The sequence below is a fragment of the Vibrio sp. R-1 genome, assembly GCF_035615595.1.
In the GTDB taxonomy this organism is placed as follows: Bacteria; Pseudomonadota; Gammaproteobacteria; order Enterobacterales; family Vibrionaceae; genus Vibrio; species Vibrio cholerae.
Genome location: NZ_WPDC01000016.1, coordinates 1 through 57671, shown reverse-complemented (window position 1 = coordinate 57671; position 57671 = coordinate 1). Strand labels below are relative to the sequence as shown.

Genomic DNA, 57671 nt, shown 5'->3' with positions numbered 1-57671 from the left:
TTTGGGCAAAGTCTTCAAACTGGATCAATGCATCTGGCCAGCGACGTTGCACGGCTTGCATAAACTCTTCAACAAAGTTGTCGTAGTCAGGTCCAGTGATACGTGGGTGACGCCAGCCCATGTACATAGGGTCAGCAAGACGTTGCGGGTTATTCGTACCCACATCCAGAACCACAGGAAGCGTATACGCTGGGCTAATACCACCACAAGCGGTGTAAAGTGACAGTTTACCGATAGGAATCCCCATACCGCCGATACCTTGGTCGCCAAGGCCGAGAATACGCTCGCCATCGGTCACCACAATCACTTTGACGTTGTGGTTAGCGGCATTGTTCAGCAAGTCATCGATACGATCACGGTTAGCGTAAGAGATAAACAAGCCACGGCCACGGCGATAAATGTTGGAGAAGTTCTCACACGCCGCACCCACTGTCGGGGTATAGATGATTGGCATCATCTCGGAAATATGGTTCTGCACCAAGCGGTAGAATAGGGTCTCATTGGTGTCTTGAATGTTGCGCAGATAAATATGTTTATCCATGTCGCTTTCAAAACCACGGTACTGTTGGTATGCGCGTACCACTTGTTCTTGAATGGTTTCCGTCGCTTCGGGCAGTAAACCTTCTAGGTTAAAAGAAGCACGTTCTTCCGCACTAAAGGCACTACCTTTGTTGAGCAGAGGAGTACTGAGAAGAGCTGGGCCTGCGTAGGAAATATACAGCGGACGTTTATCGTTATTCATGTTCGGCCTATTGATTGGTAGGGTAGAAGTGAAACGCGAAAATGATACCGACTTGCTGGTTGGATTGTAAATAGACAAACGGCTTGCCTCTGTTGATTATCCTGCTTCTGTGCGCAAGCACAGTGTTTAAAACAAGTTTATCGGTTTAGGGTGGGGGATTTATGTGCAACGAGTTAAGCAAGGGAGGAACAGCGTCTAGCGCTTCATCGAATAAGAAGGAATCATTGTTCGGCAGCACGATTTTGTTTGAATAGGAAAATATTAATCAACAAAGCACATATCATTTTAAAAATGTAGGTACAGTGTTACTAAATTGGTTTTTATATAGCCTTTGAAACCGATTGCGCATCATAACAGACCGTTTTTTTATATCGTATTGCTATATAGCAAGGCTTGGTCAATAGTTGCAGCACGGTGTTGCCAATGGCGTCGGGGGACAAAATGGAAAAAGCAAGGATTAGCGCAGTGTTCGATTACACCACCTTTTTGGGGGCATCCTGTGCGAAAAAGTGGACTTTCTCGGAAGCCATCAGCTCTTTTGCTCCAGTGTTTGGAATTGTCTGGTTTGATGCGATCAAAACGGGACAGAGTCCACAAGAACGCCTGTGGGATGTCGCCCTCAAAGAGCTTTCCACCCGTTCGAGTGATGAATCGAATGTGATCACTTTAGTGAAATTAGCCAAACAAGAAGGCATTGATGAATTAACCTTAGTCATGCCTTACGCCTTGGATGAGCAGCAGTTAACTACGATTCAAAGCAAAAGTGCAGCGCATATTGAATCTACTAATCAAGAAGAGTTTTTGATCAAGCTTTAAAGAACTTCTCTGCTGCGTTGAGTAGAAGAACACTCAATAGAAGCGCAATTAAGGGGCTATACCCTTGCTACTTGCCGTGTACCTGCAACGCCAAGTGGTTCAAGCAAATAAGCCCCTTAGTTTTTCATCCGTTGCTGGCTCGTGCTTGCCGCTGGCTTATGATTCAAAACAGCGAGGCATAGCAAAAGCCGCAGATGGAGTTTATCTTTCAATCAGCCCATATTCTTTATCTAGGATTGCGATGATTTCCTGTTTTGGCTGATGACTCAGATGGATAGGTTGTCCCGTGATCTTTTCAGCAATACCCAAATAGGTCCGCGAGATATCCATTAACGCTTCCAGCGGTAAAGCATTGTCACGCGAGAGCGCTTCACGTTCAGGCATGCGATCTTTATTGAGTAAAATGTCTGGGTCTGGGAAGTAGTTCAGCAAAAATTGGCGGAATCCCTCTTTGGAATTTTCGACAATCTTGCCTTGCTGATATTGCTGCGCATCCCAAATGCGTGATGAGTCAGGGGTGCCTACTTCATCCATATAGATCAGTTTTTGCTGTCCTTGCTGATCTGCTACGTAGCCAAATTCAAATTTGGTATCGACAAAGAGTTGTCCCACGCTTTTTAACGCTTCGCTGATCACAGCAAAACCTTGCTTGAGCAGAGTTTCGTAATGGTTAATATCTTGTGGTTGATTGAAGTTGAATGCTGCGTAATTGGCTTCAATATCTTGGCGCGAGATATTCACGTCATCGGCTTCTGGCACGCCGGGGATGCCGCGCAGAATACCTTTGGTCGACGGAGTCATCAGTAGCTCTGGCAGTTGGCTGTCCTTCTCTAAACCTTCTGGTAGGGTAATACCACAAAACTCGCGCTCACCTTTGGCGTAAGCACGCCACATTGAGCCAGTAATGTATTGACGGCAGATGGCTTCAATTTTGATAGGACGGGCTTTTTGTACAATCCACACAAAAGGGTGAGGAATGTCGAGAATATGACTTTCCGCCAAACCATGTTGCTTGAACAGTTTGAACCAATGATTCGAGATAGCATTGAGCGCCGCACCTTTACCCGGTACACCATGGACACCGCCTTCCGCGTGCCAAATGCAATCGAAGGCCGAAATACGATCACTGATGACCATAATGGCCAGCGGGGCATCTTCTGCAACCGGGTAACCTTTTTCTTTAATTAGGCGGCGGCTGTCTTGCTCGGTTAGCCAGTAAACCGAGCGAACTTTACCGCTATGTACTGGCTGATGGGTACGAATGGGGAGGTCGTCATTGACGGCAAGGACTTGATCTGCAAGGCTCATTGAGACATTCCTATCTGAATTCAAACATCGTTTTAGCGATTTCGCTGAGTGAAAAACCGCGGGCTGAGCGCATGATACCAGAACTAATTTATGCTGCCAGACAAAAAGCAAACGTTTGCTTAAATTTATCCCTGCCAGATTGTTTAAGTAAAGGTTGTTTATGGATCAGTGCAGTGAATGCGTGGTTTGCTTAATAAAAAACAGCTCACAGCCATGCTGCTTGGCAAAGTGCATCAACTGCTTTTGAGTCACGCTATCTATCGCATTGGATGCCACAATCGCACTGGCGGTTCGGCAGGCAATCGCCTTTGCGACAATCTCTGCTTCAGAGTGGCATGTTGATGCTTTGAGATGGATAACCTTGCCACAATCGATCTGATGCTCATGGAGTGATTGACGGTTTGGACGTTGACATTGAGCGGTATAGAGAATCCATTGTGAGCGCTCTGACAAACTGGCCAGTCGCAGCATCAGGTTTGCCTCGCCCAGATCATTCTTTGCACGTAATGCGCTGAGTGTGGGCGAGTTATGTAAGCCAAAATGTTTGAATTCAGTGTGTAGCATAATACTGTCTCTCCATACATGCTGTATGTAAATACAGTATTATTGGTTGGTTGTTTTTGCAACTGGCTTTTGGATAAAAAAAGCACAGAAATTCACGTTGCTACACGATGCCTTTTGTTATCTATTTGATTTATATTGGTTTTATTTCTTTTTGATAAAGGTGGAAAAAAGTAGGGACATGCGGTTTTTGTGAGCAATGCCACGGAAGCCGTGCGGCGGTTTATACAGGTATGTGCGGAGAAAACAGAAAAAGCGCCAGAAGGCGCTTTTTCAAGTTGAAGGGGATGCAGTTTATCGAGCTGCTTGTTGTTTTTCTCGGAATGCCATCTCGGCTAAATTAAATTGCCTTACATCCATTCGGGCAAACTCATTGCAGTTTTCACAAGAATGATGTGCTTTACCATCCACATATTCATGTCTTGTCAGTAGTTTTGGCTGTTTACACCAATCACAGATGCCTTCTACGCTAAACATTGTCTTCTCTCCCACCTAAATCAGGCGTAAATTTCGCGCGGATTATGGCACGTCTAAATAAAAAAAGTTAACTATTTGTAATTATGGATGAGAAGGAGATCGATTGCGCATAGGCTGATTTTTCAAGCCTTGAGTCGGAATTTTCAGATGTTATGCTTGTTTCTGTAACGATTTATTAACTGAATCGATCACGATTTTTACCGCGCTATTTAAGCGCTTCATCTCTTCTTCGCTGCCATGCAGGTCAGGGTGATAAATTTTCGATAACTGTTTGTAGCGCAGCTTGATCATTTTGACGTCAGGCCGTTGGTTTTGGTGAAAACCCATTAAGGCGTAGGCCATCGCAACTTTTTGGCCGTTAAGGTCGCTGGTTTGGTTCTGTTGTAGCCGTTTACACTCTTGATAGAGATGGTCTAACTGCTGTTTTTGCCTTTTGATAATGAACTGTTGCTCTTTCCATTTCCCTTCGTAGTCAACGTGTTTTACCGCGACGATATGGTTGCGTTGTCTGCGCCATATCATTCGGATCGTGATGATGGTGAGTAATAAGATGAGCGCCACCAAAGTCGGCAATAGCCAATCACTGGTGATGGTTTGCGCTTCTTTATTAACGGGTAGTGCGCTGGCGGGTCGGGCAAGATCCCGATCAATCAGGTTATCCAATTGACCTATGCTGTTGAGCTGCCTTTCGCGTTGCTGATTGAATTTTTTTTCCAGTAGACGCGCGTATCCTTGCTCAGATTCTGGGTCCTGATTGGCGTTGACTCGATACCAAATCTCAGCCAGATCGAGCGCCGCAATCGCGATGGGATGTTGTTCATACCACTTGGCTAAGGTCGTAACCGCTTGAGGATTTCCAGCCAGAGCTAGTTTGATAAGCCAATATTGGGCTTGCAGTGGATCTTTTTCCACTCCTTGGCCTGTCAGATATGCGTTGGCGACTTGGGCCATGGCGAGTGGATGGTTCAATTCAGCGGATTGTAAAAACCAGTAAAACGCTTCATTCAGGTTTTGTGGGGTGCTACTTCCGGTTTGATAAGCCAAAGCGAGTTGATATTGAGCTTGCGGATTTTGCTCTTGGGCAAGTTGGGTGAGTCTTGTGACATCATCAGCGGCCGCCAGTGGCAATGAAAATAGCAAAAACAGCCATAAACTCCGCAAACGCATGATCTTTCTTTCCCTGAAAATGAAACGTTCGGTCAATTCGCTGTTTAGTTGAAGTTGCAGCCGTTATGGCTGCAACTTCAAGCTAATGAGCGTTTAAACACTATTTGAGTGGCAGAATTTGAATCTCGACGCGGCGGTTACAAGCGCGTCCTTCTGCGGTGTTATTTGAGCATAGAGGGAAACGCTCACCATTACCACGAGCAATTGCACGCCCCGCTGCAACCCCTTGAGATAACAGGAATGAGCGCACTGACTCGGCACGCTTCTCAGAAAGCACTTGGTTGGTGGTATCACTGCCTGTGCTATCGGTATGGCCTTCAATCACTAAGCTGGTATCTGGGTATTCGACCAGAATACGCGCGACACCGCGTAAAGTTTTATGGATATAGCTATCGAGTTGGTAAGAGTTGCTGGTAAAGCCAATACCGTTTTCCATGCGTAGCATCAGTTGATTTTCACCTACGCGTACCACTTGAACACCAGAATCCAGTAATGCTTTGCGTAACTCTGCTTCTTGCTGATCAAAGTAGTATCCGATACCGCCGCCGACTGCAGCGCCCCCAGCTGCACCAATTAAGGCATGCTTACGGCGCTCTTTGGCATCGTCACCTGTCGCTAAACCAACGGCTGCACCGGCTAGGGCGCCTAATAATGCACCTTTAGTGGTGGCGTTGGTTTCTGTTTCTCCGGTTGTCGCATTTTGGCGTTGGGTAGCCTGACAGCCAGACAAAGCGACGACTGCGGCTAACAGCAAAGTGGTTTTGTTCAACACATTCTCTCCGTTTATTGAATGATATTTCGCGCAATAGACGAGAATTCTCGTTCCCCGTCAATCAGTGGGGTGCGCATTTTACCAATCTCTTACAAATGCTTATTTGAGTAATTTTGGGGCTTGCGCGCCGTGAATCGGGCGATTGACTGAGACGCGGCGACCTTTTTTGAGTCCCGTCTCATAATCTTCCGTCAGATTTTTCATCGCTTCACGCAATTGCTGTTTGAAGGTTTCACGGTCGATATTCTCAAATTCCTTATCAATATAGCTATTGATTTTGTTCATGGAGTCTTCGTCCGGAGTGATGATGGGTAATTTTTCTAAAGCGCCTTCAATCCAGCCAGAAACAAACGAGTTAACTCGGCGTGTCACCTCCAGTGAAGAGGTTCCGGTCCCAGCAAAACTGTTACGGAATTGGCCTGTTTGCTCGTTCATTTCGCGATAGATAATGTCAAAAGCAAAAGCCGCGAAGATGGCACGATCTGCTTCTCCAATGAATTCAACGCGTTTTAAGCCTTTATGGTTGAGCAATACGGCTTCCACACCGAATCGGGTATTGATGCCTCGGATCACTCGCAAAATCCCAGAAGAAATGGCAGCCGGAAGCAAATGGGTCGACTGTGTCTTGCCCATTTTGATGAACTCGATATCGTCTTTGTCGAGACCATACTTGAGCATGAGGTTATGCGCCATTTTGATCGCGTTTGCGGCTTCATTAATATTGGCGGAATTACCTAGCTCAAGGCATTTGGCGATTTTTTTAAGGGCTTTTTGTTTATCCATTAGCAAGCAAAATAGATTCGGTACGGCTTAAGAAAAGTCCGACATTCTAGCGTTTTTGGCGGCTAAGGAAAAGGGAAGAGGCCATCTCTTACAAGATAGCCTGATACGCTAAACGATTTTTGAGAAGGGGTTAGATGCCGAGCTGATCCAACAAATCGGCAGACGCACTGTCTTCTTCGGAGTGGTTAGCAACTGAATGTGATTTTTGCTGTTTCTGTGTTGCGGCCAGAATATCGTCAGGGCTTTCATCTTCCTGAACGTCGAACTCTTCGAGTTGGATAAACTCGGTTTTGTCCATCGCCAGTTCAAGGTAAAAGATGTTGTTATTGGCTGTTGAAAATGTCACACGTCGCGCCTGTGGACGATCAAGGTTGGTATCTACAGATAAAAGCACCTGTTTGTTCAACGAAAGCATCTTAGGCTGGTTCTGGGTAATGTTGGTTTGCAGCTCTTTACGCACTTTGTTGGTGAAGTCACCGACAAGCTGGTTCATCAGCTCACCCAGTACGTCGCCAACTTCATCGGAGGTGTGTAATACCGCGAGTTCTTCTTCTGGCATGCCCATGTTACGCATGTAATTGGTGTAAACCTCAAGCGCCGCTTTGGCAGTAAAGTTGATCACAACAAGGCCAGTAAAACCGCCATCAAACAACACAAAACAGCCGAAATCTGGTTTCAGCGAGGTTTTATTAATTTTTTGTACCATTGCGGAATAGTGAATCGGTGAATTCGTTGCGGACGTGAGAACCGTAGAAACCGATTGGCACAGCATGAGTAGGATATCTTCCGTTGTTACTATTTGATTTTTTTTCATCGTTTTTTCCATACAGTTCTAAATAAGCGAAATAACAGAATGGCTCGGTGATAACAAAGTTGAAAAAATTCTGTTTCACCGCATTCTGGCACTCAGATTCTGATTTGATCACCATTTTAAATGTTGTAAAGTGACCGAATTCAAAGATTACTCTTTAAAATCTAACAATAACCCAAAGCTGATTGGATCAGCGTAGTAGGGGCAGGAAGCAAATGTTACCAAGACTCCATCACCAATCCGACGTTGATCCGGTGGTTTTAACTTTTTTACACGAGTTAAAAACCGCAGGATTTACCGGCGATATTGAAACCCAATACTCCAGCCGTCTTGCGGTAGCGACGGATAACAGCGTCTACCAACAATTGCCTCAAGCGGTCGTACATCCTAAATCCACCGCTGATGTTGTTCTTATAGGAAAGATTAGTTCAAAACCAGAATTTGAGAGAGTGACTTTTTCACCTCGTGGTGGCGGTACGGGCACGAATGGTCAATCGCTGACCAAAGGGGTGGTCGTTGATTTGTCGCGGCATATGAATCGTATCCTAGAAATTAACCCGCAAGAGGGATGGGTACGAGTGCAGGCGGGGGTCATTAAAGATCAACTCAATGATGCGGTACGCCCACACGGTTTTTTCTTCTCTCCCGATCTTTCGACCAGTAATCGCGCGACGCTTGGCGGCATGGTTAACACCGATGCTTCAGGGCAAGGGTCGCTACAATATGGCAAAACGTCGGATCACGTACTCTCGCTGCAAGCGGTATTTGCCGATGGTTCTTTGCTGGAAACCGATCTCTCGCAAGGTTTGCCTGCTCCCAATACGTTTGCTGCGCAAGCGATGCAAGTCACGGAGCAGGTTTGCCGTACCAAACGTGAGCAAATTGTCGCGAAATTTCCGCCGCTCAACCGTTTTTTGACCGGATACGATTTAAAAAATGCCCTGAATGAAGCCGAAGATCGCTTTGATATCACGCGTGTATTGTGTGGCGCGGAAGGCTCACTGGCGTTTATTACCGAAGCTAAACTCAATTTAACGCCAATCCCCAAAGCACGCACGTTAGTGAATGTGAAATACGACAGCTTTGATTCCGCACTGCGTAATGCGCCTTTGATGGTTGAAGCCAAAGCTTTGTCGGTAGAAACCGTTGACTCGAAAGTGCTCAATCTTGCCAAAGAAGACATTATTTGGCACAGCGTAAAAGACTTGCTGACCGATGTGCCGGGCAAAGAGATGCAAGGCATCAATATGGTCGAATACGCTGGCCAAGACAGCACGCAGATTAATCAGCAAGTTGCACAATTAACCGCGCGCCTTGATGAGATGATGGCCAACCAACAAGCGGGAATTATTGGCTATCAAGTCTGTAGTGATTTAGCGAGCATCAACCGCATTTACAATATGCGTAAAAAAGCGGTGGGTTTGCTCGGCGCAGCCAAAGGCCGCGCTAAACCGGTAGCCTTTACCGAAGATACCTGTGTGCCGCCAGAGAACTTAGCCGATTTTATCGTTGAATTTCGCGCGCTGCTCGATTCCAAAAATCTGGCTTATGGCATGTTCGGGCATGTGGATGCGGGCGTATTGCATGTGCGTCCTGCGCTTGATTTGTGCGATCCCAAGCAAGAATTGTTGATGCGTGAAATCTCCGATCAAGTGGTTAAGCTCGTCGCTAAATATGGCGGCTTGATGTGGGGAGAACACGGTAAAGGTTACCGCTCGGAATACGGTCCAGAATTTTTTGGTGAGGAGCTGTTCACTGAACTGCGTCGTGTGAAAGCGGCGTTTGACCCGCACAATAAGATGAATCCGGGCAAGATTTGTACCCCACTCGATACACCGTTTGAGCTGGTGAAAGTCTCCGACACTAAACGCGGTTTTTACGATCGCCAAATCGACGTCAAAGTGCGCGACAGCTTTAAGCAAGCGATGGAGTGTAACGGTAACGGTTTGTGCTTTAACTACGAAACTAGCTCCCCGATGTGTCCTTCAATGAAGGTGACGGCGGATCGTCGTCACTCGCCGAAAGGGCGCGCAGGATTAGTGCGGGAATGGTTACGCCAACTGACAGAGCAAGGCATTGATATTCTCGATCTTGAAAAAGCCACGCTCGAATCCTCGCCAACAATTAAATCTATGCTGGATCGGGTTCGTCATGCTTTTAGCAAAGATAAAGAGTACGACTTTTCGCATGAAGTGTACGAAGCGATGAATGGTTGCTTGGCCTGTAAGGCCTGTGCAAGCCAGTGTCCGATTAAGGTGGATGTGCCCAGTTTCCGCTCGCGTTTTCTGAATATCTATCACAGCCGCTATCCGCGCCCAGTCAAAGATTATTTAGTCGCGAATATCGAAACCTTATTACCTGTGATGGCGAAGGCTCCGCAACTGGTAAATAGCGTGTTAGCACAATCTTCGGTGCAAAAATTAACCGCTAAAACGGTGGGTTATGTCGATGCTCCACTCTTGTCGGTACCGACACTCGCACAGCGTCTGCACCGTCATCCCGTTGTCCTGTTTGATATGCAGCGTTTGGCGGGGTTATCGCAAGAAGAGCGCGAGCAACATGTGTTGATCGTGCAAGATCCGTTTACCAGTTATTACGATGCGGATGTGGTCGAAGATTTTGTCGCCCTACTGCTTAAATTAGGCAAAAAACCAGTATTGCTGCCGTTTAAACCGAATGGCAAAGCGCAACATATTAAGGGCTTTCTACGCCAATTTCGTTCGACGGCAGCGAATACCGCGGCATTTCTGACTCAAGTGGCGGATCTCAATATTCCGCTCGTGGGTGTGGATCCTGCTTTGGTGCTTTGCTATCGCGATGAGTATGTTGAAATATTAGGCAAAGAGCGCGGCGAGTTTTCGGTTCTGACGGTTCATGAATGGCTCAAACCACGCCTGTCGCAGTTTACGCCTCAAGCAACCGATGCACAGCCTTGGTACTTATTGGCGCACTGTACGGAAAAAACTAAGCTGCCGAATGCAGAAAAAGAGTGGGTGGAAATCTTCCGCCACTTTGGTACGCAGCTCAATGCGGTGGCGGTAGGGTGCTGTGGTATGGCGGGTACCTTTGGGCATGAGGTGGATAAATTAACCATGTCTCGCGATATTTACGATTTGAGTTGGCAACCCGCATTAGCGTCGCTACCGAAAGAGCGCTGTTTGGTCACCGGTTACTCGTGTCGTAGCCAAGTGAAACGGTTTGAGCAAATCAAACCTAAGCATCCATTGCAGGCTCTGTTACATTTGCTATAAACAGAATGCCCAGTGACTCCACTGGGCTTTTTCATTCAGTTGAATTGAGGTGATTATGAAAAATTTAGAATTAAAGGTTCCTCCAGTCGCGGTTTTTCTGGTGGCCTTGGCGCTCATCCATCTCTCTTCCATTCTCTTTCCAACGTTAACCATTACACTACCGTGGCCAAGCCTAGTCATGGCGCTCTGTTTTTGCAGCTCAGGTTTCTGGGGGATTGCTGGTTTGTTGGAGTTTCGTCGTTTTAAAACGACGGTGAACCCCATGGCTCCGGATCTCGCGGCCACTGTGGTAGACAGCGGCGTTTTTGCACTCAGCCGCAATCCTATGTATCTCGGCTTACTGCTCCTGTTGTTTGGGCTTGCTTACTGGCAAGAAAACGCTCTTAGCTTGGTGATAGTTGGCGGTTTTTTGCTGTACATGAATCAATACCAAATCGAGCCTGAAGAGCGGATTCTAGAAACCAAGTTTGGCGAAGCCTATCTAGATTACAAAAAGCGAGTAAGACGCTGGTTGTAGTAGATGAACACTTTGTTCTGAATATGCTGATTCATTTCACAAACTAATAAAAATAGTACCAATAGCGCATGATTTTTTTATTGATTCTAGTAATATCACGCGCCTCAAATGATACTTATTACTAATGAAAAGGCTAGTTGTGAAAAAGGTTTCTTCGTTGTTAGCGTGTTCTATCGCGTCACTGTTTTTTCCGGCAACGGTTTATCCAGTGTCAATTGAAAATGTATCACCTTATATTATTAATGGTTCGGATGCTCTTCTTGGTGAATGGCCCTCTATTGTGGCTTTGGTCGAACGCGGTCAAACTGCATCTGTCGGTCAGTTTTGTGGTGGCAGTTTCTTGGGCAAACGTTATGTATTGACTGCTGCTCATTGTGTTGCCTCAAAAGAAGCGAAGGATTTAGATGCGATTATAGGTATAAATAACTTAATTAATGAAAATGATGAAGGTGTAAGAGTTGCTGTTCGTCGTATTTATCTTCACGAAGATTATGTGCATGAGAATTTGCTCAATGACATCGCAGTTCTAGAATTAGAGAATGAGGTTCAAGCACCGCCTATTGTTATTGCTGATAGTTCGACACGAGTTTCAGATCATATTGGCGAGCCATTGAAAGTCGCAGGTTGGGGAAGTACTAGCCCTATTAGTTGGCCTTGGAATACCAGTGAGTCGATTTTGCAATACGCAGATGTGGATCTGATAGAACAATCAGAGTGTTATCAAACCATGTCTGGTTACAACCCATATGGAATAACAGATCAGCCAGATTCTGAGAACTTTTGTGCGGGGTCAATAGATAAGAAATCCGCGTGCCGAGGGGATTCTGGAGGCCCAATAGTTTTGGCTGGTAGTGGTGTACAACTAGGTATTGTAAGTTGGGGGCCTCAAGTCTGTGCTGCTGATAATACTTATAGTGTATATACAAATATAAATTATTTTACTGATTGGATAAGCGACCATATTCGTGGTTTTAGCTATGAAAGCAATGTTTATTTAGAGCCTGTACCATTAGCCCCTTTTACACATAGCTTGGTTTATAACAATTTCAGTGATATTCCTATTAATTTCATAGATATAGAAATATCTAACAGCTCGACTAATCCTCGATCTTTGGTTTCTATTATCAACGACGATTGTTCTGGCCGTACGCTTCGTCCCGATGAAAGCTGTAATATCGACGTTAGATTTTCTCCTAACTTTTATCAAATATATCAGTATACTATTAATGCAAATATTCTAGATAATGGTTTACCTGTAGCTAAACAGTCTAATATTCAGTTTCAAACATTGAGAAGTGCAAACCAAGAAATAATTGAGGCACTTTCTGAATTACCTAAAACATCTGTTCTAACTACTAAAAATGGCTGGGAGCGATTACCGAACAATGCTCTTCGCTCAGGAGTTACTGGTGATGGTGATAGCTCGTCATTAATTGTTAAAGGAATACCTAAGGGTAGTTTGTTCATTCAAATGAACGTGTCTGCTGAATATTCGGATAAATTGCAAATTTATATTAATCGTAAGTTGGAAAAAGAATTAGAAGGTTTCAGTAATGCGATTTATAGTGTTGCATTACTTGAGGATCTTAATACATTAGAGTTTCGATATGTGAAAGATCAAAGCGTAGCTTCGGGAAAAGATGCAGCTTTTATTGAAAAACTTTATTACAATGAAATACCGATTATTATCGCTCAGCCGAGTTCTTCAGAAGTTGGAGAAATAACAACGGTAACAAGTACGGTTAACACGGATTCAGCGGGAAGTCTTAATTTTTTAACGCTATTTTTGTCTCTATTATGTTTATTTAGAAGACGTATTTCTGCCTAGATGTATATAAATAACCCGCTATCCGCGGGTTATTTTTTTACGTTAGACTTAGATGCTCTGCGAATTATGCCGCTTGCTCAATCTGGCTAAGGAAGGCTTCTTTGCGCTCATTGAAACGGTTGACGAGATCATCAATTTCCGCTTGGTCGTAAGGTTTTAAACCGCTGGCAACCATACGTTTTAGGCCTTTACCGACCACTTGTCCTTCATCTTTAAACACGAAGTTGAGTGTCACTAAGCCGCGTTTGCCATCCACATCAAAGGTCGCGCCAGCAAATTCTACTTCTGGATGGGTGAGATCAAGACGGGTAAATTCTACTTCCATCGATTCATAAATCACCAGTGGACGCTGGCAGTTGATCATCATCTGCTGCTCTTCCATCAAAGGCACCATGATGTGCGGGAAGTTCATGCCAGAAAACTGCACATAGCTGGTCACCACATGCTCAATAAAGGCTGGGTTGTGGTTCACTTCACCTTCACGTGACATGTGCAGGTACTCTTTGCCGCTGGCATCCACGACTGCGCTTTCACGCTGACACTTATTTTCAATGTGCAGAGCAACGCCATCACTCACCATGCCAGAGAAATCAAAACGCATCTTTTGGCTAATGCCTTCTTTTTGCAGCAATACAGCAAACAGCAGATCGCCCGGTACGCAGAAGCGCTTGCTGTCTTCGTCATGGATGGGGTTGAAATCACCTGCCACCAGTTTGGCAAAGTGGCTAGCCTGTTGGCGAGTAAATTGAAATTGATGCTGTTGATTTGAATGGTATGCAGTCAGGAACATGGTTATCGCTATCTCAACTAAACTGCGCGCATTATAGGACAGAATCTTGCGATGATTGGTCTATCCAGTGGAGATGTTCTTTTGCCATTTCAAGTGATTTAAGTATAAGAGCCCCGTAGGGCTCTTGAAATGTTGATTTGTCAGTCACTTAGTGCTGGCTTGGTAGCAGCTGATCGGGCATTAAACGGTTGTGTACGGCAAGTTGCAGCAGAGCATTGGCTTTTTCGATATCCGGCGCAAAATAGCGGTCTTTATCGTAAAACGGTACTTTTTCACGCAGTATCTGCCTTGCTTCCTCAATGCGTGGTGAGGACTTCAATGGCGCACGAAAATCCAATCCTTGCGCGGCTGCAAGGTATTCCACTGCCAAAATACCACGAGTATTTTCGCCCATATCACGCAGTCTGCGTGCGGCAAACGTCGCCATGGAAACGTGGTCTTCTTGGTTGGCTGAAGTGGGTAAACTGTCGACTGACGCAGGATGCGCGAGGGTTTTGTTCTCACTGGCTAAGGCGGCTGCCGTGACTTGCGCAATCATAAAGCCGGAGTTCACCCCACCATTGTCGACCAAAAAGGGCGGTAGTTTGCTCAGCGCACTGTCAATCAGCAGTGCCATACGCCGCTCGGAGAGACTGCCAATTTCAGCAATCGCCAGCGCCAAGTTATCCGCTGCCATGGCGACAGGTTCAGCATGGAAGTTGCCGCCAGAGATGATGTCGCCATCCTCGGCAAACACGAGTGGGTTATCAGACACCGAGTTGGCTTCGACTTCCAACACCTCAGATGCACTTCGAATTTGCTGCAAGCAAGCGCCCATCACTTGGGGTTGGCAGCGCAAAGAGTAAGGGTCTTGCACTTTTTCACAGTTGCTGTGGGATTGGCCAATTTCACTGCTGACATCGAGCAAGTGACGATACGCCGTTGCAGCATCCATTTGGGTTCGGTGCCCACGCACGCGGTGGATACGCGGATCGAAGGGGCGACGGCTTCCCAGAGCGGCTTCAACCGACATCGCACCGCACACGGTGGCTGAGGCAAACAGATCTTCAGCCACAAACAGTCCTTCGAGCGCAAACGCGGTCGAGGCTTGAGTACCGTTCAGAAGCGCGAGCCCTTCTTTAGGGGCGAGGGTAATTGGCTCTAGCCCCGCAATTTTCATCGCTTCCAGACCGGAAATGATTTTGCCGTTGTAACGGGCTTGGCCTTCGCCGAGCAACACTGTGCTCATGTGAGCCAGCGGCGCAAGATCGCCCGATGCGCCAACCGAGCCTTTTTTCGGTACGCAAGGATAAATCTGGTTATTGACGAGCTCGATCAAAGCTTGGATGACTTCAAGACGGATACCAGAATAGCCACGCGCCAAGCTGTTGATTTTAAGTAACATCATCAAACGAACGGTTTCATCCGACATCAGCTCGCCGATGCCCGCAGCATGAGAAAGCACGATGCTCTTTTGCAGCGTTTCCAAATCTTGCGGGGCAATTTTGGTGTTGGCGAGCAAGCCAAATCCGGTATTGATGCCGTAAACGGTACGTCCTTCGCTGATCACTTGTTCGACGACTTGGGCGCTTTCGGCAATCGCCGGAATCGCTTCTGGATCGAGGGATAACACCACGGGTGAGCGGCTCACTTGACGCAACTGTTTTAAGCTGAGTTGGCCGGGTTTGATCATCAGGTGCAACATGGTTTCTTTCCTCACTTGAGTTTGGCCAGCTCAGCGTTGAGCATTGGTAAATCGAGTTTTTGCTGCTGCGCGCAGCGTTTGGCAATCTCATAGCCCGCATCGGCATGGCGCATCACGCCGGTCGCTGGGTCATTGTGCAGTACGCGTGCAATACGTTCGGCGGCATCATCACTGCCATCGCAGCAAATCACCATGCCGGAATGTTGTGAGAAGCCCATACCTACGCCACCACCGTGGTGCAGCGAAACCCAAGTAGCACCACCTGCGGTGTTGAGTAGCGCATTGAGTAGGGGCCAATCAGAGACCGCATCTGAACCATCGAGCATGCCTTCCGTTTCGCGGTTCGGGCTAGCGACTGAGCCTGAATCGAGGTGATCACGGCCAATCACGATCGGTGCTTTAAGTTCGCCATTTTTCACCATTTCGTTAAAGGCTAAGCCTAAGCGAGCGCGATCTTTTAAACCAACCCAGCAAATACGAGCCGGTAAACCTTGGAAGTGGATTCGCTCACGCGCCATATCCAGCCAGTTGTGCAGATGTGGGTTGTCAGGGATCAGCTCTTTGACTTTTTGATCGGTTTTGTAAATGTCTTCCGGATCGCCAGAGAGTGCCGCCCAGCGGAAGGGACCTATCCCTTCACAGAATAATGGGCGAATATAGGCCGGCACAAAACCGGGGAAATCGAACGCATTGGCAACACCTTCTTCCAGCGCCATTTGGCGAATGTTATTGCCATAGTCCAGCGTTGCAGCGCCGCGAGCTTGCAAATCAAGCATAGCGCGCACTTGGATCGCCATCGAAGCTTTGGCAGCTTTGACGACGTCGGCTTCATTTTGCTGACGCATCTGCGCGGCTTTTTCCATGCTCCAGCCGAGTGGCAAATAGCCGTTGAGAGGATCGTGTGCCGACGTTTGATCCGTCACCACATCAGGTGTGATATTGCGTTTGACTAATTCGGGGAAGATGTCGGCAGCATTACCCAGTAAGCCAACAGAAATGGGGCGATCGGTATCGGCGATCATCGCCAGCGCTTCATCAAGCGTGTTGGCTTTTTTGTCGACATAACCGGTGCGCAGACGATAGTCGATGCGCGATTCATCACATTCCACCGCAATCATCGAGAATCCTGCCATCGTCGCCGCTAAAGGTTGCGCGCCGCCCATGCCGCCCAATCCGCCAGTCAAAACCCAACGGCCTTTGGCATCGCCATTGAAATGCTTTTTCGCAACCGCGACAAAGGTTTCATAAGTGCCTTGCACTATGCCTTGCGAGCCAATGTAAATCCAAGATCCCGCCGTCATCTGGCCGTACATCATCAAGCCTTGTTTATCGAGCTCGTTGAAATGTTCCCAGTTTGCCCAGTGTGGTACTAAGTTGGAGTTGGCAATCAACACGCGTGGCGCATTTTTGTGGGTGGGGAAAACCCCCACCGGTTTACCCGATTGCACCAGTAAAGTCTGGTCATCTTCGAGGCGCTCCAACACTTCGACGATCTTGTCAAAGCACTCCCAGTTACGCGCCGCGCGGCCAATGCCACCATACACCACCAGTGCATGAGGATGTTCAGCCACATCGGGGTCGAGGTTATTCATCAGCATGCGAAGTGGGGCTTCAGTGAGCCAAGATTTGGCGCGCAGCTGTGTGCCACGAGGGGCGCGAATGGTGCGCTGAGTGTCCAGTCTTGTTCCTTGTGCAGATGACTGTGTCATGTTGAGACTCCTTTTGATTCACGGGTGACGGATGGATTGCACTTGTTCGGCCATAGCGTTAGCAATGTCCCAACACAAACGAGCGGCTAAGCGCGCGGTGTGTTGATCGATATCGAAACTCGGGTTGTACTCGGCGATATCGGCAATCATCAGTTTGTTTTTGTAATGAAGAATTTGGTCGAAATAGGGGGCAAGCGCTTCTATGCTCACACCGCGCGCGGCAGGCGCACTGACGCCGGGCGCACTGGCCGCCGGAAACACGTCCAGATCAATGGTGAGATAGAGGTAATCACAATCATCAATAAAGTGTTGTAATCGAGTCAGGTGATCCTTGAGTGACAAAGGCGAAAACGCTTTATCTTCAACATACCAAACCCCTAGCTTATCTGCGCGTTCAAACAGTGCGGGCGTGTTGCTGGCGCGGCTCACTCCCAAGCAGGCGTAATGAAAATCCCAACCTTGCTGCTGGCAAAAATGGTGAATTTGATTAAACGGCGTGCCTGAGCTTGGGCGTACTGGAACGAACGCTGTTTCAACCCCAGATTCAAACGCGCGTAAGTCAAAATGCGCATCAAAATTGATGATGCCGATCCGTGGTTGCTTTACGCCTGTTGCTAGAAAATGTTGTGCTAAACCCTGAAAGGTTGCCCAAGCAATCTCGTGTCCGCCGCCGAGCACGATGGCCAGCGCGTGAGGCAAAGCCTGTTGAATCACTTGCGCGCATTCTTGCTGAGCTTGCTCTAATGCATCACCCTCACAACGAATGTTGCCCAAATCGTAAATGGGGGTGGGATGGTGCCACGCGAGATTGGCCAGTGCTTGCTTAATAAGGTTGGGCGCGTGTTTGGCTCCGATGCGACCTTTGTTGCGTGCAACGCCCGCATCACACTCAAAACCGATCAGCGCCACACCCGGCTCTTGGTTCGCTAGCTCGCCCACTTCAATGGGACAAGCGATATGGTGCACACGACGCCCGGCTTGACCATCTTCGGCATCATGGCGGCCTTGCCAAGTGTGCTCTGTGGTGAAATTAGGATTCATAGCTTAGCTCTCCATTCACCATGCGAGCATACAGGCGAGAAACGCCGACTTGATAGCTCAGCTCGGCAGGGTGTTCGATATTCCAAATCGCCAAATCAGCATCGTAGCCTTCTGCGATTTGTCCACGGTTTGCGGGGTAACCCAAGGCTTGCGCTGCATGGCAAGTGACACCGCGTAGCGTCTCTTCTGGCGTTAGGCCAAACAAGGTACAGCCCATATTCATCATCAGGGACAAATCGGCAAATGGTGAGGTGCCGGGGTTTAAATCGGTAGAGATGGCCATGGGTACGCGATATTGGCGCAGCCATTCAATCGGCGGCTTTTGGGTTTCGCGCAAAAAGTAGAATGCGCCGGGAAGTAAGGTGGCAACCGTGCTCGATTGCGCCAATGCTTTCACGCCCGCTTCATCAAGATATTCGATATGGTCAACGGAGAGCCCACCCATGCGAGCGGTGAGTGCGCTGCCGCCTAAGTTGGAAAGCTGCTCGGTATGACCTTTGATTTGCAAGCCATGCGCTTGCGCAGCATGAAACACGCGTTCAGTTTGCGCCACGCTAAAGCCAATCGACTCACAAAACACATCCACGCTGGTGGCCAGTTGCTCTTCGGCAACCCGAGGAATGATCTCTTGGCAAATATGCGCGATATAGTCATCACTACGGCCTTGAAATTCAGGAGGCAGTGCGTGCGCGGCAAGTAATGTGGTGGTGATTTTGACGCGGCGATGCTGCTCAAGCGCTTTGGCGGCGCGCAGCATTTTCAGCTCATCCTTGAGCGTTAAACCGTAGCCAGATTTCACTTCAACGGAAGTGACACCGCTACGCAGTAGACCATCCAAACGCGGTAGCGCGAGTTCGATCAATTCTTCTTCACTGGCCTTACGAGTGGCATTCACGGTAGAAAGAATGCCGCCACCTTGGGCGGCGATGGTTTGGTAGGGCACACCTTGTAAACGCAGCTCGAATTCGTTGGCGCGGCTGCCGGCATAAACCAAATGGGTGTGGCAATCAATCAATCCCGGTGTGACTAATTTGCTGGCACACGAGATAGGATGCGCATCGCTGGGAAGGTCAATATGTTGGCCTATGTGCTGAATGCGCCCCTGCTCAATGATGAGGGTTTGCGGCTCGGTTACCTGATAGCCTTGCACGCCCGGTTGCATGGTTACTAAACGTGCTTCGGTCAACACACAATTCATCGCTTTCCATCCAGATATCGACATTTCAAATGTATATACAAATAAATAGTGGAAAGCGTGAAAGTTCGCAACTTGAATGTTGCGAAAATGTGATCATGTGGGGCTATTGGTTGAACAGAATTTTCGAGCTGAGTTTATAGCGCGAACCCGGATGATAGAGCAGGGCTGAGCTCACCAGCTTGTCACCACTCCAAGTACGGCGATTGAGTAGCAAGCAAGGTTCATTGGCCGTCAGCGCAAGCGCTTGTTTGACATGGGCATCTGCGATAATGGCTTCTACAGTATGCTCAATCGCGCTCAGTGGACAGTTTTGCGACAAATATTGGTTGGGCGTAATTTGGGTAAAATCTTGATCCAAATAGTGCGGTACCGAACGACTATTCACCCAACGCACTTCCAGTTGCATCGGGATATCGTTAGCGTAGTGAATGATTTCACTGTAAAACACTGGGCTACCCACCATCACACCGAGCTTGATGGCGACAGCTTCATCGGCGCTTAGCGCACGCTGTTCAACCACTTTATTGTGATACTGCTTACCGCGACTGAGGATTTCATCGGCGATGTTGCGAATATCCAGCAAAGGCGATTCGGCTTTCTCTTCTGTCGCACAAACAAAGGTGCCTAAACGTGGGCGGCGCTGTAATTTCCCTTCACTGACCAGATCGCGCAGCGCTTTGTTGACCGTCATGCGGCTGACACCAAATTGCTCGGTTAACTCCAATTCAGTGGGGGTACGATAACCGACTGGCCAACGACCCGACTCGATGTTATCGAGCATAAATTGTTTGATTTGCAGATAGCGTGGAGACAAGTTTCAACTCTTTCAAAAAATCATTTGCATAGACAAATCATTTCTTTGAAATCGAAGTTTTGCAACTTTTTGTGTGTAAGTTGCCACATTGCGCAGATTTTACTGAGTGATAACGCCTACAAGCGATAGCGATAACTGATGTGCAGCGCAATATCGGTGCTGTTATCGGTGCTGAAGACGTTTTCAGTTAACGCAAGCTCCAAGGCGCTGGATGGCATTACGTAGCGATAACCCAGCACATATTCTGTTGCGGGTTTCTCAAGCTCCTTGGGGCTTTCCACTGTTCCTTGATAAAAATGAAAAGAGCTAAACAAGTGGTGCTTGGTATTGAGTTGGTACTCATAACCCACTGCCACAGTGAGGGTCGATTTTTTCGTTGGTAGCGTGCCTGTCGCACTATTGTGATGAACTACGCCAAGCAGGCCATAAATTCGATGCGCGTCCTGCTGATAGGTGTAGTTCAGTTGCAGTGCTTGCTCAAAACGGTTTAAGCGTAATAAGCCAGTTTGGTTGTAATAGAGCGTAGCACCGAGTGAAAGACCATACTGCTCGGAAGTGTGGATTTGGTACTGCGTGTAAACAGAAAAGGCACTGCTGAGAGTGGAGCCAGAAAAGTCATCCCATGCAATCTTGTGCTCTGGAACGGCAATATGAAAACGGTGCTTATCAACACTATCACGCCCATTTTGATCCAGACCAAACAGGTCATGAAAGCCCATGGTCAGCGAATCCAACTGGTTATCCCACGCCTGACTAAACCGATAGCTCAACTCCGCCTGCCAACGGGGTGCAAACTGCCATTTAAGACCTAAGGTGAACTGGTTTTGGTAAAAATCTCCCTCATAACCCGGACTATCACTCCAGATACTGGCAGCAGAAAATCCACCAAACAGCTCTTGGCTATCCAGCGGGAGTGAAAATCCGTCGCGTAGCTGTGGAGTAAGGGAATGGCTGGCGAGAGGCGCTTGGGCGTAATTGATGAATGGCCCGTAACGGTATTCGTTAGCCAGACTAGGAAAAGCCACCAGAGTACAAATAAGGCTAAGCAATGGGATGAATCGCATCGTCTAACTCACAGTTTGATTGCACTTGAGTTAAGTTTAGCGGAATTTTTTGTGATAAGGCTTGGGTTTATGTCTCAATCTAACATCTTGGAATGTCAATAAAGAGCAACGCCAGCTCGAAAGCTGGCGTTGAGAAGTTTAGTCACGCTTCCACAGCATATGGCAAAACTTCTGATCTGGGTCACGACTGATCAACATACGGGCGAACACATCGTCCAGCACATCATTTTCTTCGTTCACCAGACCAATGCGTACTTCGGCATAGATTTCTTTATCGACGTCGAAACCCACTTGGTCATCCCAGTCATCACCCACATCGACCAGCTCAGCCGCGCCGCGATCATCAAACTGCGCCGTGAACAGAATCACGTCAGCAGGTTCGAGGTTATCTGGCGCCATTTCCAAGAAAATGTCGTATGCGGTATCAATGGTGTCGTCGATAGAAATAAGCTCAGCCATAAGATTACGCTCGGTTCATGAATTTGCGTTCAGCAGTATTGATAACGATACGATCGCCCGTTGCAATGTACTCTGGAACTTGAACCACTAATCCAGTTGGCATACGCGCTGGTTTAGTACGAGAAGAGGCCGAAGCACCTTTGATTGATGGATCCGTCTCTTCAATCACCATTTCAACAGAAGATGGCAGTTCAATCGCAACCGCTTCACCGTCAACCAATACTACGCTCATGCCTTGAATTTCTTCAGTGATGAACAGCAGTTCGTCTTCGATTTCATCTTTCTTGAAGTTGTATGGGGTGTAGTCGTCATTGTTCATGAAGACATACTCATCGCCATCAATGTAAGAGAAAGAGATCGGACGTTTGTTCATTTCTACGGTATCCAGAACGTCATCAGATTTGTAACGCTCATCTACGCGTGCGCCTGTGTTTAGGTCAGTACAACGTAGTTTGTAGATTTTTGAACCGCCGCGGCCACCAGGAGTGGTCACTTCGATATCTTTGATCAGCAGAGTCTTACCGTTAGAAATGATGGCAAAACCTTTTTTGAGTTCACTTGCCTTTGGCATGAAATATATCCTTCGTGTAAAAAGTGGCAGCATTATAACTAAAGGAAGGGGAGAAAAGGAATATCTCTCCCCCTGCTACGTGACGTGGTGCGTGCACCGTGGCTAAGAATTAAGGTTTGACTGGTTGATTGCTCGCCAGTGGGGTAAGTCTGCTATTGATTGATGGTCACGCATCATAGAACATAAGGCCTGTACAAATTAAGCGAGTATGGAGCGGTATGACTCTGCCGGTGATTGACCCCAAGCAACCTTTTCAACCTGAATATCAAAACGCGATTGCCGATTTGGTGCGCTTTTGGCGCGCAGGGGCAGGGCAGGCATTACACAGTATTTATCTCTACGGCAGCGTGGCACGAAAAACGGCCAAGCCGAATCGCTCCAACCTCGATGTCGTGGTAGTGACCTATGGCTCTTTTGAAGAAAACCGCGCGACGTTAATTAACACCATCCGTTGGCGTTTTCAAAAAAGCTACCCGTGGATCACCGATGTCTCCTTTAAGCTCGCAGCCGTTGAGGAAGTTGCGACCTTAGAGGCGATTTTTTCTTGGGGTTTCATGCTGCGCCACTGCTGTGTTTGTGTGTATGGCGATAATCTGGCCGAATGTTTTGGCCATTACGAGCCAAGCTGGGAAATTGCTAAGCATTGGAATATGGATGTGGGGGATTGGATTGCCTATTACCGAGATAAAATTGCCAAAGCCGCAACCGAGCAAGAACAGATCATGGCTCAGCAGATGGTGGCCAAAAAGCTACTGCGTGCCAGCTATTCGCTGATTATGTACCGCGACAAGCAGTGGTTTGATGACCCGATCGAATGCGGTACTCATTTCCTACGCTATCACCCAGAGAAGCAGCTTGAGATTGACCGCCTTGGCTTGCTACTAAAACCCCGTGCAATTCCCAAACGCTCGGTGGTTGGTTTACTCGATAGTTTTGGCCCTTGGCTGGTGTCTCAATATCAAAAAACCGAGTTTCGAATTGGTTAGTCTTTTTTGAGAATAAGCAGTAAGTATAAGTTTTAACCGCTGAATCATTTATTGATAAAGAAATTAGTGTGCTAAGTTTTTAATACGCGTCACTTGAGCCTCTTTAGCATGCTGAGTTTTAATAAGTACTTACCTATGGTGAGAAAAAATGAGTTAACCAAGGTTTCTCAATACCTTGTTTCAGCGATGCATTCGATTCGTGAAGGGATGGTGTGGCTGATCCCGTGCTTAATGATCTCTTCCTTTGTCCTGTTTATTGCCAGCATGGGCGAGCTGTTTAGCGGTGGCCGTCCTGAATGGGTTTTGATTTTGTATCGTGCGAACCAAGTGATCGCCGAAACCTTTCCTTATTTGATGACGGCCACCATCTCATATCTGCTGGCCATGCATTGGCATTTGCCACGTCCTCCGATTGCGCTGCTGAGTATGATTTATTTGGCGATCTCGTCAGCTTCGGTGAGTGCCGAGAATAATTTGCCAACGTTTCAAATCATTACAGCACTGATCACACCGATTTATGCTATTCCACTAATAGCTTGGTTGATGCGTTATCCGATTTTGCACTTAACCCGCTCAAAAAGTGCAGGTACCAGAGTACATGAGTCATTCAATCTGGTGTTGCCCGCAGCACTGACGGCCGTGGTTGTAGTGGGCATAAATTTAATTTTATTTGGCCCGATCACTCGTCAGGTCTTTGCAAGCTTGATGCATTTTGATTATGCCAATGATCCTTATGTGTTTGGTTTAACGTTCGCTAGCTTAAATTCACTACTTTGGTTCTTTGGTATTCAAGGTTATTACGCCTTATTACCTTTAGTGGAATTATTGCAAGAGGCGAGTCGGCTCTCGGAACCCTATTTCCTGCTTATAGGTGAAAGCGCCCCCTATCCAATGAATTTATCCTTTATGGGCTCTTTTGTGTTTATTGGAGGCAGTGGTGCAACCTTTTCTTTAGCTTTGGCTATCCTATTGTTTGGAAAACAGAAAAATATTCGTTTGCTCGCGGTTGCCAGTATCCCACTTGGGCTAATTAATATGAATGAGATATTACTTTTTGGTCTGCCTCTGATCCTGAACCCGCGTTTATTCTTTCCTTTTCTCCTTGCGCCTATGGTGAATGTGGTGGTATCACTCTGGGTGGTCGAATCGGGTTGGGTCGCGTACCCGAGTGTTGAGTTACCTTTTGTTAGCCCGATTTTTCTCAATGCTTGGATTGCGACTAGCGGTGATTGGAATGGATTACTCCTGCAATTGGTCAATATTGTTCTCGGTTGCCTCTTATATTTGCCCTCGGTGCTGCGTCTTAATGAACAATATGGTCAGCAAACGATTCGAATTCCTTCGTTGGATACTATGTATACTCGCCGTCAAGAAGAGGCGGCTCATCTGCAAGATGATCCCATTGCGTTGGCGCAGAAACGGGAGCGTGAGCAGCTTAACGTTGAACAGCAACTACAGATGATGAGCAGCAAAGAGTTCTGTTTGGAGTATCAACCACAAGTTTGCCACCGAACAGGGCAAGTGATTGGCTGTGAGGCGTTAATTCGAGTAAAAGATCAACAAGGTAACATTTTATCACCTGCAACCTTTTTGCCCTTTCTTGCCAAAGCAGGGTTGATGAAAGAGTTGGATTTATGGGTGGTGAAACAGGCTACGCGTGATGTTAGTAAGCTAACGAATGTCGGAGTTTATGTGCCTGTCAGTATTAATCTGATGGCAGAAACCTTGATGGATTTGACCGTAATGGCTCAGATTGAAGAGATCATTCGCCCAGTGGCAGGATTAATTCATATTGAGCTGACGGAAGAGAGTTTACTGGCGGATGAACAGCGTTTGACTTGGGTGTTTAACCAACTTCATCAATTAGGCGTCAAAATTTACATTGATGATTTTGGTACCGGTTACTCTTCTCTCAGCTATCTGCACCGTTTTGATGTCGATGGCATCAAGATTGATCGCTCCTTTGTGCTGGCTTTGGTCTCTGAAAAAGGGCGCAAAGTCTTTGCCAATTTACAGCTCGTGGCTCATTCCCTTGATCTGGAAACGATCATCGAAGGAGTAGAAACCCAAGAGCAATTAGACGCGATGGGAGATGAATACCCATTCTCTGTACAAGGTTGGTTTTACAGTAAATCTCTGAATCGTGGTGATTTCGTCGAGTTTGTACAGAGTCGAAACGCTTCTAAAACAGTCCCAGTTGAGGCGCAATAAGCTCATCAAATTGTTTGCCAATAAAAGGCAAAATCGCATCTGCGACTGGTTTAAGCTGTTTATCGATGTAGTGCTGATAATCGATAGGGCTTTTGGAATATTCTTTCGGCTCAGGACCATTGATTGTAATCACATATTCAATCGTTCCGCGGTATTGGTATTGTAACGGTCGCCCAAGTTTGGCGTTAATGTCATCCGCCATTCTGGCCGCGCGTACTTGCGGCGGCACATTCTTTTGGTACTCATGTAACCGTCGGCGCAAACGCTTTTGATACACCAACTGCTCATCCAATTGGCCTGCCAATGTCTGTTCTACGATAGTGCGAATATAGGACTCCGGATCCTGTCTGTGGAATATCAATTGATACAACTGATGTTGAAAACGTTGCGCGAGCGGTGTCCAGTCGGTGCGTGCGCTTTCCAAACCTTTAAAAATCAGTTGCTCATTGTCACCATCCCCTTTTAAACCCGCATAGCGTTTTTTGGAGCCCGTTTCCGAACCGCGAATGGTCGGCATTAAAAAACGGCGATAGTGGGTTTCGTACTCGAGTTCAAGAATCGAAGTAAGGGCATATTCTTGCTTTAAATGCTCTGTCCACCATTGGTTGATTTCTCGGACCAAAGCGTGACCAATGTTATCCGCTTCTTGCTGAGAGTATTGCCCACCGAGTGCGACAAACGTTGAATCCGTATCGCCATAGATCACTTGATAACCGCGCGCTTCAATCAACCGTTTTGTTTGGATCATGATTTCATGGCCGCGCATGGTAATGCTCGATGCCAATCGTGCATCGAAAAAGCGGCAGCCTGATGAGCCGAGCACACCATAAAACGAGTTCATGATGATTTTGATTGCTTGTGAAAACGCCTTTTCTTGGTTGCGTTTGGCTTCATCGCGCGCTGCCCATAGCTTTTCGATCATCTCAGGTAAAAAGTGTTTGGTGCGATGAAATTGACCACCGCGAAAACCCGGAACCGCGTGATCAGCTTGTTTGCCTATTGGCAGTTTTAATCCTTCAATCAGCCCAAGTGGATCAATCAAAAACGAGCGAATAATCGAAGGGTAGAGGCTTTTAAAGTCGAGCACGAGTACCGAGTCATACAGCCCCGGAATCGAGTCCATCACATAACCGCCAGGGCTGGCAACCCAGTTTTCTGGCTGCAAATTGGGAGCAACATACCCTGCGCGGTGCAGTTGTGGTAGATAGAGATTGGTGAATGCGGCTACGGAGCCACCAATGCGATCTAACTCGACACCCGTTAAACGTGAACGCTGAATGGCGAAATCGAGCAGATGAGTGGCCGCAAAAATCTTATTCACTAATACGCAGTCTTGCAGGTTGTAGCGAGCGAGTGAGGGCTTATCGTGGCGAAACATCTGGTTAATTTCATCCATCCGATCATGCACGTTATGGATCGCTTTCCCTTCGCCAAGCAGCTCTTGCGAGACCGACTCCAAAGACCATGAACGAAAATGGTAAGTCGCGGTTTTTAACGTATCGATACCATCGAGCACCACACGCCCGGGAATACTGATAAAGCCTTGCTGAGTTTGGCTCGCCGTGCGGAAGAAGCTCGGTTGCTGAGCTCGTCCAATAGTGAGTTTCAGTTTGTGGAATTCCGCGCGTTTGTGCAGCAGCCGGAAATCGAAATCCACCACGCTCCAACCAATAATCACATCAGGATCAAACTGCTCAAACCATGCAATGAGCGCTTTGAGTAACTGGTATTCATCCTCGACCCATTGAATCGGCGTTTCTGCAGGCTCCGGCTGACCAACCATAATCACTCGGCTGTCCATCGGGCTATCCAAACCAATCGAGTAGAGCAGCCCTTTTTCGGAGCATTCGATGTCTAGCGACACCATATTCAGCGTCGGTAGGTAATCACCTTGGCGACATTTGGCTTGCTGAACTTGGCGATAATGGCCGAAATCGGTGATCTGACCAGTAAATTCGATGCTGCCTTGGATAAAGCGTTCCATCAGAAAACGGTCAGCCAAACGAATATCCGCCTCTAAGATCAACATGTCCGCTTGAGCGAGTTTCTCGGCTAAGATTTGGCTATCGCGAATCGTATTGCAGTAGCAAGCGGTGAGGGGGTGGCCTGCAAAGCTACGTAATGAGAGGGGCGATAATGAGGGCGTTATTGATAATTCTGCGGCAATTCGCATCACTTCTTGGCTAGCCGATTGTTCAATAAAAAAAGCAGGACGCTCACCGCGTATGATAAGTTGTGTTGGGCCTGAAGGTGTCGCGAGCCAAAGTTCAATTTGGGTTTGTCCAGCCACATCACGAGCGTGACGCGTTAATACAAACCCTTGTTCAATCTTCAATCTGGCCCACCTTTTTCAACACTCATACATTTTTGCGTTGGCACATTATACTGATAGTGAAGCTGATTACATCGCATTGTGGCGTCACAAGCAGGAGTAGGCGAGCACCTAGGTGATTGCGACGCAAAAGTAGGCCAAAAATCACGGTTTATATTCACCAAACCTTTCAATTAGGCGAATATGATTTTTATTAACTTATTGATTTTTATGTGCCACATGTGCGATTCGACACTTTGAAAAATAAGTGCTTGCTAAAGTGTAGGTTTCAGATCATATTCACGGGAGAAAAGTTGCCCGCGTTGGTTTGGGGTAGCTTCGCTGTAATCCACTGTCTCGGTGGGTGCAGAGCCAATAGATAAGTGTGGAGATACAAGTTTGATTAGTGTTTTCCTTGTAGATGATCACGAGCTGGTTCGCACAGGGATACGACGTATTATTGAAGACGTCCGTGGAATGAAAGTAGCAGGGGAAGCTGACAGCGGTGAAGAAGCAGTAAAATGGTGCCGTACTAACCATGCGGATGTCATTTTAATGGATATGAACATGCCGGGTATTGGTGGCTTGGAAGCAACCAAGAAGTTGTTGCGTGTTAATCCGGACATTAAAATTATCGTATTGACGGTACATACCGAAAATCCGTTCCCAACCAAAGTGATGCAAGCGGGTGCCGCAGGTTATCTCACGAAGGGCGCGGCACCGGATGAAATGGTCAATGCGATCCGTATCGTTCACAGCGGTCAGCGTTACATTTCTCCAGAAATTGCGCAGCAAATGGCGTTGAGTCAGTTTTCGCCCGCCTCTGAAAATCCTTTTGCTGATCTCTCCGAACGTGAATTGCAGATCATGTTAATGATCACCAAAGGCCAGAAGGTGACGGACATTTCCGAACAGCTCAGTTTGAGCCCGAAAACCGTCAACAGCTACCGCTACCGTTTGTTCGCCAAGCTGAATATCAACGGTGATGTGGAATTAACCCACTTAGCTATCCGACACGGGATCTTAGATACTGAGAAGTTATAGTGTCGACACCGTTTGATTCTGCCCCTTTTCTTAAGACAGTCACCAACCAGCCCGGCGTATACCGAATGTATAACGCTGAGGCTGAAGTGATCTATGTCGGCAAAGCCAAGGACCTCAAAAAGCGTCTAACCAGCTATTTTCGCAAGAATCTCGACAGCGAAAAAACCAAAGCTCTCGTCAGCAACATCGCCAAGATTGACGTGACGGTCACCCACACCGAAACGGAAGCATTGATCCTTGAGCACAATTACATCAAGCAGTATCTGCCTAAGTACAACGTGCTGCTGCGTGATGATAAGTCTTATCCCTATATTTTCTTAAGCGCGCACAAACACCCGCGACTGTCCTCACATCGTGGTGCCAAAAAACGCCGTGGTGAATATTTCGGGCCTTATCCGGATTCGGGGGCAGTGCGTGAAACTCTGCATTTGATCCAGAAAATCTTTCCCGTCCGTCAGTGTGAAGATACGGTGTACAGCAACCGTACTCGACCTTGCTTGATGTATCAGATTGGGCGCTGTGCCGGACCTTGTGTGAAAGGGCTGATTTCTGACCAAGGCTATCAAGAGATCGTCCATTACCTGCGTCTTTTCCTGCAAGGCAAAGACAACCAAGTATTGTCGATTCTGGTTGAGAAAATGGAGCAAGCGAGCCGTGAGCTGCGTTTTGAAGATGCCGCCAAAGCGCGTGACCAAATTCAAGCCATTCGCCGAGTACAAGAGCAGCAGTTTGTGTCGGATGACAGTTTGGAAGACCTGGATGTGCTCGGTTTTGCACAAGAAAATGGCATTGCTTGCATCCATATTTTGATGATCCGACAAGGCAAAGTGCTCGGCAGTCGTAGCCATTTCCCGAAAATACCAAGTGACACCTCGCAGGTCGAAGTGTTTGAGAGCTTTTTAAGCCAATATTATTTAAGTCACAGTGAAGCTCGCAGTATTCCGGCACGGATCATTTTAAATCGAGGATTGACCGAAGAAACCGAGGCGCTACAAACCGCGATCAGTGAACTTGCAGGGCGCAAAGTCACTTTCCATGTCAATCCCACCGGCACGCGAGGTCGTTATCTGAAACTCGCCAATACCAACGCGCTGACGGCGATCACGACTAAGATTAATCACAAGATGACCATCAGTCAGCGCTTCAAAGCCCTGCAAGAAGAGCTCGGCATGGATGCGATTACTCGCATGGAGTGCTTTGATATCTCACATACTATGGGCGAAAGCACGATGGCTTCTTGTGTGGTGTTTAACCAAGAGGGACCGCTAAAGCAAGAGTATCGGCGTTACAACATCACTGGCATCACCGGCGGAGATGATTACGCGGCGATGGCGCAAGTGTTGGAACGTCGCTACAGCAAGCAGCTCGATAGCAGCAAGATCCCCGACATTATTTTTATTGATGGTGGCAAAGGGCAGCTCAATCGTGCCTATGAGATCATTTCGTCCTGCTGGCAAGATTGGCCTAAGTACCCAAAAATCATAGGTATAGCCAAAGGTGTGACGCGTAAACCTGGTTTGGAAACGCTGATCACCATTGATGGTGACGAGTTCCATCTGCCGAGTGATGCCCCTGCGTTGCACTTAATTCAACACATTCGGGATGAAAGCCATAACCACGCGATTGCAGGACACCGAGCGCAGCGCGGAAAAACTCGCCGTACCAGTACGCTTGAGGGTATTGAAGGGGTGGGGCCGAAACGGCGTCAAGCCTTGCTGAAATATCTGGGTGGTATGCAGGAGTTAAAACGCGCTTCTGTTGAAGAAATCGCCAAAGTGCCGGGCATCAGCCACGCATTGGCAGAAAACATTTATCAAGCATTGAAACAATAAGAAAAATACAGCAACATTAACGCGCCATCGAAAAGAGCCTATACATTATGCGTTTCAACATTCCTAACCTTCTCTCCTTGCTCAGATTATTTCTGATCCCCGTGTTTGTGGTGACCTTTTATCTCCCTTTTGAATGGGCTCCCTTTGTCGCCGCTATGGTGTTTTGGGTGGCCGGATTCACTGATTGGTTAGATGGAATGTTGGCGCGAAAATTAGGCCAAACCTCGCGTTTTGGTGCATTTATTGACCCAGTAGCGGATAAAGTACTGGTTGCTACGGCGCTGATTTTGATCACCGAACATTATCATAGTATCTGGATCACCATTCCTGCGGTGACCATGATCGCTCGCGAAATCATCATTTCTGCACTGCGTGAGTGGATGGCAGAAATTGGCAAACGAGCCAGTGTCGCGGTTTCATGGGTTGGCAAAGTAAAAACTCTGACTCAAATGTTTGCGCTGTGGGTACTGATCTGGCGTTATGACGACTGGATGATTTGGCTTGGCTACATTTCTATCTATGTGGCGACTGTGCTGACCTATTGGTCAATGGTGCAATATTTAGCGGCGGCCAAAGACGACTTACTGAATGAAGAACATTACTAGAAAGCGGGCGAAAGCCCGTTTTTTTATCGTTGCGCGATAGGCGAGTAAAACAAAAAAGTGAAGCTTGGGATCCAGTTATCTCTATAAAAATCCGGTGTTTTTTGCTAACAAAGTGAGCAAATATCGCGTTTTTGCACGTTAAATAGTCAAACGATTAGAAAGGCAAAAAAATTGTGTTGACTCAATAACTCGAATGCGTAGAATGCATTCCCGTAGTCAGGCAGCCACCGAAACAAGTGAAAGTCTGAAATTACAGAGGCGCGTTGGCAGAGTGGCCATGCAGCGGATTGCAAATCCGTGAACCTCGGTTCGACTCCGGGACGCGCCTCCATTATTTTCTCTCTTGTTGATACAAAACTCTTTCTAGCGTTCATCAAAAAAATCTTTATTGCGGATGTATTTACTCATCAAGTGATAAGAAAACGGTCGAATTAACCAACTGATGATCGAACGTCCTAAACGCTCCCATGTCGGTGTGTTTTCGTAAATTCTGCCGTTATACAGCCAGAGTAATTTTCCGGCATGCCAGTACAGAAATGGCACGGGCGGCATGAAGGTTACGATGTCCAGATCGCAGCAGATGCGATAGGTTTTATGAGCCAGCCCATAGTATTTCGGAAAGCGCCAATCCCCGATCGCAGGTTGACCAAAAGTGACGACTCGCTTGATCGTGCGTGGATATTTTCGCTCAAAATAGTCCGCAAACACGCAGCCAATCGCGCCGCCGGAAGAATGCCCAGTGATTGCAATGCGTTTGCCTTGTTCAATCAGCGGCAGTAGGGTCTGTTCCAGTTTCTCAATTACTGTCATGCCAAGCGTATCTTGGTTGCGGCTCGGTTGGCTCTCTTGATGCAGTAAGTGATAAAAACCAGCATGAATGCGGTATTGCAGTCCTAAATGGCGGCAACTGCGTGTCCAAACCGCGAAGTTGAGTAGCCAGTCGGTGAGGCTGTGTGAGCCTTTAATCACAACGACTACCTCATCGCTCGCTCGGCTCCACAATACTCGGATCATGATTTTGCCAAACTGATTGGTGATCACACGCTGTCCGTTAGGATCAAATCCGTAACGAGTCTGCTTAAAAATGCGCGGATAAGCGAGGTTGCACAAAACGGCGTAGCGTTCGTATTGGTAGCGTTTGAGTGGTTTCACAGTGACATCAATGATTCGGTTTATGATGACTGTATGGGGCAAATATGAAGCTTAGATTAAGCTTGGGTCGGAAAAGCAAGTTTCTCTCCCTCACGCTGAGTGATAGAAACTTGCCCTAAAAGAAGGTTACTCGCCCGCCACCCATTGGCGTTTGGTTTTGACGCTTTTGATCAGCATATACAAACAAGTCGCGAGTAGGATGGCAAACAAGTAAGCCATCAAGCCGTGTCGATCTTGCATAAACCAATCGGCCAATACCGGACCAACCACCGAGCCTACGCTGTAGCTGAGTAACATCACTTGGGTTGCGGAAACAATGTAGCTCGCATCCAATTTGTCGCAGCCTAAATTAATCGCGATTGGGTAGAGGGCGAAGGTCGCCATGCCTAAAATAAACAGGCTAACGCCCAGTACGAGCAGCGAATCATCGAACACGGTCAGCGCGATGGCTGCTGTGCCAAGTAAGCAGAACAGCCCCATCTGCAGAGTGCGACCTAAAAATTTAGACAGCCAAGGCACCAGAGGTTGCACCGCCATTCCGCCTAAAATCACCAGCGCCATTAAGTTACCCAGATCAGTATGGCTAATGCCACGGTTGGCAAGTTCCACCGGCATCAAACCGTAAATTGCTCCTAATGTCAGGCCCGAAACGAGGCAGCCGATCATCGCCGCTTTACTGAGCTTGAAAATCTGACGCAACGAAAGTGAGCTGGCTTGCTGCGTGGAAGGCTGATCCGAATCTACGTACATCAGCACCATGGAAGCAATCAAAAGTAGTGTGGTGATCGCAATAAAAGGCACGGCACCTGCCACCCCCAGTTGGCCAATTGCCATTTGTCCGAGTGCAGTACCGCCATAGAGTGACACCATGTAAATGCCAAGACGCTTAGCGCGACCTTGTTCATCGCCATGCAGTAACCAAGATTCCACCACCACAAAAATACCGGCCACGGCGATACCTGCGACCAAACGTGCCAAAAGCCAAACACTGGCGTAGGGCAATAGCGGCATAACCACAATCGACAGTTGCAGTAAGCTCAAGCACCATACAAAGGCTTTACGGTGGCCTAAACGATTAACGAAAGGCTCTGCAACCAGCGCGCCCGCTAATAATCCGGCATAAAAAACGCTCGCCAGCCAACTGGCCAAATCAGATTCGAGTTGGTAATGCGGCAGCATTAAAGGCACTAGGCTCATTAAGTAGCCTGCGGCAATCGCATACAGAGTTAACGCAATAACAGGCACCGCAATGCGGTTTGGTGCAGAAGAATGGATTTCCACAGCAGGCCTCGGGAACAGCAGAAGGAACAGTTGGCGCGAATATGGGACGAATAGTGCGCAGAGTAAAACGAAAAAAAACGTTCTTGACGATAAACTTTGCTTGTTGAGGAAAAGGGCGGGGAAAGTGCCAGTTAAGTTGGCATAATTTTATCGAAAATGCCAACTTAATTGTGGATTACAAGATGTGATTATTTAGTCAGCGCTTGGTTTAACCATTGGTCAAATTGAGATTTTGGTAGCGCACCATTGATCATGTCGATGCGTTGGCCATTTTTGAACACCATAATGGTGGGAATACTGCGAATTTGAAAATGTGCAGCAAGGTTTTGCTGCGCTTCGGTATCAATTTTCACGCAGCGGATCTGGCCTTTTCGCTCGGCGGCAACATCACTAAAAATCGGTGCGAAGCCGACACAAGGGTTACACCATGGTGCCCAAAAATCGACGACGACAGGTTTGTCGCTTTGCAGCAGCGCGGAAAAATTGGCTTCGGTACCTTCAATTGGTGCGCCATCGAGTAGTGCACTTTGGCATTTGCCACAATTTGGGCTTTCGGTAATCCGCTCTTCTGGCACACGGTTAAGGCTGTGGCAAGATGGGCAGCGGGTATTGAATGTTGACATGACTTCCTCTCTTTATTTTGCGCTTTCGTCACCAGTTTAAGCTCAATGGTTAACCATGGTTCGAAAATCGGCGTATACTTCTGCCCATTGCCGACAATGGCGACGGGCGTTGCTCAATATCTTGGGGCGCTCCGCCAAATTACAATAAGCAGCATAGACGGAATTTTTATGACTCAATGTTATGCCGAAATCACCGGGTGGGGTAAATGTCTGCCACCTGCGACGCTCTCCAATCACGATTTGAGCACCTTTCTTGATACTTCCGATGAGTGGATTCAATCACGTACTGGGATTGAACAGCGTCGGATCAGCCACGTGAATACTTCCGATCTCGCCACCGTTGCCGCTCAGCATGCCATTGCCTGTGCGGGCGTAAGCGTTGAAGAGATAGACCTGATTATTGTGGCAACCTGTTCACCGGATTCGTTAATTCCCAATATTGCTTCAAAAGTGCAGCAAAATTTAGGCATTCCTTCTGCTGCCGCCTTTGATCTCAACGCCGCCTGTACTGGTTTCCTCTATGGTTTAGAAACCGCGACACGCTTGATGCAAGCGAGCCATTATCGTCATGCTTTGGTGATTGGTGCTGAGCGCCTCTCTTTCTATCTGGACTGGACGAAGCGTGACACTGCTGTGCTGTTTGGAGATGGCGCAGGTGCTGTGGTATTGAGCAAGACCGAACAGAAAGTGGGCTTGCAAGATGCGCAAATTGGTTGTGATGCCCAAGGGCGAGATATTTTAGCGGTACCTAAGTTTGGAACCGCGATGGATCGTTTTGATGCAGACAATGGTTACTGGGCATTTGATTTCGTGGGTAAAGAGATCTTTAAACGTGCGGTGCGTGGCATGGGGGCTGCGGCGCAGCAAGTGCTGGCACGTAGCGGTTTATCGACCGAAGAAATTGATGTGGTGATCCCGCATCAAGCCAATATCCGCATTATTCAAACCCTGTGTGATTTGGCGGGCATCGCGCAAGACAAAGCCTTTGTCAATATTCATCGCTACGGTAATACCTCCGCGGCTACGGTGCCGATTGCCCTGTGCGAAGCGTTAGAGCAAGGCAAAATCAAACCTCATGATGATCTGTTGGTCGCCGCTTTTGGCGCAGGGCTAACGTGGGGAGCGGGTCATATTCGCTGGGGTGAGCGGGTAACGCCTCTGGGTAAAAGCGATGCGCAATTGCCTGCTTGTGATCACACCGCGTTAGATCTGTTGAGCAAGGCTATTGAGCACTGCAAGCGTCATCAATCAGAATGATTTTCTGAATGTTGGAATAAGAATAGGGCAAGTTTTACTTGCCCTATTTACTGTCATCCCTAAACCACGGCTTTCAGCAGTGGTGATTGTTTAATATTTCCGTCCAGCTTTTGGCTTCAAGTAGGAAGTGGCTATTCACGCTCAAGCACGAGGCTCATCGATTAGCGCCATCGCCAGTAAACTCACCGGATGAATGGTTTCCAAATGCGCGTTTTCTTCGATTTGCCACTTACAGGTTTCACAATCGGTCACCGCATAATCGGCATCAGAGGTTTGAATCGCATCAAACAGATGCGAACCAATTTTCTTCGATACCTCGTAGTTCTCTTCTTTAAAACCATAGGTTCCGGCTAGGCCACAACACTCACTGTCGAGCACCACCAGCTCCAAGCCGGGGATCATTTTTAGCAGCTCAATCGTAAACATCACATTACCACTGCGCTCTAAATGGCAAGGCGTGTGGTAAACCACTTTTTTGTGGACGGGTTTCATCTTCGGCGCGTTACCGCTCATAAACTCTTTGAGCAGAAAACGCGTCACATAATGAATTTGATCCACCACTTGGCTGTTATCTACGCCTAGCACATGCGGGTATTCTTGCTGCAAGGTAAACGAGCAGGTGGAAGAGGTGGAAAGCACCGGCGCATGGTAATCATTGACCATAGCCGTAAGGTGTTTGACGTTGTGCAGCGCGTTTTTACGCGCTTTGTTGTGAAAACCATTGGCGATCAAAGGTACTCCGCAACACTTTTCGCTATCGAGCAAACGCACACCAATGTTCATCGCGTTCATCACTCGCACAAAGTCTTTGCCCAGTGGCGGATGGTTATAGTTAACGTAGCAACCATGGAAATAAGCTACTTGTCTTTGGTAGAGCGGCTGGCTGGTACAGTTCTGTTTAAACCAGCGGCGGAAGGTGCCGTGCGAATATTTGGGCAAGGTTTTATGGTCATGCACGCCAATGGTTTTGTGCATCAGCTTTTTCACCAATGGCAACGAGGTTGCGGCGTTGACGAGTGGCGCAAACGGCGTGGCGATCGAGCCAAATAAGTCGGTGTGGCTGAGCACAAAGTCGCGCACCAATTTAGGGTTAAGCGGTTTTTTGCCGTATTTGCCACGCGCCACGGCGATCATATCGCCAATTTTGACGCCTGAAGGGCAGGCGGTTTCACAGCGTTTACAGTTGGTACACAGCTTGAGCGCGTCATCATAGTATTCGGCACTTTTAATCCGTAAACGCTCACCATCTGGGCCACACTGTTTGGGGCCGGGATAGTTTGGGTTGGCTTTGGCAACGGGGCAATACACGGTACACACCGTGCATTTGATGCATTGATCAAAGGTGGTATTTTGCGGTGCAGAATGAATAAAGGCATGGTTCATAGCAGCACCTCCGGTTGTTTGGTTTGCGCATAAGTCGCAAGGATCTGTTCCACGGCATGATAAGCGGTTGCAATCGCTACGCCTCCACCGCAGCCTTCAAACACGGGGTCGTACCCACTGAGCATTGCGCCGCAACACCAAAGATTGTCAATGGTTTTGCCTTGGCGTGACGGATGGAGATTGGCATCGGTAGTGACACCGAAAGTCATAAACGGGTGTGATTGTGCGGCGATAAATTGGGCATGTCGCCACTGAGCGCGGTCAGGGTTTTGCTGGACGTCCAGCGCAAAGATCGGCTCTTGAATCGCATGTTGTGAGGCTTGTAATCCTTGGCTGAAGTAACTGCCAGTCGCCATCACATAGTGCTCAGCACCGATCGGGAAATCGCGCAGATTTTGAGTATGAATAGCGGTGAGGCGAGAGCCTGCAAAATCGCCACCAATCACTTTGTCTCCCTTGAGTTGCACGCCGCCACCTTGGATGAAACTACGATGCAGCGCTTCTTCAATGCGGATCCCGAGCAGTGATGGGGGCATGGTTGGCACTTCATGAAAGCGCAGTTGGGTTACCTGTTGGAGTTTGGTCATCAAATGCAAACCATCACCGTTGCCCATGATGGCAGGCATGATCACCAGATCATCTGGACGCGCAACGCGCATCAGTTGGTCGCACAATGCATTCCACGCCGATTCTTGGCGCAGCAAACGGGCAATATCAATCGAGCGCAGCTCGTTAGGATTACGTCTGAACCCTTCAAAGCCGGGGATAGAAACATTCACCGTGAGCATCGGCGTGTTAGCAAACTCAGGGCGCTGAGCGAGGTTATCGCGCAGCATCGCAGGTTGAAAATCGCGATAGCCGTCAATCGCAACAATCATAATGCGTGAAAAATCGGCATTACCACGATAAGGGTAAACAAAAGGCTGTGACAGCCAAGTATTTTTTAGGGTACCAAGTGGGGTAATGCGCCAGTGGTTGGCCCCATCGGGTTCGTGATGCAAAGGGACGTGTGCACTGTCTAAAGTACGTTTGAACCACATCAAACCTTTTTCGCTGTTTTTGCGTCCGACTTTGCTGTAAGGGTGCTCTGGTGCTTGCTGTTGTAAAGCTGAAAGTGCGTCAAACGGCTGATTCACTACGCTGCCATCCGGCAAACGGCCAAGCACATCAATCGAGCCGGAAGAAAAATGCAGCGCACTTTGCCCTTGGTTGATTAACACCACTTTTTTTCCGGCTTGCAGGGCGCGCAGGGCGGCGCTGTATCCGGCAATTCCGCCACCGATGACGGCCACATCATAATGCATCATTGTTGTTTCTCCGTGGCTGAGTCGAAGGAAGGTAAATCGCTTGCACCGAGCAAGCCTTCGTAAATCCAGTAGCTAAATTCTGCTTCGCGTAGCGCATCGCCCCAGAAAATCGGTTTGATGCCTTTCCAGCGCTCTTCCAGAAAATCGACCAATAAGTGGCTCGATTGGCAACCCGAAACTTGTCCGTATTCACTAAACAGACTGGCTGCGCGATAGCTGCATAGCTCGCCCTGACAAGGCCCCATACCCAAACGAGTACGGCGTCGTAGGTCGACCAAATTATTCACATCCAACTGCTTGATCGCGTACTCAATTTCACCGGCGGTGACCATTTCGCACTCGCAGATCACCGCTTGGCTTTTCGCATCATCGGCTAAAAAGCTCGCGGCACGTTCACCGTGGCGATAAATGGCGGATTCATAAACCGGTTTGGCGATACTGGCGGTCTTTTTGAGCGTTTTTGGTGCTTGCTGAGAGCCTGGTAAAGGGCGCAGATGCGTTTGGCAGCTTTGAGTATTGCCAAGTTTCTTGGCGACCAGATCGGTGGCCCACTCGGCCATCAAACGGTAAGTCATGAGTTTGCCACCGGTAATGGTGGTGAAGCCTTTCAAGCCGTCACGCTGCTCGTGATCCAGCAAAACAATGCCACGACTGATATTGCGGCCACTGCCATCGTCATCCACTGCAACCAGTGGGCGAACGCCCGCATAAGCGCGCAATACGCGAGTGTTGGCCATAATGGGGGCAAGTTTGGCGCCCTCGGCGAGCAAAATATCCACTTCTCGTTCAGTGACATGCAGATTATCGATCTGGTCATAATCAATGTGCTCGGAAGTGGTACCAATCAGCGAAATGGTATCGCCGGGAACCAAAATGTCCGCATCGGATGGCTTGCGGCAGCGGTTGATCACCAGATTATTAATGCGGTAATCCAAGATCAGCAGCGAGCCTTTGGCGGGGAACATCTTGATGTTGAGGTCCGCGTATTCGCAGATGTTTTGTCCCCAAATACCTGCCGCATTAATCACTTGCTGGGCGAAAATATCAAACTTAGCGCCACTGCCTAAATGCTGGCAACGCACGCCAAGCACGGTATCTCCCTCACGGATCAACTGGGTCACAATAGTGCGGTTAAACATTCGCGCGCCATGTTCTTTGGCATCCAGCACATTGGCCGCACACAGGCGAAAAGGGTCGAGCGTACCGTCAGGCACTTTCACCGCGCCAATCAAAGCAGGGTTGACATTCGGCTCAAGTAACAAGGCTTCTTTAGGTGTTAAGCGCTGCGTTTCAATCCCTGCATCACTGCAGGCGTGAATAAACGACTCCTGAAAGCCTAAATCATCTTCTGGCAGAGTGATAAACAAACCATCGGTGGCTTCAACGCAGTGGCGCGCGATGGATTTCAGAATTTTGTTCTCTTGGATACACTCGCGTGCCGACTCAGAGTCAGTGACCGCGTAACGAGCGCCGGAGTGCAGCAAACCATGATTGCGACCTGTGGTGCCCGCGGCAATGTCATCTTTTTCAACCAGAATACAGCGCAATCCGCGCAATGCGCAGTCGCGCAAGATTCCGGTTCCTGTTGCGCCGCCGCCAATGATGACCACGTCGGTTTCCATTCTTTGATAAGCCGTCATGAGCTCAACCTTATGCAATCAAAACACATACGGTTAGTGTGCCATTATTTTCATTTCATGTTCGTTGTTTTGCTCACAAAAGCGCGAACGAGCATTAAATAGCGGATAGAAGTGGATGGAACCTTTCAGTGGCGTAATTTTATGCGATTCACTTATTGATGATTAACACTGTTTGTAACATGTATGACACATTTAATGTTCGTTTGAGTGAATATGTTCGTGACTTAATAAGGGAATATCTGTCGATTTTTTAGCGCGATCGTGCGTTAAATCTGGCTTGCACTCATGATTTAGTGATTGCTAAACCAAAAGATTAGCCATTTTCAGACATCGGAGAAGAGAGAGAAAAAAGATGCGTTGTTTAACAAAAAACGAATTTGTTAATAACAAAATTGTGCTCGAACACTCATTAATTGCGGTCGTTTGTTTTCGAGGTGATATTTTTGTGCCAGATTCACCGCGAACAGTGAGATTGTTCATCCAATAACGGCTATGTCATGATGCGATTAGAGCCGACGGGTGTAGGCGGCGACCACAATATAAACCGAAAAATAGTGAGACTGCAGATATTTATGCTGACTTTCTAAGTATAACGGGTGTGGATTGCTGTTCGATACGGCTCTGGTAGCAAGATAATAAAAAGGACTCTGAACTATGAACCAAACAAAGCAACATACTCTGCTCGGGCAGTGTATCGCCGAGTTTATCGGTACAGGATTACTGATTTTCTTCGGCGTCGGCTGCGTGGCCGCACTCGTTTTAGCAGGTGCTCAATTCGGACAGTGGGAAATCAGCATTGTCTGGGGTTTTGGCGTATCGATTGCCATTTATTGTACGGCTGGGGTTTCTGGCGCGCACATTAACCCTGCCGTCACTATCGCTCTGGCCGCTTTCCACGGCTTTGATAAAGCGAAAGTGTTACCTTACATCGTTTCGCAAGTGGCTGGTGCGTTTTGTGCGGCGGCATTGGTCTACAGCTTGTACAGCAACCTTTTTACCGACTACGAAATCGCCCACAATTTTGTACGCAGCAGCCAAGAAGCCTTAGCGACAGCGGGGATCTTCTCAACTTATCCGCATGCTTCACTCTCTTTTATGGGAGCCATGGCCGTTGAGTTCACCATTACAGCGGTACTGATGTTCGCGATTTTGGCGTTGGGTGATGAAAACAATGGCGCGCATCGCAATGCGATGAACCCCTTGCTAATCGGTATTTTGATTGCGGTGATTGGTGGCTCATTAGGTCCATTGACAGGCTTTGCCATGAATCCTGCGCGTGATTTCGGTCCTAAACTGTTTGCCTACTTCGCGGGATGGGATTACGCCCTAACTGGCGCAAAAGAGATCCCTTACTTCATCGTACCGATTGTGGCTCCGATTCTGGGCGCATGTTTTGGCGCGTGGGCATATCCAAAGTTTATCGCGGCTTATCTGCCAAAAACGGGGACGGGTTGCACTATTCCGAACCAATGTGACACGGCAGAAGAGAGTGAAGAAGCGCGCGCATAGCAGCGGGTTAAACTTAACAAAAGTATATTCAATAACAATAGAGACTACTCCAGCGATTCGGTGTGATCGCCATGCTGGGGTAAAGCAAGAACGTGAAACCATAAGGAATAGAACATGACTGAGCAAAAATACGTCGTCGCTCTCGATCAAGGTACTACCAGCTCTCGTGCCGTGGTGTTAGACCATGATGCGAACATCGTGAGCGTTTCTCAGCGTGAGTTTACCCAAATCTACCCGCAAGCCGGGTGGGTGGAACACGATCCAATGGAAATCTACGCTACGCAAAGCTCAACATTGGTTGAAGCGCTGGGCAAAGCGGGTATTCGCAGTGATGAAGTTGCCGCTATCGGTATTACCAACCAACGTGAAACCACGGTAGTGTGGAATAAAGAGACGGGTAAGCCTGTCTACAACGCGATTGTTTGGCAATGTCGCCGTACTGCTGCCATTTGTGAAGAGCTGAAAGCGCGCGGTTTAGAAAGTTACATTCGCGACAATACTGGTTTGGTGCTCGACCCTTACTTCTCAGGTACCAAAATTAAATGGATTCTGGACAATGTCGAAGGCGCACGCGAGCAAGCTGAAGCAGGACAACTGCTGTTTGGTACGGTTGATACATGGCTAGTGTGGAAAATGACTCAAGGCCGTGTGCATGTGACCGATTACACCAACGCATCCCGTACTATGCTGTTCAACATCAACACCTTGCAGTGGGATGAAAAGATCCTCGCCGAATTTAATATCCCGCTCTCCATGATGCCGGAAGTGAAAAAATCGTCTGAAGTGTACGGTCAAACCAACATTGGTGGTAAAGGCGGTACGCGTATTCCAATCGCGGGGATTGCCGGTGACCAACAAGCGGCGCTGTACGGCCAAATGTGTGTACAAGCGGGACAAGCGAAAAACACCTACGGTACGGGCTGCTTCTTGCTGATGAACACAGGACAGGAAAAAGTGACCTCGCACAACGGCTTGCTGACCACGCTAGCGTGTGGCCCACGCGGTGAACCGGCTTATGCACTGGAAGGGGCGGTGTTTATGGGCGGTGCATCCATTCAATGGCTGCGTGATGAGCTGAAACTGATTTCCGATGCTCGCGACTCAGAGTACTTCGCCACCAAAGTGGATACCTCAAATGGTGTGTATGTGGTGCCAGCCTTTACGGGTTTAGGCGCTCCCTACTGGGATGCGTATGCGCGTGGGACAATTGTCGGCTTAACCCGTGGTGTGAATTCAAACCACATTATTCGCGCAACGCTGGAAAGTATCGCTTACCAAACGCGTGATGTGTTGGATGCGATGCAAGCCGATTCTGGTATCAAGCTTTCTGCGCTGCGTGTCGATGGTGGTGCGGTCGCCAACAACTTCCTGATGCAGTTCCAAGCGGATGTATTGGATACCGAAGTGCATCGTCCGAAAGTCACAGAAGTCACCGCATTAGGCGCAGCTTACCTCGCCGGTCTTGCTGTTGGTTTCTGGGATGGCTTAGAAGAGCTGCAAGGCAAAGCGGAAATCGATCGCAGCTTTAAACCACACCATGATGAAGAGAAGCGTCAACGCCGTTATAAAGGTTGGAAGCGTGCGGTGAAATGTGCCCAAGCGTGGGCAGTACTGCACAACGAAGAAGAGTAATTTTTCTCTCTCCATAAAATTTTTCTTTCTTCATAACAATAATGCCCGGGTAAACCGGGCATTATTGTTTCAGGGAAAACTAAGCCGCGCTCGAAGACGCGTCAGGCTTTTTTTCCTGTTGCATTTTCACCAAGAAGTAGACGTTGACGCAGGCAATAAAACCGTTAGTCACGACGACAGGCCAAGCATCAATCATCAAACCGTATGCAGTAAACAGTGCACAACCAATAAAATTCAGTACACGCAGTCTGACGATGTCTTTCATTGTCAATGATACCGCCACCATGATCGATGCCGCGTATCCTAAAATTTCAACCATACTCATATCCATTATTTGACCCTCGTTAATAGTGTGGACAGTGTCAGTGTCGTGCCAATCTTCTCATCGTGAGAGTAGTGAGGAAGCTCCATGCCTCGAATGGTTTCTTGGTGAATTTGCCATGGGTTGAGTATGGCTAAACCATCAAGAAAAGAGGCCGCTCTATCGCTATTTTAGTCAAACCTGCGATTTTCAGGGCACTCTGTTGATTCACTAATGACACTATAGCAATGGAAAATATGTGACGAAAGGCTCGGAATTTTGTTCGGTGAAGGTTAGCGATTACGCAAACGTTTAATGTCGATCACGTTCAGTTTTTGCAAGGCAGACATTGATAGAAACGTTAACGCTTTTACCTTAATTCGAATGAGATAAACGGATTGGCGCGCTAAAGAAAACCCACCTTGCGGTGGGTCTGGAATCATTAGGCTTTTTTGCCTTGAGTCATCTGCTTATCGTGCTCAGTTAAGTCTTTGATACGACGGCTGATATCACGGCGCTCTTTAGAAATTTCCGCGCTCTTGATGATGTGGTCATCGACACGATCTTCGTAGTCAGACTTCATGTTTTTGATGATGCCGAGAATCTCTTCGTGGCTCATGTTTGGCTTGATGTAGTCAAGCAGGTTTACCAGCAGTTCAACACGCTTACGGTTATCACGCACTTTTTTCTCGTTATCATCGAGTTCGCGTTGAAGTTTATTTTTGCGACGAGCCAAGCTCACAATTTCAAATACGCTGTTCATAGGTTCCTTTTCCTACTTTTAATGCAACTGCGAAGATTAAAACACAACAATTCTTTTCATAACAGACTTAAGATCAATATGCGGCTTATCTTGACCAATAAATCGCCATTCAAAGCGCGAGCCAATTGTACATCAGAAATAATGCGCTATATCATGTGCGCCATTCATGAAGACATGATGAGCAACCATGCGTAATTCTGAAATTTTGGTCCCCACACCGCCGCTGCAAACTGAGCTTGATGCTGTCGCAATCAAACTGCGAGAGGCTTACATGAAAGAGCGTCAGCAGCTTGAGTTGACCGAAATTGAATTAAACCGCGCCAGAATCATTATGATTGATGAGAATGGCAAAATGATTCGGTTACCTCTGTTAACTGAGCATTAAATACCGACTGCGGGTTCGCCCGCCAGCAGAAGGACAGCACGATGAATATTCAACTCTCCCCACTCGAAGCCCGTGTAATTGGCTGTTTAATTGAAAAAGAAGTCACCACGCCCGATCACTATCCACTGACACTCAATAGCTTAACCACCGCCTGTAACCAAAAAAGCAATCGCGAACCGGTACTCAACTTGAGTGAAGCGGAAGTGCAAGACACGGTGGAAGGGTTAATCGCTCGTCGCCTTGTAAGCGATGAAAGCAGCTTTAATAGCCGTACCAGCAAATACCAACACCGCTTCTGTAATACAGAGTTTGGCGATCTCAAACTCAATCAACAAGAACTCGGACTCATCTGCTGCTTATTGCTGCGCGGTGCGCAAACCCCCGGAGAGCTGCGCACGCGAACCAATCGACTCTGTACATTTACCGATGTGAAAGAGACTGAAGCGGTACTTGAGCTCTTAGCGAATCGTGACTCAGGTGCGCTGGTGGTGAAATTGCCACGCGAACCGGGTAAGCGTGAGTCCCGCTACCATCATCTGTTTTGCGGTGAAGTGGATATGGCGGCTTTTGCCACGAGCTCAGACAATGAAGCGAACGCCTCTTCTCAATACGCTGAGCTAGAACAAGAAGTGGCAGCACTGCGTGAAGAAGTGGCCGAGTTGCGCGCACTGATTGAACGACATTTAGGCTAATGGAAACCTTGGCTGAGTTGCCTTCACCTTGGTTTGTTTATTTGGTGCGTTGTGCAAATAACGCACTCTATTGTGGCATCACTACCGATGTATCGCGCCGCTTTGCCCAACATCAAAAGGGCAGGGGTGCGAAAGCGCTGCGTGGCAAAGGCCCACTAGAACTGGTGTGGTCATTGCCCGTTGCTGATGGCAAAAGTGCGGCATTGAAGCTCGAATACCGAATTAAAGCGCTCTCCAAATCCCAGAAAGAAGCGTTGGTGGCGGGGATGGCGCGAATTGATCAACGGGAGATTATTTTTCAGTGAACGTGCCCAATTAGTGAGCCATGTCACCCTATTTTCTGGGAAAAAATCATTCATGTATTAACCTTGTGTATGGGATAACCCAAAATGAGGTTGGTAACGGAATGAATATTCAAACAAAAAGTACTTTAGCAGTGGTCATGGCAATAGCCTTCTCTTCTTCGGCATTGGCTTCTAATTTGTTGATGGATGCTCGCGGTGCCGGTATGGGTAATACGGGCGTTTCTACGGCGGATTATCTGCTGGCTCCCTACTACAACCCAGCGCTGACGGCGGTGTATCGTAAAAATGACTCATTCGGTATTTTGCTGCCCAGCATTGGGCTGCGAGCGGAAGACAAGGATGAATCACTCAAAACGATAGATGATTTGCAAGATTCCATTGAACAGTTTGAGCGCGCAGGAGTCGGCGCGGCAACGCAAGAAAACGTAGATCAGCTCAATCGTTATCTCGATCAATTGGCGGATGATAAACCCTTAGCTGTCACAGCAGGGATTGGTATTGCAGTCGCCCTACCTCTCGATGCAGTCTCCCTCAACTTTTTCTCCCGTGGCTATGCAGAAGTGATTGCCAAAGCCAATGTGGCCGAGAAATCTGGCAACAGTGCCAATGAGGTGAAAACTCGCTATGAAAGTTCCGATGTCGATTTAACTGCGTTTGGTTATACCGAAGTGGGCTTGGCAGTAGGCAAACAAGTGGTACTCGGTGGGCAGACGGTTGCGCTGGGCGTAACGCCGAAAGTGCAGCAACTGCGAACTTATCAAGATAATGCGTCGGTCAAATCTTTCGACCTTGATGACTACGATAAAAGCGAAGTGAAGGATAACGCCTTCAACTTAGATATGGGCGCAGTGTGGCTTATTGATCAGTATCGTGTCGGTATCGTCGCCAAAGATCTGTTTGCGAAGGATATTCAAACCCAGAACCGAAACAACACTTACAAGCTAGATACCCAAATAGCGGTGTCAGGCAGTTATGTGAGTGATTTCTTTATCGCCGCGGTGGATCTTGATCTCACCAAACAGCGCCGCTTCAACGGTGACAACGACGATACCCAGTTTATGCGTTTCGGGGTGGAAGGGAATGTATGGGGTTGGGCGCAGCTCAGAGCCGGTTATGAAGTGGACTTACAAAACTCGTTGGATAACTCGGTTTCTGTCGGTCTTGGTGTCAGTCCGTGGGATGTCGTCAGCTTTGATCTGGCAGGCTCTTACGCTGGCGATAACCAATTCGGGCTTTCGGCGAATCTTGCTTTTACTTTCTAAGACAAACTTGCTGAATAAGTGAGCAGTTGCAGGTGTGAGAAACTATTTTTCCCACACCTGCACTATGAATTACCTCAATCATGCTTAATAATCAGTGACAACGATTTCCCGATCTGGGCAAAAGAGTTCTTCTTGATTCAATGAGATGGTGGCGTTTGCCAGCGAATATCATTCAAATTGAACATTAGGAAGAAAAGCTCATGAGGAAGCTATGAAAAGAAAGCTAATATCCCCGCTGTTTCTGATGGCAGCGCTCTTCAGCTCAACTGGTCAAGCCGATTCATTAAAAGGCTATTGGCATTATGATGAATTTCTTGCTGAGTTCCCTGAACAGCGGCCAATTTCCGAGCTTTTTGCTCAAACAGTTCGTGATAAACCGAGTGCGTTGACGGTGGCGCAAAAACAACCCGTTATTATTTCAGTGGTCTATCCCGGACAGCAAATTTCCGACTATTGGGTTCGCAATATCAAAGCGTTTGAAAAGCGAATGGACGCTTTAGGGATTCGCTATCAAATCAATCAGGTGTTTACTCGCCCAAATCTTGATACTCGCCAGCAGAGTGTTTCCTTGATGGAAGCGCTGAAAAATAAGAGCGATTATCTGATTTTTACCTTAGATACCACCCGTCACCGCAAATTCATTGAGCATGTGCTGCACTCCTCCGAAACGAAACTGATTTTGCAAAACATCACGACGCCAGTCAAAGATTGGCAAGGCAAGCAGCCCATGATGTACATCGGTTTTGATCATGAGTACGGCGCGCAATTATTGGCGCAATATTACCAAGTACATGCCCCGAAAAAGCCGTACTCAGTACTTTATTTTTCCGAGGGGTATATCAGTGAAGCGCGGGGAGACACCTTCATTCAAGATATGAACGAGGCGCACCATTTTCCGTTGGCTTCTTCCTATTACACCAAGGCAACCGAGCAAAGTGGCTATAAAGCGACCCTAAACATCGTCAAGAATAATCCAGAAATTGGCTTTATTTACGCCTGTGCGACGGACGTGGCTTTGGGAGCTGCGCAGGCACTGAAAGAGCTGAATCGACAAGATATTCTCGTCAATGGTTGGGGAGGCGGCTCAGCAGAGCTTGAAGCGCTTGCCAAAGGAGAATTGGATGTCACAGTGATGCGTATGAATGACGATACGGGTGTGGCGATGGCTGAAGCGATTAAATGGGATTTGGAAGGGAAAGCCGTACCTTTGGTCTATTCAGGCGATTTTGAAGTGGTCACCAAACAAGATTCAGCAGCGCGTATTGCAGAACTGAAAGCTCGGGCTTTCCGTTATTCGGATCGTTAGGGCAGAGGATTACGTGTTTGAACATTCGACCTAGCCAAATCAAGCATAAACAGCGCATCGCTTCATTTATCACCCATGCTGTGGTGGTGGTGATGGGCGTTCTGATCGTCAGTGTATTATTCCAAAGTTACCAGATCAGTAGCCGCTTGATGGCTCAAGAAGGGCAACGCACCTCAGTTCAAACCTCCAGCTTGATTCAAAGTTTGTTTGATTTTCGTCTTGCGGCACTGCGAATTCACCAAGACAGCACAGCCAAAAATATCAGTTTAATCAATGCACTTGTCAGCCGAGATTCGAGTCGGTTGGATGCGTTTTTTTCCAGTGTCGATGAACTTGAACTCTCTAATGCACCGGATCTGCGGTTTATTTCCAGTCACGACAACATCCTTTGGGATGATGGCAGCGCCTCCTTTTACGGCATTGCCCAACAAGAGCTGAAGAAGCTTATCCGTAAAGTGGCGATCAGTGGCAATTGGCATTTGGTTCAAACGTCTGGCGATGGTAAACCCGTGCATTTGTTAATGCGCCGATCATCACTGATTGAAACAGGAACTGGGCAGGTGGTTGGGTACCTGTATGTAGGCATCGTACTCAATGATAACTTTGCGCTGTTGGAAAATATCCGCAGTGGCAGTAACTCAGAAAACCTAGTTCTGACCGTAGACACCACACCGCTGGTCTCCACTTTGAAAGGCAATGAACCTTATTCGCTGGACTATGTGGTGCACAGTGGAAAAGATGTCATGAGGGACAGCTTTATTGTTGGCCAAACCTTCTTAGAAGTAGAAAATGTACCGACCTATCTGTGCGTCTACTCGATTCAGACCAACCAAAATGTGCTCACCCTGCGGGATAATTTCTATTTTTGGATGGCGTTTGCGCTGCTCAGTATGATTGGTGTTTCCATAGCATCACGCTGGTGGTTACAAAAACGTATTCAGCGAGAAATCGAAACCCTAATGAATTACACCCATAAATTGATGGAGCTGGACACCAAGATCCAGTTTGCTGGTTCTAAAATTTATGAGTTCGACTATTTTGGGCGAACGTTGGAGCAATCATTCCGTCGTCTCGCCAATAAAGAAAAGCAGTTTGAAGATCTGTTTAACTTTGCGCTCTCACCGACCATGCTTTGGAATACCTCTGGTCGGCTGATCCGCATGAATCCCTCAGCGCAAATCCAGTTTTTGCGCGAAGATGCGCAAAACCATTTCTTATTTGAGATTCTTGAACGCCAACTGTTGCCGACCATCATTAATGCGGCACAGGGCAATAATCCGAGTGACGTCACAACCGAAGTAGATGGTCGTGTGTACCGCTGGAACCTTTCGCCGATCATGGTGGAAGGGCAGATCATTTCCATCATTACTCAAGGGCAAGATATCACCACCATCGCGGAAGCGGAGAAACAAAGCCAAGCCGCAAGGCGCGAAGCGGAAGAGTCGGCACGGGTCAGAGCCGAGTTTTTGGCCAAAATGAGTCACGAATTGCGCACGCCGCTCAATGGTGTGCTCGGCGTTTCCCAACTGCTAAAACGGACCCCACTCAATGACGAACAGCGCGAACACGTGGCTGTGTTATGCAGCAGTGGTGAACATTTGCTCGCGGTGTTGAATGACATCTTGGATTTCTCACGCTTAGAGCAGGGCAAATTCCGTATTCAAAAGAATGAGTTTCGCCTTAAAGAGTTGGTGTGCGCGATTGACCGCATTTATCGACCTTTATGTCATGAAAAAGGTTTGGAACTGGTGGTGAATTCCAATATCACCACCGCAGCGATTGTGCGCAGCGATCAGATCCGGATTAACCAAATCTTGTTCAATTTGCTCAATAACGCGATCAAGTTTACTCACCAAGGTTCGATACGTGTCGAATTACAATTAATTGAAGGCGATCCGTTAGCTCAGTTGGTGATTCAAGTCGTCGATACGGGGATTGGTATACGCGAACAAGATTTAACGGTGATTTTTGAACCCTTCATGCAGGCTGAATCGACCACCACTCGAGAGTACGGCGGAAGTGGTTTAGGCTTAACGATTGTGCACAGTTTAGTGGAAATGCTCAGTGGTCAACTGCACGTCAGCTCCGAGTATGGTATCGGTACACGTTTTGAAATTCAGTTACCGATTGAGCTGGTAGAAAGACCGGATGCTCCGCAGCAGTTGTTACCGGCTCCTGATCCTCAACCGTTATTTGATAAGACTCTGCGTGTACTGCTGGTGGAGGATAACCACACCAACGCCTTTATTGCTCAAGCATTCTGTCGTAAGTATGGCTTAGATGTGAGCTGGGTAACCGATGGACTACAGGCGATTGAAGAGCTCAAAATACATGACTACGACTTAGTGCTGATGGATAACCAGTTACCCTATCTGGATGGCGTTGAGACCACGCGCACCATCAAAAAAGTACTGCACCTTCCGGTGGTGGTGTATGCCTGTACTGCGGATGGCTTAGAAGAAACACGGCAAGCATTTTTCCATGCGGGCGCGGAATATGTATTAGTGAAGCCGCTGAAAGAGCAGACTTTGCATAAAGCGCTGGAGCATTTCAAATATCATCATGGCCAAAAAAACGCTGGCTTAAATTGAGCCAGCGAGAAAAGCGTGTTCAAGAACCTGTTTTTTTAGCGTTTCCGTCAAAGTGATCGGTTGTTCAAACTGAATGCCGATCAAATGCCCATTCGATTTACGCCGAATATTGACGATATGGCTTTTGAGCCGCTTCGGCAGAAAGGGGTCGAGTTCACTATTAATCCGCACTTTAGAGCCCATATGGAGCTCATTTTCACCACCAATAAACACCCCGCAACCTGAAATGGAAAAGTCGACTAACGTGCCCGCATAGTTTTTGTTGTCTTCACTCACTTCAGCCGGGATCGCCACTTTATAACGTTCATGGCTACGAATCGCTTTGGTCGCAAAATGTTTAGGTGGGCGAATAAACAAAACACAGAAAGGTTTAGTGCTGGGCTGCAAAATGGAACTTTGAAACGCCAAAATATGCCCCAATTCAGTGTCGCACATACCGCGTAAGACGATCGGGACATTCTTGAGTTTACGCATCACCAAGGCTTGATGCGCCTTGAGCGGCAGATCCAGCACAATATATTGCTCAATTTTGTGGCCAATCAGGGTGGTGTGGAACGCATAAGTATCTTCAGGGCCAAAATGAATTTCAGCCGATACCTTCATCCCCGGTTTTAAAAGCAACGCCAGTTTATTCAGATCTTCAGAACCGACAGCCATGCAAAAAACTCTTAACTTGTTTTTATTATTGACAAAGTTATACACCGTAACGCGGGGTATTGACTACTTGGATAGAAAGATTCTTGCACTAAGTTGACGAAAACCGCCCCTAGCAGGATTTAGTATTTAAGTGATTTGACTATGGTTTAGCGCAAAAATGAAAAGCCTAGGTGGAGTATCGGATTATCTATGTGCGCTGTTTTTATGTCCGATTGCGTTAGCAGTATTAAGAAATTGTCACGAGAATAACCTCCATTTATGGAGTTTTTATGTTGCTCTCAGACAACATGAGCCGAATGGCGGCACTGAAGAGTATGTTGCTAAGTGAGCGAAACCGCGTTGCGTTATCGGTAATTAGTGCCATTTTGTGTAGCGTGTTTGAGCTTATATTTTGGGTTTATCTCTACTTAGTGGTCTCGGCGATCTACCATGGGCAAACTGTGGCGGTTTACTTACTGTTGATGTGTATGGCAGTCATTATGCGCTATGCCCTTTATGGATTAGCTGTGTGGCAGGCTCATTTGGCGGCTTACCATATTATTCAGAAAGTAAGGCAGCACTTAGTACTTGCACTTGCCAAGATGAGAATCGACAAATTGCGCAGTTTGAGTCGGGGCGATATCGAAAAGCGCATCACCGATGAATGTCAGAGTCTTGAGCCACTGATTGCGCACCATGGTACGGATATTATCAATGGTTTGCTAATGCCCATTTTTATGGTGGGATTGTTGTTCTCTATTGATTGGCGACTTGCGCTGATTGCGTTAATACCATTGCCTTTGGCGATGGGCGCACAAATTTGGATGATGCGCGGGTTTGCGGAAAGACAGCAAAAATACAACCAAATCGTTGCGCATTTACATCAAGCACAAATGGAGTTTCTACGTACCATCGGGGTAATGAAGCTATTCGCGGTTGATGCGGATTCCTATCTTGAGCTCAGTCGAACTTTACAAACTCACCATAAGATGGTGACAAGATACACCCAAATTATGATTGGCGCTTGGGTAACCTTTGTCACGCTGGCTCAAATTTCGCTGATCTTGATTTTGCCTGTCGCCATCCTGTTTACCAATGCAGGTCAATTAACTCTGATTGATCTGGTCATGGTCGTGTGCGTATGCGTCGGATTACTTAAGCCTTGGTTAGATTTGACACAAGTGTTTGCACAAATTCAGCAATCTTTGATTGCGATAGACCGAATCCTCCCATTATGCGCAGAGACAGAGTCTCATGCTCTTCATCCTTCATGTTTAACGCTTCTTGAATGCCGTGATCTTGTCGTGAAGCGTGATCTTCACCACACGATCCTGCAGCAGGTGAATTTAAGAGTGTATCCCGGACAACGAATAACCATTGAGGGAGAATCTGGGGTTGGGAAAAGTACTCTAATTGCCTCTTTACGTGGTGAATTAATGCCTACGTCTGGTGCTTGGTACATCAATGACCAACCAATAACTGACATTAACGATGAGAGCCGTAGCGATTATTTAGCCTCGGTTGATCAACATGTCGTCTTTTTTTCCGGATCCTTACGTGACAACTTATGTTTAACCAAACGTCATGTTGAAGAATATGAAGTTTGGCAGTTACTCACAGGCTTTGGGCTTGCACAATTAGTTCAGCGTTTACCTGAGCAGCTGGATTGCCAGATTGGAGAAGCTTGCCGTTCATTCAGTGGGGGTGAAATGCAGCGTTTAGCGATCATCCGAGCGGCGGTAACAAAAGCACCGATCTTAATTTTGGATGAGGCGACAGCGCATTTGGATATTTTTACTGAGCAGAATGTTTTTGAAACATTGCGACTTTATGCCCCAGAGCAGATTCAACTAATAATCAGCCATCGAGCCAACCAAATTAAGCAGGTTGATCGTCGTTTGGTATTACAAAATGGTCAATTGCGGGAGCTGAATGATGAATAGTTTACAGCGATTAATTCAACACAGTGGCGCAAAGACACAACATTTTTGGTTCGGTTTACTGGGGAAAGTGGTGACTGAACTGATTGGGCTACTGATTTGGCTACTGCTCTTTCGTTTTCTACTCTCTTTCGAGTCACTATCCTTCACCGTTATGTTATTGATAGCGCTGTCGTTGGTTTTAGCACAGTGGATAGTAGGGCAGAGCACTAAGCTCAGTTTTCTTGGTGCCTATCAAATTACTCATCAATTACGTCAGCAGTTATTAAATGATATCCGACTTCAACCTTTGGCTGCTTTACGAGGTAAGCGCTTGGGTGAAAAAGTGAAATTACTCACCTCTGATCTCAAGCAGTTTGAAGATATCTTCAGTCATTTATTGACGGAGTTTGTCGCAACTTGGGTGGCACCGATGGTGATGATCGCTGTGCTTGCTATCATTCAGCCTTGGTTAGCCATAACTCTAGTACTGATTTTTGGGTTAGCCTTTAGTGTATTAGTCCGAGTAGAAGGCCGATTTAGCCATCAAGCTGATCATACTCACCAGTCCAATGTGCAAAGCAGTAGCTTGTTACTCGAGTATCTGGACTGTTTACCTATGCTGCGCAGTTTTGGACAGAGTAAGCGATTGGCAGAACCACTCTGTCAGCAGATTGAAGAGCAAAAAGATCAAGGATTAGGATTAGAGTGGCTCGGCGGAAGTGGTGTGTTGCTGGCAACGCTGATTTTAGAGCTTGGCCTTGTGACCAATTTAGCTTTAGCAGCCTGGTTGGTGGAGATCGATTGGCTCAATCGATCGCAGTTTTTAGTGGTCGTAGTTGCAACTGTTGTTGCTATTCGGCCATTAACGCGGATGACTGTTTATGCGGCCTTACTCCGATACATGTTAAAAGCCGCATCTCGTTTGTATAAGTTTTCCCAGAATCCGCAGCAAATTACCCAAGGCGTAAAACCAAATGCTTTTGATTTATCACTCAAAGATATTCATCTTTGCTTAGATGGTCAGCCGGTACTCAATGGGATTAACCTTGAGGTAGCTGCGGGTGAACATATTGCTCTAGTCGGAAAAAGTGGCTCAGGGAAAAGCAGCTTACTCGATGTGTTGGCTGTATTTCACATACCAACACAGGGCCGCTTAACTATGGGTGGAAAAACCCTGGATGAGATAGGCACAGAGCAGTGGTATCGCCATATCGCCTATGTAACACAAGAGGTTCAGCTGCTAGGTGGGAGCTTACGCGATAATTTATTACTTGCTAGGCCTGAAGCGAGTGAACAAGTTTTATTGGAAGTTATACAAGCCGCAGGGTTGAACGATTTGGTGGCTAAGCTGCCGCACGGGCTAGATTCGCTGATCGGTGAAAATGGTAACCAAATTTCTGGCGGAGAACGACAGCGTTTGTCGATTGCCAGAGCGCTTTTACATGATGCGCCTATTTTACTACTTGATGAGTTTACCTCAGCACTGGATAGCCAAACTCAAGCCCAAGTATTGCAAGCGATCAAGACTTTTAGCCAAGGGAAAACAGTGATTTCTGTGGCGCATCGCCTAGAGACCATCGAGCAAGCGGATAAGATTTATGAGATGGAAGCAGGACAATTACGCAGAGTTGGGCAGAATCAATATTTGGCTAGGATACAACAAGGAAATCAACATGATTACAAACACAGCCAAATAGCCTAATGGTTAAGGTTAATGGTTGTTAAATTGAGCCGAGGACAGTGAGAGCCTATCTTTGGCTCTCACCAAACGCTAGTTTGCGACTGTACAAATGGGTTGATGACTCGCCGCCTATCTGTGATTTCAAGTCGCGAGGGATGATGAGTTAGGCCATTATCGCCGAGGAGAAATCAACCACAGCACGAACAGGCTCGGTTCTAGTTGGGACTCCATTCGCTTGGTAGTAGGCTGCTGTACTGCGTGGTAATGGGGTGCGCCCACGAATTTTATCAGCTATTTTTTCGGCCATCATAATAGTGGTAGCATTCAGATTTCCAGTGATAATAATGGGCATTATTGAAGCATCTACCACGCGCAGTTTTTGAACTCCATGGACCCTTCCTTCTCCATCGACGACAGACATATCATCTTCGCCCATTTTACAGGAGCATGAAGGATGAAAGGCGGTTTCAGCATGTTGGCGAATAAATGCATCCAACTCAGCATCACTCTGCTTATTGAGCCCAGGGCTCAATTCTCGGCCTCGGTAGGGGTCAAGAGCTGGTTGATGGATGATCTCGCGAGTAATACGAATGGCATCACGAAATTCCTGCCAATCTTGTTCTGTCGACATATAGTTAAACAAGATACTGGGATGCTTGCGGGGATCCCGAGAGAGTAATTCTACTCGGCCACGGCTTGGAGAGCGCATTGATCCGACATGCGCTTGGAAACCATGTTCTTGAACAGCGTTACTGCCATTATAATTGATGGCCACCGGTAAAAAATGAAACTGGATATTGGGCCATGCAAATGAATCCCTAGTACGAATAAATCCCCCTGCTTCAAAGTGGTTGCTGGCACCAATTCCGGTTCCATTCAATAACCATTCTGCTCCAATTTTGGGTTGATTCCACCACTGCAGCGAAGGATAGAGGGAAATGGGTTGTTTACATGAATATTGCAGGTACATTTCTAAATGATCTTGTAGATTTTGACCAACACCGGGTAAATCATGCACGAGAGGAATATTTAGATTTTTGAGTAAAGCGGCTGGACCTACACCTGAGCGCTGTAACAATTGGGGCGAAGCAATAGCGCCAGAACAAACTAAGACTTCACGTTTAGCTCGAGCCTCAAGACCATTCGGGTTATTTCTAACTAAATAGCGGATACCTGTGGCTTGTGTGCCACTGAATAAGATTTTGTCAGCTAAAGCATGTGTGACGATCGTTAAATTAGGGCGATGCTTAGCTTGGTCGAGATAGCCTCTCGCTGTACTAGAACGACGACCTTGCGGTGTAACTGAGCGGTCCATGGGGCCAAAACCTTCTTGCTGATAACCATTCAAATCATCAGTGATAGGAAACCCGGCTTGAGAGCCTGCCATGACCATCGCTTGGAAAAGAAGATTATTATTGGCTTTGGGAGTAGTGACGTGAACAGGTCCCTGATCGCCATGATAGTCATTAGCTCCGATATCACGGCATTCAGCTTTACGAAAGTATGGTAGGCAGTCAAGATAGCTCCAATCGGCTAGGCCTTTAAGTTTAGCCCAACCATCAAAATCCATCGCATTACCACGTATGTAACACATACCATTGATAAGTGATGAACCACCAAGCCCTTTACCTCGACCACACTCCATTCTTCGATAATTCATATGTGGTTCTGGATCGGTTAAATAGGCCCAGTTGTAGCGTCTTCCCTGTAATGGGTACGCTAATGCTGCTGGCATTTGGGTGCGAAAATCAAGGCGGTAGTCTGGTCCACCAGCTTCCAGTAGTAGCACACTAACGTCACTCTCCTCGGTTAGGCGTGTCGCTAACACGTTACCAGCAGAGCCAGCGCCAATAATAATGTAATCGTATTCCTTAGACATGTGATCTCCTTATATAGAGGGATAGGCGCTGAGTTAGAAAATAGAGTTAAAGTTATCCAGCTCAACTTGTATTGATTTAATTCGGGTATAATGCGCAAGTGTACTCAGACCATTTTCCCTACCGATGCCGGATTGCTTATAGCCGCCTACTGGCATTTGAGCAGGAGATTCACCCCAAGTGTTTATCCAGCAAATACCCGCTTCAAGTTGATGAATTATTCGATGGGCACGAGCTAAATCCTGTGTGACCACTCCTGCTGCCAAACCGTAGAGCGTTTTGTTGGCTCGCTGGATAACTTCTTGTTCATTCTGATAAGTCAAAATGCTCATAACAGGACCGAAGATTTCTTCTTGCACAATCTTCATGTCATCATGGCAATCAGTAAATACGGTAGGGGCAATGTAAGCGCCTTGACGGAATTCTCCTTCGGTAACTCGATAGCCACCGGTTAACAAGCGAGCATTCTGCTCTTGACCGGATTTAATGTATTCAAGTACTCGCTCAAGGTGAGTAAAGCTAACTAATGGGCCAAAATTGGTCTGTATGTCTTGGGGGTTACCTAAGCGAATACGTGCTATCCGTTCAACGATTTTTTCCTCAAATTGAGCTTGTAAATGGTAAGGGATAAACACTCGCGTACCGTTGGTACAGACCTGTCCTGAACTGAAGAAATTCGCCATCATGGCAATGTCAGCGGCCCGATCAAGGTCTGCATCATCGCAGATGATCAGCGGCGATTTTCCTCCTAGTTCCATCGTGACGTCCTTCAGCGAGGAGCTGCAAGCCGTAGCCATCACCTTCTTCCCTGTCG

At 47.5% G+C, this 57671-nt stretch carries 49 protein-coding genes and 1 tRNA gene (1 of these 50 running past the window's edge); 21 read left to right on the top strand and 29 right to left on the bottom strand.

Going from position 1 to position 57671, the window contains the following annotated elements; translation table 11 throughout:
• Nucleotides 1-742 carry the start of an NAD-dependent malic enzyme gene (locus GOU96_RS05825; protein ID WP_001058123.1) on the bottom strand. Its footprint begins 947 nt before the window's first position, so only the first 742 of its 1689 coding nucleotides appear in the window; its start codon is at nt 740-742; its stop codon lies off the left edge, out of view.
• A gap of 465 nt (nt 743-1207) precedes the next feature.
• On the opposite strand from GOU96_RS05825, the gene GOU96_RS05820 reads away from it, so the two are divergent.
• Nucleotides 1208-1558, top strand: coding sequence for a hypothetical protein (locus tag GOU96_RS05820; RefSeq protein ID WP_000460959.1), 351 nt, complete (start codon nt 1208-1210; stop codon nt 1556-1558).
• Between the two features lie 201 nt (nt 1559-1759).
• On the opposite strand, the gene purC is transcribed toward GOU96_RS05820, so the two are convergent.
• The 7 genes from purC to GOU96_RS05785 form a co-directional block, all read right to left on the bottom strand.
• On the bottom strand, nt 1760-2866 hold the full coding sequence (gene purC / locus GOU96_RS05815; RefSeq protein ID WP_069647927.1) for a phosphoribosylaminoimidazolesuccinocarboxamide synthase: 1107 nt from the start codon (nt 2864-2866) through the stop codon (nt 1760-1762).
• 165 nt (nt 2867-3031) lie between these two features.
• Complete coding sequence (locus GOU96_RS05810; RefSeq protein ID WP_000903295.1) at nt 3032-3430, bottom strand: hypothetical protein; 399 nt, start codon at nt 3428-3430, stop codon at nt 3032-3034.
• A 291-nt stretch (nt 3431-3721) separates the two neighbouring features.
• A complete protein-coding gene (locus tag GOU96_RS05805) occupies nt 3722-3904 on the bottom strand; it encodes a hypothetical protein (RefSeq protein WP_000493165.1) in 183 nt (60 codons plus the stop codon).
• A gap of 150 nt (nt 3905-4054) precedes the next feature.
• On the bottom strand, nt 4055-5071 hold the full coding sequence (locus GOU96_RS05800) for a J domain-containing protein (RefSeq protein WP_267780586.1): 1017 nt from the start codon (nt 5069-5071) through the stop codon (nt 4055-4057).
• A 100-nt stretch (nt 5072-5171) separates the two neighbouring features.
• Entirely contained in the window at nt 5172-5840 is a 669-nt protein-coding gene (locus tag GOU96_RS05795; RefSeq protein ID WP_001927630.1) for an OmpA family protein, read from the bottom strand.
• A gap of 102 nt (nt 5841-5942) precedes the next feature.
• Entirely contained in the window at nt 5943-6626 is a 684-nt protein-coding gene (locus tag GOU96_RS05790) for a DUF2786 domain-containing protein (protein WP_000360767.1), read from the bottom strand.
• A 130-nt stretch (nt 6627-6756) separates the two neighbouring features.
• Nucleotides 6757-7440, bottom strand: coding sequence for a DUF3334 family protein (locus GOU96_RS05785; protein WP_000742113.1), 684 nt, complete (start codon nt 7438-7440; stop codon nt 6757-6759).
• A 212-nt stretch (nt 7441-7652) separates the two neighbouring features.
• Between GOU96_RS05785 and GOU96_RS05780 the strand changes: the two genes are divergently transcribed.
• The 3 genes from GOU96_RS05780 to GOU96_RS05770 all read left to right on the top strand — a co-directional run bounded on the left by GOU96_RS05780 (nt 7653) and on the right by GOU96_RS05770 (nt 13033).
• Nucleotides 7653-10688, top strand: coding sequence for an FAD-binding and (Fe-S)-binding domain-containing protein (locus GOU96_RS05780; RefSeq protein ID WP_267780583.1), 3036 nt, complete (start codon nt 7653-7655; stop codon nt 10686-10688).
• 55 nt (nt 10689-10743) lie between these two features.
• Entirely contained in the window at nt 10744-11205 is a 462-nt protein-coding gene (locus tag GOU96_RS05775) for a methyltransferase family protein (RefSeq protein ID WP_175242056.1), read from the top strand.
• A 208-nt stretch (nt 11206-11413) separates the two neighbouring features.
• Complete coding sequence (locus GOU96_RS05770; RefSeq protein WP_254694657.1) at nt 11414-13033, top strand: S1 family peptidase; 1620 nt, start codon at nt 11414-11416, stop codon at nt 13031-13033.
• 64 nt (nt 13034-13097) lie between these two features.
• Here the strand turns inward: GOU96_RS05770 and GOU96_RS05765 are convergent, their stop codons facing one another.
• The 9 genes from GOU96_RS05765 to yeiP form a co-directional block, all read right to left on the bottom strand.
• The gene (locus GOU96_RS05765; protein WP_207803372.1) at nt 13098-13823 is read right to left on the bottom strand and encodes a DUF3581 domain-containing protein; all 726 of its coding nucleotides are present in this window, start codon (nt 13821-13823) and stop codon (nt 13098-13100) included.
• Nucleotides 13824-13971: 148 nt separating this feature from the next.
• A complete protein-coding gene (hutH, locus tag GOU96_RS05760; protein WP_042988163.1) occupies nt 13972-15507 on the bottom strand; it encodes a histidine ammonia-lyase in 1536 nt (511 codons plus the stop codon).
• A gap of 11 nt (nt 15508-15518) precedes the next feature.
• Nucleotides 15519-17216: a urocanate hydratase gene (gene hutU / locus GOU96_RS05755; protein WP_113620082.1), complete on the bottom strand. Its 1698-nt coding sequence runs from the start codon at nt 17214-17216 to the stop codon at nt 15519-15521.
• An 18-nt stretch (nt 17217-17234) separates the two neighbouring features.
• Complete coding sequence (gene hutG, locus GOU96_RS05750; protein WP_267780574.1) at nt 17235-18257, bottom strand: formimidoylglutamase; 1023 nt, start codon at nt 18255-18257, stop codon at nt 17235-17237.
• Nucleotides 18247-19455, bottom strand: a complete 1209-nt coding sequence (hutI, locus tag GOU96_RS05745; protein ID WP_267780571.1) for an imidazolonepropionase — start codon at nt 19453-19455, stop codon at nt 18247-18249. Before hutI ends, hutG begins: the two co-directional genes overlap by 11 nt.
• 103 nt (nt 19456-19558) lie before the next feature.
• Nucleotides 19559-20269 (bottom strand): histidine utilization repressor, encoded by a 711-nt coding sequence (gene hutC / locus GOU96_RS05740; protein ID WP_002043714.1) that lies wholly within the window; start codon nt 20267-20269, stop codon nt 19559-19561.
• Between the two features lie 116 nt (nt 20270-20385).
• Nucleotides 20386-21333: a DUF3187 family protein gene (locus GOU96_RS05735; protein ID WP_119773578.1), complete on the bottom strand. Its 948-nt coding sequence runs from the start codon at nt 21331-21333 to the stop codon at nt 20386-20388.
• 138 nt (nt 21334-21471) lie between these two features.
• Nucleotides 21472-21792: an HI1450 family dsDNA-mimic protein gene (locus GOU96_RS05730; protein ID WP_000818866.1), complete on the bottom strand. Its 321-nt coding sequence runs from the start codon at nt 21790-21792 to the stop codon at nt 21472-21474.
• Nucleotides 21793-21796: 4 nt separating this feature from the next.
• Entirely contained in the window at nt 21797-22363 is a 567-nt protein-coding gene (gene yeiP, locus GOU96_RS05725) for an elongation factor P-like protein YeiP (protein WP_001123591.1), read from the bottom strand.
• Nucleotides 22364-22581: 218 nt separating this feature from the next.
• Between yeiP and GOU96_RS05720 the strand changes: the two genes are divergently transcribed.
• Together GOU96_RS05720 and GOU96_RS05715 are read left to right on the top strand one after the other, a co-directional pair.
• Nucleotides 22582-23349: a nucleotidyltransferase domain-containing protein gene (locus GOU96_RS05720; protein ID WP_076025091.1), complete on the top strand. Its 768-nt coding sequence runs from the start codon at nt 22582-22584 to the stop codon at nt 23347-23349.
• A gap of 108 nt (nt 23350-23457) precedes the next feature.
• On the top strand, nt 23458-25560 hold the full coding sequence (locus GOU96_RS05715; RefSeq protein ID WP_267780565.1) for a PTS sugar transporter subunit IIC/EAL domain-containing protein: 2103 nt from the start codon (nt 23458-23460) through the stop codon (nt 25558-25560).
• On the opposite strand, the gene GOU96_RS05710 is transcribed toward GOU96_RS05715, so the two are convergent.
• Complete coding sequence (locus tag GOU96_RS05710; RefSeq protein WP_267780563.1) at nt 25532-27895, bottom strand: DNA polymerase II; 2364 nt, start codon at nt 27893-27895, stop codon at nt 25532-25534. The genes GOU96_RS05715 and GOU96_RS05710 overlap by 29 nt on opposite strands.
• A 375-nt stretch (nt 27896-28270) precedes the next feature.
• On the opposite strand from GOU96_RS05710, the gene uvrY reads away from it, so the two are divergent.
• The 4 genes from uvrY to GOU96_RS05690 all read left to right on the top strand — a co-directional run bounded on the left by uvrY (nt 28271) and on the right by GOU96_RS05690 (nt 31683).
• Nucleotides 28271-28915, top strand: a complete 645-nt coding sequence (uvrY, locus tag GOU96_RS05705; protein ID WP_001890391.1) for a UvrY/SirA/GacA family response regulator transcription factor — start codon at nt 28271-28273, stop codon at nt 28913-28915.
• Complete coding sequence (gene uvrC / locus GOU96_RS05700) at nt 28915-30747, top strand: excinuclease ABC subunit UvrC (protein ID WP_002021425.1); 1833 nt, start codon at nt 28915-28917, stop codon at nt 30745-30747. The genes uvrY and uvrC overlap by 1 nt, the downstream gene beginning before the upstream one ends.
• Nucleotides 30748-30794: 47 nt before the next feature.
• Nucleotides 30795-31352, top strand: a complete 558-nt coding sequence (gene pgsA / locus GOU96_RS05695; RefSeq protein WP_258454911.1) for a CDP-diacylglycerol--glycerol-3-phosphate 3-phosphatidyltransferase — start codon at nt 30795-30797, stop codon at nt 31350-31352.
• Nucleotides 31353-31609: 257 nt separating this feature from the next.
• Nucleotides 31610-31683: transfer RNA gene (locus GOU96_RS05690), tRNA-Cys, on the top strand.
• Between the two features lie 32 nt (nt 31684-31715).
• Here the strand turns inward: GOU96_RS05690 and GOU96_RS05685 are convergent.
• From GOU96_RS05685 to trxC, 3 genes are all read right to left on the bottom strand, one after another.
• Entirely contained in the window at nt 31716-32504 is a 789-nt protein-coding gene (locus tag GOU96_RS05685; protein ID WP_000803303.1) for a lipase family protein, read from the bottom strand.
• Between the two features lie 126 nt (nt 32505-32630).
• A complete protein-coding gene (locus GOU96_RS05680; protein WP_267782820.1) occupies nt 32631-33785 on the bottom strand; it encodes an MFS transporter in 1155 nt (384 codons plus the stop codon).
• Nucleotides 33786-33973: 188 nt separating this feature from the next.
• Nucleotides 33974-34408 (bottom strand): thioredoxin TrxC, encoded by a 435-nt coding sequence (gene trxC, locus GOU96_RS05675; RefSeq protein ID WP_000102967.1) that lies wholly within the window; start codon nt 34406-34408, stop codon nt 33974-33976.
• A 168-nt stretch (nt 34409-34576) separates the two neighbouring features.
• Between trxC and GOU96_RS05670 the strand changes: the two genes are divergently transcribed.
• The gene (locus GOU96_RS05670) at nt 34577-35665 is read left to right on the top strand and encodes a ketoacyl-ACP synthase III (RefSeq protein ID WP_000189731.1); all 1089 of its coding nucleotides are present in this window, start codon (nt 34577-34579) and stop codon (nt 35663-35665) included.
• A 141-nt stretch (nt 35666-35806) separates the two neighbouring features.
• Here the strand turns inward: GOU96_RS05670 and glpC are convergent, their stop codons facing one another.
• From glpC to glpA, 3 genes are read right to left on the bottom strand one after another with little or no spacing between them, the layout of a single operon-like run.
• Nucleotides 35807-37048, bottom strand: coding sequence for an anaerobic glycerol-3-phosphate dehydrogenase subunit GlpC (gene glpC / locus GOU96_RS05665; RefSeq protein WP_267782822.1), 1242 nt, complete (start codon nt 37046-37048; stop codon nt 35807-35809).
• Nucleotides 37045-38355, bottom strand: a complete 1311-nt coding sequence (gene glpB / locus GOU96_RS05660) for a glycerol-3-phosphate dehydrogenase subunit GlpB (RefSeq protein ID WP_267782824.1) — start codon at nt 38353-38355, stop codon at nt 37045-37047. Before glpB ends, glpC begins: the two co-directional genes overlap by 4 nt.
• A complete protein-coding gene (glpA, locus tag GOU96_RS05655) occupies nt 38352-39995 on the bottom strand; it encodes an anaerobic glycerol-3-phosphate dehydrogenase subunit A (protein ID WP_000128109.1) in 1644 nt (547 codons plus the stop codon). Before glpA ends, glpB begins: the two co-directional genes overlap by 4 nt.
• Nucleotides 39996-40649: 654 nt before the next feature.
• Between glpA and GOU96_RS05650 the strand changes: the two genes are divergently transcribed.
• Together GOU96_RS05650 and glpK are read left to right on the top strand one after the other, a co-directional pair.
• Nucleotides 40650-41504, top strand: coding sequence for an MIP/aquaporin family protein (locus GOU96_RS05650; RefSeq protein WP_001076945.1), 855 nt, complete (start codon nt 40650-40652; stop codon nt 41502-41504).
• A 114-nt stretch (nt 41505-41618) separates the two neighbouring features.
• Nucleotides 41619-43136: a glycerol kinase GlpK gene (gene glpK, locus GOU96_RS05645; RefSeq protein WP_000139392.1), complete on the top strand. Its 1518-nt coding sequence runs from the start codon at nt 41619-41621 to the stop codon at nt 43134-43136.
• Between the two features lie 79 nt (nt 43137-43215).
• Here glpK and GOU96_RS05640 read toward each other — a convergent pair whose 3' ends face one another.
• Nucleotides 43216-43467, bottom strand: coding sequence for a YgjV family protein (locus tag GOU96_RS05640; protein ID WP_001882582.1), 252 nt, complete (start codon nt 43465-43467; stop codon nt 43216-43218).
• A 412-nt stretch (nt 43468-43879) separates the two neighbouring features.
• The gene (locus GOU96_RS05635) at nt 43880-44200 is read right to left on the bottom strand and encodes a DUF496 family protein (protein WP_001089529.1); all 321 of its coding nucleotides are present in this window, start codon (nt 44198-44200) and stop codon (nt 43880-43882) included.
• 187 nt (nt 44201-44387) lie between these two features.
• Here GOU96_RS05635 and GOU96_RS05630 point away from each other — a divergent pair, with 187 nt between their 5' ends.
• The 6 genes from GOU96_RS05630 to luxQ all read left to right on the top strand — a co-directional run bounded on the left by GOU96_RS05630 (nt 44388) and on the right by luxQ (nt 50741).
• Nucleotides 44388-44585 carry a hypothetical protein gene (locus GOU96_RS05630; RefSeq protein ID WP_001246073.1) on the top strand — a complete coding sequence of 66 codons (198 nt, stop codon included), beginning with the start codon at nt 44388-44390 and terminating at the stop codon, nt 44583-44585.
• Between the two features lie 41 nt (nt 44586-44626).
• Nucleotides 44627-45277 carry a YceH family protein gene (locus GOU96_RS05625; protein ID WP_033931999.1) on the top strand — a complete coding sequence of 217 codons (651 nt, stop codon included), beginning with the start codon at nt 44627-44629 and terminating at the stop codon, nt 45275-45277.
• The gene (locus GOU96_RS05620) at nt 45277-45582 is read left to right on the top strand and encodes a GIY-YIG nuclease family protein (protein WP_033932000.1); all 306 of its coding nucleotides are present in this window, start codon (nt 45277-45279) and stop codon (nt 45580-45582) included. The genes GOU96_RS05625 and GOU96_RS05620 overlap by 1 nt, the downstream gene beginning before the upstream one ends.
• A gap of 101 nt (nt 45583-45683) precedes the next feature.
• Entirely contained in the window at nt 45684-46844 is a 1161-nt protein-coding gene (traF, locus tag GOU96_RS05615) for a conjugal transfer protein TraF (RefSeq protein WP_057558274.1), read from the top strand.
• Between the two features lie 211 nt (nt 46845-47055).
• On the top strand, nt 47056-48150 hold the full coding sequence (locus tag GOU96_RS05610; protein ID WP_267782826.1) for an autoinducer 2-binding periplasmic protein LuxP: 1095 nt from the start codon (nt 47056-47058) through the stop codon (nt 48148-48150).
• A 17-nt stretch (nt 48151-48167) separates the two neighbouring features.
• Nucleotides 48168-50741 carry a quorum-sensing autoinducer 2 sensor kinase/phosphatase LuxQ gene (gene luxQ / locus GOU96_RS05605; RefSeq protein ID WP_324701947.1) on the top strand — a complete coding sequence of 858 codons (2574 nt, stop codon included), beginning with the start codon at nt 48168-48170 and terminating at the stop codon, nt 50739-50741.
• Here the strand turns inward: luxQ and GOU96_RS05600 are convergent.
• Nucleotides 50733-51398, bottom strand: a complete 666-nt coding sequence (locus GOU96_RS05600) for a PilZ domain-containing protein (protein ID WP_000268201.1) — start codon at nt 51396-51398, stop codon at nt 50733-50735. The two genes, luxQ and GOU96_RS05600, sit on opposite strands and share 9 nt — an antisense overlap.
• 269 nt (nt 51399-51667) lie before the next feature.
• On the opposite strand from GOU96_RS05600, the gene GOU96_RS05595 reads away from it, so the two are divergent.
• Both GOU96_RS05595 and GOU96_RS05590 read left to right on the top strand, forming a co-directional pair.
• A complete protein-coding gene (locus GOU96_RS05595) occupies nt 51668-53320 on the top strand; it encodes an ABC transporter ATP-binding protein (protein ID WP_000926949.1) in 1653 nt (550 codons plus the stop codon).
• Nucleotides 53313-55001, top strand: a complete 1689-nt coding sequence (locus tag GOU96_RS05590) for an ABC transporter ATP-binding protein (protein ID WP_267781726.1) — start codon at nt 53313-53315, stop codon at nt 54999-55001. The genes GOU96_RS05595 and GOU96_RS05590 overlap by 8 nt, the downstream gene beginning before the upstream one ends.
• A gap of 142 nt (nt 55002-55143) precedes the next feature.
• On the opposite strand, the gene betA is transcribed toward GOU96_RS05590, so the two are convergent.
• Both betA and GOU96_RS05580 read right to left on the bottom strand, forming a co-directional pair.
• Nucleotides 55144-56859 (bottom strand): choline dehydrogenase, encoded by a 1716-nt coding sequence (gene betA / locus GOU96_RS05585; protein WP_267781728.1) that lies wholly within the window; start codon nt 56857-56859, stop codon nt 55144-55146.
• A gap of 33 nt (nt 56860-56892) precedes the next feature.
• Nucleotides 56893-57671 (bottom strand): aldehyde dehydrogenase family protein (locus GOU96_RS05580; protein WP_324701946.1); only part of this gene is annotated, 779 nt, incomplete at its 5' end.

Excerpts from the sequence above, each read along its gene's own strand:
- pgsA (WP_258454911.1), top strand. The coding sequence starts at position 30,795 with ATGCGTTTCAACATTCCTAACCTTCTCTCCTTGCTCAGATTATTTCTG.
- hutI (WP_267780571.1), bottom strand. The coding sequence starts at position 19,455 with ATGAATTGTGTGTTGACCGAAGCACGTTTAGTAACCATGCAACCGGGC.
- GOU96_RS05730 (WP_000818866.1), bottom strand. The coding sequence starts at position 21,792 with ATGGCTGAGCTTATTTCTATCGACGACACCATTGATACCGCATACGAC.
- hutG (WP_267780574.1), bottom strand. The coding sequence starts at position 18,257 with ATGAATCCTAATTTCACCACAGAGCACACTTGGCAAGGCCGCCATGAT.
- traF (WP_057558274.1), top strand. The coding sequence starts at position 45,684 with ATGAATATTCAAACAAAAAGTACTTTAGCAGTGGTCATGGCAATAGCC.
- GOU96_RS05765 (WP_207803372.1), bottom strand. The coding sequence starts at position 13,823 with ATGTTCCTGACTGCATACCATTCAAATCAACAGCATCAATTTCAATTT.
- GOU96_RS05775 (WP_175242056.1), top strand. The coding sequence starts at position 10,744 with ATGAAAAATTTAGAATTAAAGGTTCCTCCAGTCGCGGTTTTTCTGGTG.
- GOU96_RS05635 (WP_001089529.1), bottom strand. The coding sequence starts at position 44,200 with ATGAACAGCGTATTTGAAATTGTGAGCTTGGCTCGTCGCAAAAATAAA.
- GOU96_RS05590 (WP_267781726.1), top strand. The coding sequence starts at position 53,313 with ATGAATAGTTTACAGCGATTAATTCAACACAGTGGCGCAAAGACACAA.
- GOU96_RS05810 (WP_000903295.1), bottom strand. The coding sequence starts at position 3,430 with ATGCTACACACTGAATTCAAACATTTTGGCTTACATAACTCGCCCACA.
- GOU96_RS05790 (WP_000360767.1), bottom strand. The coding sequence starts at position 6,626 with ATGGATAAACAAAAAGCCCTTAAAAAAATCGCCAAATGCCTTGAGCTA.
- GOU96_RS05600 (WP_000268201.1), bottom strand. The coding sequence starts at position 51,398 with ATGGCTGTCGGTTCTGAAGATCTGAATAAACTGGCGTTGCTTTTAAAA.
- GOU96_RS05805 (WP_000493165.1), bottom strand. The coding sequence starts at position 3,904 with ATGTTTAGCGTAGAAGGCATCTGTGATTGGTGTAAACAGCCAAAACTA.
- GOU96_RS05650 (WP_001076945.1), top strand. The coding sequence starts at position 40,650 with ATGAACCAAACAAAGCAACATACTCTGCTCGGGCAGTGTATCGCCGAG.
- yeiP (WP_001123591.1), bottom strand. The coding sequence starts at position 22,363 with ATGCCAAAGGCAAGTGAACTCAAAAAAGGTTTTGCCATCATTTCTAAC.
- GOU96_RS05625 (WP_033931999.1), top strand. The coding sequence starts at position 44,627 with ATGAATATTCAACTCTCCCCACTCGAAGCCCGTGTAATTGGCTGTTTA.
- glpK (WP_000139392.1), top strand. The coding sequence starts at position 41,619 with ATGACTGAGCAAAAATACGTCGTCGCTCTCGATCAAGGTACTACCAGC.
- GOU96_RS05595 (WP_000926949.1), top strand. The coding sequence starts at position 51,668 with ATGTTGCTCTCAGACAACATGAGCCGAATGGCGGCACTGAAGAGTATG.
- GOU96_RS05670 (WP_000189731.1), top strand. The coding sequence starts at position 34,577 with ATGACTCAATGTTATGCCGAAATCACCGGGTGGGGTAAATGTCTGCCA.
- GOU96_RS05630 (WP_001246073.1), top strand. The coding sequence starts at position 44,388 with ATGCGTAATTCTGAAATTTTGGTCCCCACACCGCCGCTGCAAACTGAG.
- GOU96_RS05715 (WP_267780565.1), top strand. The coding sequence starts at position 23,458 with ATGCTGAGTTTTAATAAGTACTTACCTATGGTGAGAAAAAATGAGTTA.
- GOU96_RS05610 (WP_267782826.1), top strand. The coding sequence starts at position 47,056 with ATGAAAAGAAAGCTAATATCCCCGCTGTTTCTGATGGCAGCGCTCTTC.
- GOU96_RS05780 (WP_267780583.1), top strand. The coding sequence starts at position 7,653 with ATGTTACCAAGACTCCATCACCAATCCGACGTTGATCCGGTGGTTTTA.
- betA (WP_267781728.1), bottom strand. The coding sequence starts at position 56,859 with ATGTCTAAGGAATACGATTACATTATTATTGGCGCTGGCTCTGCTGGT.
- purC (WP_069647927.1), bottom strand. The coding sequence starts at position 2,866 with ATGAGCCTTGCAGATCAAGTCCTTGCCGTCAATGACGACCTCCCCATT.
- hutH (WP_042988163.1), bottom strand. The coding sequence starts at position 15,507 with ATGTTGCACCTGATGATCAAACCCGGCCAACTCAGCTTAAAACAGTTG.
- GOU96_RS05720 (WP_076025091.1), top strand. The coding sequence starts at position 22,582 with ATGACTCTGCCGGTGATTGACCCCAAGCAACCTTTTCAACCTGAATAT.
- trxC (WP_000102967.1), bottom strand. The coding sequence starts at position 34,408 with ATGTCAACATTCAATACCCGCTGCCCATCTTGCCACAGCCTTAACCGT.
- GOU96_RS05785 (WP_000742113.1), bottom strand. The coding sequence starts at position 7,440 with ATGAAAAAAAATCAAATAGTAACAACGGAAGATATCCTACTCATGCTG.
- hutU (WP_113620082.1), bottom strand. The coding sequence starts at position 17,216 with ATGACACAGTCATCTGCACAAGGAACAAGACTGGACACTCAGCGCACC.
- glpB (WP_267782824.1), bottom strand. The coding sequence starts at position 38,355 with ATGATGCATTATGATGTGGCCGTCATCGGTGGCGGAATTGCCGGATAC.
- glpC (WP_267782822.1), bottom strand. The coding sequence starts at position 37,048 with ATGAACCATGCCTTTATTCATTCTGCACCGCAAAATACCACCTTTGAT.
- GOU96_RS05800 (WP_267780586.1), bottom strand. The coding sequence starts at position 5,071 with ATGCGTTTGCGGAGTTTATGGCTGTTTTTGCTATTTTCATTGCCACTG.
- GOU96_RS05620 (WP_033932000.1), top strand. The coding sequence starts at position 45,277 with ATGGAAACCTTGGCTGAGTTGCCTTCACCTTGGTTTGTTTATTTGGTG.
- glpA (WP_000128109.1), bottom strand. The coding sequence starts at position 39,995 with ATGACGGCTTATCAAAGAATGGAAACCGACGTGGTCATCATTGGCGGC.
- GOU96_RS05640 (WP_001882582.1), bottom strand. The coding sequence starts at position 43,467 with ATGGATATGAGTATGGTTGAAATTTTAGGATACGCGGCATCGATCATG.
- GOU96_RS05735 (WP_119773578.1), bottom strand. The coding sequence starts at position 21,333 with ATGCGATTCATCCCATTGCTTAGCCTTATTTGTACTCTGGTGGCTTTT.